Below are 48,325 nucleotides of genomic sequence, written 5' to 3' on the forward strand. Positions count from 1 at the left end.
TTGCCGCCGGGCTGGAGCTCGACGTCGATCGGGGTGAAGTCCTCGCCGGTGGTGTCGACACCGTCGGCGGTGAGCTCGTCCAGGGCCTGCTGGACGTACTCGTTGGTGTAGGCGGTCTCCGGCGGCTCGGCGCTGATGATGGTCGCGCCGGTCTCGTTGGAGGTCTCCATCGCCATCGCGACGGTGGCGTCCCAGGCGTCCGGGTCGATCAGGCCGATGCCGCCGCTGGTGGACGGCCAGATCAGCTTGTTGACCTCGTTGGTCATCCACAGCTGGTGGCTGGTGCCGAGGGTCGACCCGGCGGCGGTGACGATGTCCGCGGCCTCCTGCGGATTGTCCCGGGCGTAGATCCAGCCCTGGATGGTCGCCTTGAGGAAGGCCACCGTGGTGTCGGCGTAGTCCGGGTCGTCCGCGAGCCGGCCCGCGTCCGCCCAGATCGCGTCCTGGAGCATGGCGGTGCCCTCGTCGTTCCAGTCGATCACCGAGAAGTCCTCCGGCTGGTAGAGCTCGCCGGTCTCCGGGTTCTCCGCCTCCAGCAGCTGGGCGTACTCGTTGTAGGTCATCGCCTGGGCGGCGTCGATGTCCCCGGCCAGGAAGGCATTCATGTCGAAGGCCTGCTGCACGATCTGGTAGTCGGTCACGCCCGCCTTGTTCAGCCCGGCGAACAGCTCCCACTCGTTGCCGTAGCCCCAGGAGCCGATGGTCTTGCCCTCCAGGTCCGCCGCCGAGTCGATCCCGGCGTCGGCGAAGGAGACCTGCAGGGTGGCGGACCGCTCGAAGATCTGCGCCACGTTGGTGATGTCCGCGCCCTGCTCGATCGAGCCGAGCACCTTGGGCACCCAGGCGACCGCGTAGTCGACCTCCCCGTTGGCCAGGGCGTCCTGCGGCACGATGTCGCCGCCGGAGGGCAGGATCTCCACGTCCAGACCGGCGTCCTCGTAGTAGCCCTGGTCCAGTGCGGCGTAGTAGCCGGAGAACTGGGCCTGGGTCAGCCATTGCAGTTGCAGCTTCACCGGAGTGAGGTCGCCGGAGCCGCCCGACTCGGTCGCGGACTCCTCGGCATCGCCGCCGGAACACCCCGCCAGGGCGAGGGCGGCCACGAGCCCCGCCGCCGTCACCGTCAATCTCTTGCGCATGGTCTCTCCTTCACGAGCTGCCAGAGGATGCCCGACGACGTCGGCGAGCAGGGGGCCGGACGTCAACGACGCCGGGGTCCGGGCACGCCCCACCGCTCCAGGGCGGAGGTGGCGAGGTAGAACAGCAGGCCGACCAGCACGCCGCCCAGCACGTAGGCCCAGGCCCGGGCGTAGTTGCTGCCCGCCGCGGCGGTGGTGATGAACGAGCCGATGCCGGTGCGCGGCCCGCCGAAGTACTCGGCGACGATCGCGGAGATCACCGCCAGGGACGACGCCAGTCGCAGCCCGGTGAGCACGAAGGGCAGCGCGGTGGGGACCGTCACCTGGCGGGTCACCTGACGCGGGGTCGCCCCGAGCGCCCGCATCAGGTCACGGTGCACCGGCCGCACCTGGCGCAGGCCACGCAGCGTGTTCACGAACACCGGCACCGCGACCGCGACGGCCACCACGATCTGCCGCCCGGTCTCGGCCGACGCGCCGTACATCGTGTAGAGCACCGGGGCCAGCGCCACGATCGGCACCACCGCCAGCCCGGCGACCAGCGGGGCGAGCAGCGCGTCGACGATCCGCGACGACGCCGCGACCACCGCACCGGCGATGCCGACCAGCGCACCGGCCACCAGACCGACCAGCGCGTTCGTGCCGGTGACGACCGCCGCGCCGGAGATGGTCGGCCAGAAGGCGGTGAACTCGTCGACGATCGCCGCCGGGCTGGGCAGCAGGAACGCCGGGAGATCCGCCAGCTCCACCACGAGCTGCCAGGCGGCGATCAGCAGGCCGAACAGCACCACCGGGGCGAGCAGATGGGACCACCGGGTGACCAGGCCGGCCCGGGTGGCCGTCGCCGCCGTCACCGGGTCTCCACCCCGCGCAGCCCCGTCGCGGCGCCGCCGTGCAGCGCCTCGCGTACCGCGGTCACCGCCTCGAAGTACGCCCGGTCCTCCCGCAGCGCGTCGTTCCGGGACCCGTCCCCGAGCCGGACGTCCACCACCTCCGCGATCCGCCCCGGTCGCGGGGACATCACCACCACCCGGTCGGAGAGGAAGACCGCCTCCGGGATCGAGTGGGTGACGAACACCACCGCGGCCCGGGTCTCCGCGCAGATCCGGACCAGCTCGGACTGCAGCCGTTCCCGGGTCATCTCGTCCAGCGCGCCGAACGGCTCGTCCATCAGCAGCAGACTCGGCCGCTCGGCCAGTGCCCGGGCGATCGCCACCCGCTGCTGCATGCCACCGGACAGCTGGTCCGGGAAGTGGTCGGCGAACTCGGTCAGCCCGACCAGGTCCAGCATCTCGGTGGCGCGTTCCCGGCGACCGGCGCGCCCCACCCCGTGCAGGGACAGCGGCAGCTCGATGTTCGCCCGGACCGTGCGCCAGGGCAGCAGACCGGCCTGCTGGAACGCGATGCCGTAGTCGTGCGCCAGCCGGGCCTGCTCGGTCGACCGGCCGAACACCTGGATGCTCCCGGCGGTGGGCCGGTCCAGGTCGGCGATCAGCCGGAGCAGGGTCGACTTCCCGCAGCCGGAGGGGCCGATCAGCGAGACGAACTCCCCCGCGGCGACCGTCAGGTCCACGCCGGACAGCGCGGTCACCGCACCGAACTCGCGGGCGACCCCGTCGACGTGCACCGCCGCGGCGGGCAGGGATTCCGTGGTCATGCCGACACCTCCGTCCGGCGGAACCGGCCGAGGCCGACGCCGATCAGGCCGACCGCACCCGCCGCCACCAGACCGAGCAGCACGGCACCGAAGATCGGCGCCCAGGGCTTGGCCGGGTCGGAGGAGGCGAAGTTGGCGAACTCCAGGATCATCCGGCCGATCCCGCCGGGCATGCCGGTGGAGACCTCGGCGACCACCACGCCGAGCACGGCACTGGTGGCGGCCAGCCGGAGGGCGGGCAGCAGGTGCGGCACGCTGGCGGGCAGCCGGAGCCGGACCAGGGTCTGGGTCCAGCTCGCCGCGAAGCCGGTGAACAGCTCCTCGTGCAGGACGTCCGGCGAGCGCAGACCGCGCAACGCACCGACCGCGACCGGGAAGAACGCCAGGTAGCTGGCGATCACCGCCACCGACATCCACGGCTGCCAGGTGACGTCGCCGAGGTCCAGCTTGGCGCCCCAGCCCTTCACCAGCGGGGCCAGCGCGATCAGCGGCACGGTCTGGCTGAGCACGACCAACGGCAGCACCGCCGAGCGGGCCAGCGCGAACCGGGTCATCAGCAACGCCAGGGCGAAGCCGACCACCACCCCGATCAGCCAGCTCACCGCCGCGATCCGCAGACTGGTGCCGCCGGCCCGCAGCACCGCCAGCCACAGCGGGTCGGCGCTCGCCCCCGCCAGCGGGTCAGTCAGCCGGGACAGCATCTCGGGCACGTGCGGCATGGCCAGGTCGGTGGTGCGCGGCAGGACCCGCAGGTCGCCGATGCTCCAGCCGTCCTCCGGCACCACCGCCTTGACCAGCTCCCAGAGCAGCGCCAGCAGCAGCACCGCAGCGAGGCCCAGCCCCACCCGCCGCAGGGCTCTCATGCCGAGGCCACCACGGTCTCGGCCATCGCGGGGATGATCCGTTCGCCGTACATCCGCAGCGTCTCGTCCTTGTTGTCGTGCTGGAGGTACCCGGCGAACTGGGTCACGCCGAGGTCGCGCAGCGCGGTCAGCTTCTCCACGTGCTCTCGCGGGGAGCCGAGCAGGCAGAAGCGTTCGACGATGTCGTCCGGCACGAAGGCGGTGTGCGAGTTCCCGGCGCGGCCGTGCTCGTTGTAGTCGTAGCCCTGGCGGCCGGCGATGTAGTCGGTGAGCGCCTTCGGGACGGACGATCCCTGGCCGTACTTGGCGACGATGTCCGCGACGTGGTTGCCGACCATGCCGCCGAACCAGCGGCACTGCTCGCGCATGTGGGCCCGGGCCGCCGGCGAGTCGCCGTCGCCGACGTACATCGGGGCGGCGACGCAGAACTTGATCGTGTCGGGGTCGCGCCCGGCGGCCTCGGCGGCGTCGCGGACCGTCCTGATCATCCAGGCGGCGATGTCCGGGTCGGCCAGCTGCAGGATGAACCCGTCGCCCACCTCACCGGTGAGCTTGAGCGCGAGCGGGCCGTAGGCGGCGACCCACATCTCCAGCTCCGAGCCCCGGGACCACGGGAAGCGCACGGTGCGGCCGTGGTGCTCGACCGCCCGGGAGTTGCCGAGCTCGCGGATGACGTGGATCGCCTCGCGCAGAGTCGCCAGGTTCGACGGTTTGCCCGCCAGGGTCCGCACCGCGGAGTCCCCGCGACCGATCCCGCACACGGTGCGGTTGCCGAACATCTCGTTCAGGGTGGCGAAGGACGAGGCGAGCACGGTCCAGTCCCGGGTCGCCGGGTTGGTCACCATCGGCCCGACCTTGACCTTGCGGGTGGCCGCGAGGATCTGGGAGAACACCACGAAGGGCTCCTGCCAGAGCAGGTGGGAGTCGAAGGTCCACACGTAGTCGAAGCCGTGGTTCTCGGCCGCGCGGGCCAGGTCCACCACCCGGGAGGCGGGTGGGTCGTTCTGCATGACGACGCCGAATTCCATCGCGTTCGCCCCTCTCAGATCAGGTACTGCGACAGGCCGCGCTTGACGTAGCGCCCGTGCCCGGCCCGGCCGTGGAAGGCGCCGCCGTCGACGACGACCTGGCCGCGGGACAGCACGGTGTCCACGTGGCCGTCGATCTCGAAGCCCTCCCAGGCGGAGTAGTCCATCGCCATGTGGTGGGTCTTGTTCAGGCCGATCGACGTGTGCCCGGCCGGGTCGTAGATCACCACGTCCGCGTCCGCGCCCGGGGCCAGCACCCCCTTCCGGCCGTACATGCCGAACATCCGGGCCGGGGTGGTGCAGCAGATCTCCACCCACCGTTCCAGCGAGATCTCGCCGGTGACCACGCCCTGGTAGAGCAGGTCCATCCGGTGCTCGACCGAGCCGATGCCGTTGGGGATCCTGGAGAAGTCCCCGATGCCCATCTCCTTCTGGTCCTTCATGCAGAACGGGCAGTGGTCGGTCGACACGAGCTGCAGGTCGTTGGTGCGCAGGGAGTTCCACATCTGGTGCTGGTGGCCCTCGGCCCGCGAGCGCAGCGGGGTGGAGCACACCCACTTCGCGCCCTCGAAGCCCGGGGCGCCCAGCTGCTCCTCCAGCGACAGGTACAGGTACTGCGGGCAGGTCTCGCCGAAGACGTTCTGCCCGCGGTCACGGGCCAGGGCGATCTGTTCGGCGGCCTGCTTGGCGGACACGTGCACGATGTACAGCGGCGCGCCGGTCAGGTCCGCGAGCATGATCGCCCGGTGGGTGGCCTCCTCCTCGGCCTGCCAGGGCCGGGAGATCCCGTGGTAGTACGGGGAGGTCTCGCCGCGGGCCAGGTGCTGCTGCACCAGGGTGTCGATCACCGACCCGTTCTCCGCGTGCATCATGATCATCGCGCCGTTGCCGGACGCCTTCTGCATCGCCCGCAGGATCTGCCCGTCGTCGGACAGGAACACCCCCTTGTAGGCCATGAACAGCTTGAAGCTGGTCACGCCCTCGGCGATCAGCTCGTCCATCGCGTGCAGGGAGGAGTCCTGCACGTCGGACAGGATCTGGTGGAAGCCGTAGTCGATCGCGCAGTTCCCGGCCGCCTTGTCCTGCCAGAGCGCGAACTGCTCCACCGGGTTCTGGTCCGGGTACTGCACCACGAAGTCCACGATCGTGGTCGTGCCGCCCCAGGCCGCCGCCCGCGTCCCGGTCTCGAAGGTGTCCGAGGCGAACGTCCCGCCGAACGGCATCTCCATGTGGGTGTGCGCGTCGATCCCGCCCGGGATCACGTACTTGCCGGTCGCGTCGATCACGGTGTCCACGCTGCGGGCCAGGTCCGTGCCCAGCAGCGTCGACCCCGGGGTCAGCAGGGCGACGACGGTCTCCCCGTCGATCAGGACATCGGCCGCACCGCGCCCGGTCGCGTTGACCACGGTGCCGCCGGTGATCAGAGTCGTCATGGCTGTTCCTCCGCTCAGGGCGCGACGATGGGGCCGTAGGCGTCCGGGCGGCGGTCGCGGAAGAACTGCCACCGCTCGCGCACCGTGCGCATCTGCTCCAGGTCCAGGTCCCGGATCAGCAGCTGGTTCTCGGTCCGGGAGCCGACCTCGCCGATGTACTCCCCGTCCGGGCCGACCGCGTAGGACGAGCCGTAGAAGTCGACCGCCTGGTCCCCGTACTCGTTGTCCTCCAGCCCGACCCGGTTGTTCGCGATCACGAAGTACCCGTTCGCCACCGCGGCCGCGGGCTGCTCGACCTCCCACAACCGGTTCGAGATGCCCGGGGCGGTCGCATTCGGGTTGAACACGATCTCCGCACCGTTGAGCGCCAGCACCCGCCAGCCCTCCGGGAAGTGCCGGTCGTAGCAGATGTTCACCCCGATCTTCCCGACCGCGGTCTCGAACACCGGATACCCCAGATTCCCGGGACGGAAGTAGAACTTCTCCCAGAACTTCGGCAGGTGCGGGATGTGGTGCTTGCGGTAGGAGCCCAGCACGGTGCCGTCCGCGTCGATCACCACCGCGGTGTTGTAGAGCACCCCCGGCTGGTCCTCCTCGTAGATCGGCAGCACCACCACGATGCCCAGCTCCTTGGCCAGCGCACTGAACCGGTCGGTGGTCGGACCCGGGATCGTCTCCGCGTAGTCGTAGTACGCCGTGTCCTGCGTGATGCCGAAGTACGGGCCGTAGAACAGCTCCTGGAACCCGATGATCTGCGCACCCTCGGCCGCCGCCTGACGCGTCCAGTCCTCGTGCAGCTGGATCATCGATTCCTTGTCACCGGTCCACGTGGCCTGGGTGAACGCGACCCGCACTGTCATGTCAGCACCTCTCGAGAAGTTCGCCCGCCGCCCCAGCTGGCGGCGAGGAATGTGACTGTGGGGGTTGAACATTTCCGTGGCGTGACGCCCGGTTTCGACCCGGAGAACGTTCGTGACGCCGGTGTAAACCTTTCCGGCGATCGGGTTCCACCGGTGTTTCGCACCCGCACGATGGCCGGCATGGACGTCGCCCGGCACATTCAGGACCGCACCCCCCGGGGCATCGCCGCCGCCATCTCCCGGCTGGTGCGCAGCGGTGAGCTCCGGCCCGGGGACCGGCTGCCCACCGTCCGGGCGCTGGCGGTGGACCTGCAGGTCAGCCCGGCGACCGTCTCCGGCGCCTGGCAGGCGCTGGCCGCGGTCGGGCTGGTCGAGTCCCGCGGCCGGGCCGGGACCGTGGTGCTGCCCGAACCGGCCGCCTGGCTGCCCCCGCGCTACCGGGAGATGCAGACCGGGGCCGAGTCCCGCCGCGAGGTGCTCGACCTGTCCACCGGCACCCCGGACCCCACGCTGCTGCCCCCGTTGGGCCCCGCGTTGGCCCGGGTCGCCGCTCACTCCCCTGCCGCCACCACCGAGAGCTACCTCGGCTCGCCCCTGATCGAACCACTGGAGCGACTGCTGCGGGCGTCCTGGCCGTTCCACGCACCCCGGCTGACGGTGGTGGACGGCGCGGTCGACGCGATCAGCCGCACCCTGGAACAGCTCACCGGGTTCGGCGGCCGGGTGGTGGTCGAGGACCCGGGCTTCCCCCCGGTGCTCGACCTGTGCGATCAGCTCGGCCTGGAACGGATCCCGGTCCCGGTCGACCGGTACGGGATGGTCCCCGCCGGACTCGCCCGCGCGTTGCGCAGCGACCCGCAGGCGGTGCTGCTCCAGCCCCGCGCGCACAATCCCACCGGCGCCTCGCTCACCGCGGCCCGGGCACGGGAGCTGGCCGCAGTCTTGCGCAGCCATCGGGCGACCGGCGGCGACCCGCATGTGATCGAGGACGACCACTGCGGCCAGATCGCCTCCAGCCCGGACGTCTCCCTCGGCCAGCACCTGCCGGACCGGGTGGTGCACATCCGCTCGTACTCCAAGTCGCACGGCCCCGACCTGCGGATCGCCGCGGTGGGCGGACCGGCCGCCGTGCTGGACCGGCTGATCGCCCGCCGGATGCTGGGTCCCGGCTGGACCAGCCGGCTGCTGCAACGCCTGCTGGTCGACCTGCTCACCGACGGCGACGCCCTGGACGCGGTGGCCCAGGCGCGCCGCACCTACTACGCCCGGCAGCGCGCCCTGGTCACCGCCCTGGCCCGGCACGGCCTGACGCTCGAACCCGCCGACGGGATCAACCTCTGGCTCCCGGTCGCCGACGAGTCCGCCGCCCTGGTGCGCCTGGCCGCCGCCGGGGTGCGGGTGGCCCCCGGACGCCCGTTCCGGTCCGCCGGAGCCGTCGACCACGTGCGGGTCTCGCTCGGTGCGCTGTCCGGCGGCCCGGCCGAGGTCGAACGGGTGGCGCACGCGCTCGCCACCGCGGCGGGCGCGCGACACACCGCCGACACACGCCCGGCGTAGGGTGGTCCGCGGACCGGGCCGGATCATGGCTCGGATGCCGCCGCCCGGTGAGTGGGCGACGCGAACCCGGCGCCGATTTGCGCCGACCCCCTCCCTCCGCGTCCCTCCCTGGAGATCACTCCCGTGCGCATCCGCCCGGCTCTCGCCGTCGTGCCCGTCGTCCTCGCCCTCAGCGCCTGCGCGGGCGGGTCCGACGACGCCGCCCCCTCGGCCACGTCAGCCACCGGCGGGTTCAGTCCGGTGAGCGTCGACAACTGCGGCACCGAGGTCACCGTCGACTCCGCCCCGCAGCGGATCGTGTCGATCAAGTCCACCGCCACCGAGATGCTGCTCAGCCTCGGCCTGGCCGACCGGATGGTCGGCACCGCCTATTCCGACGGGCCGCTGCCGGAGGACCTGGCCGACGACGCGGCCGGCATCCCGGTGCTGTCCGACCAGGTGCCCGGCCAGGAGGCGCTGCTCGCCGCGCAGCCCGACTTCGTCTACGCCGGGTGGGAGTCCAACTTCAGCGCGGACGGCGCCGGGGACCGCGACACCCTCCAGCGGCTCGGGATCGGCACCTACGTGTCCCCGGCCGCCTGCAAGGAGGAGGGCTACATGCCCGACCCGTTGACCTTCGACGGCCTGTTCGACGAGTTCCGCGAGGCCGGTGCCCTGTTCGGCGCCGAGGACCGCGCCGAGGAGCTGATCGCCGACCAGAGGGCCACCCTGGACTCCGTCACCCCGGCCGACGACGGCACCACCGCGCTCTGGTACTCCTCCGGCACCGACACCCCCTACGTCGGGGCCGGGATCGGGTCGCCGCAGATGATCCTGGACGCCGCCGGGCTGACCAACATCTTCGCCGACGTGCACGACACCTGGACCTCCGCGGGATGGGAGCAGATCGTCGCCGCCGACCCGGACGTGATCGTGCTGGTCGACGCCGACTGGAACACCGCGCAGTCCAAGATCGACCTGCTGGAGTCCAACCCGGCCACCGCCCAGCTCAGCGCCGTGCAGCAGCACCGCTACCTGACCCTGCCGTTCCCGGCCACCGAGGCCGGGGTGCGCAACGTCGACGCCGTGGTCTCCCTCACCGACCAGCTCGCGGAGCTGGACGGCTGACATGACCGCCCTCGCCCCCGTCGCACCGGCCCCGGTCCGCCGCCGCGCGCCGCTGGGCGTGGTGCTGCCGGCCGGCCTGGTCCTGCTGCTGCTCACCCTCGTGGTCTGCATCGCGATCGGCCCGGCCGACCTGGGCGTGGGCGACGTCGCGCGCTCCATCGCCGGACACCTGGGGCTGGGGCCGCGCGACGCCCTGCCGGTGCTCTCCGACGCCATCGTCTGGGAGCTGCGCCTCCCCCGGGTGCTCACCGCGGCCGCGGTCGGTGCCGGTCTCGCGCTCTCCGGCGCGGTCATGCAGTCCCTCACCCGCAACCCGCTCGCCGACCCCTACCTGCTGGGGCTGTCCTCCGGGGCCTCGCTGGGGGCGGTGGCCGTGCTGATCCTCGGCGTCTCCCTGCTGCTGCCCGTCGCCGCCTTCGCCGGGGCGCTGGTCGCCCTGGTCGGCACCCTGTCCCTGGCCCGGGTCGGCGGCACCCTCACCCCGGGCCGCGCGGTGCTGGCCGGACTCGCGGTCTCCCAGCTGGCCGCCGCCGGGACCTCCTTCGTCATCTTCTGGTCCGCCACCGGCGACTCCTACCGGGAGATCCTGAACTGGCTGCTCGGGTCGCTGGCCGGGTCCACCTGGCGCTCGGTCGCCATCGCCGGCTGCGCCCTGCTGGTCGTCGGCGCCGTGCTGATCCTGTCCGCCACCCGGCTGGACGCCTTCGCCTTCGGGGACACCGCCGCCGCCGCGCTCGGCATCGACGTCGACCGCACCCGCTGGGCCCTGATGACCCTGGTCGCCCTGCTCACCGGCGCGATGGTCGCGGTCTCCGGCTCGATCGGATTCGTCGGCCTCGTCCTCCCGCACGCCGTGTCCGCGCTCACCGGTCCCGCCCACCGGCGCCTGCTGCCCGTGGTCGCGGTCACCGGTGCGATCTTCCTGGTCTGGGCCGACACCCTGGCCCGGACCGTCTTCGACCCGCGCGAGCTGCCGGTCGGCATCGTCACCGCACTGATCGGCGTCCCGGTGTTCGCCGTGCTGCTGCGTCGCCGGAGGGGGAACGCATGGACCTGAGCATCGACGGCGCCGGGGTCCGGCTCGGCGGACGCTGGGTGGTCGACGGCGTGCACGCCACCCCGCCACCCGGCGCCCTCACCGGCCTGCTCGGCCCCAACGGCGCGGGTAAGTCCACCCTGCTGCGCCTGATCGCCGGTCTGCTCACCCCCGAGTCCGGTGCGGTCCTGATCGACGGCGGCCCGGTGCACGCCCTGCCCCGCCGCGACCGTGCCCGCCGGATCGCGCTGCTGGAGCAGGAGTCCAGCTCCACCGTCCCGCTCACCGTCCGCGAGGTCGTCGGCCTGGGCCGGATCCCCTATCGCACCCTCTGGGGCACGGACGGCTCCGCCGCCGGTCACGACCCGGTCGACCGCGCCCTGACCGCCGCCGGGGCCGCCCACCTGGCCGACCGGTCCTGGGACGCGCTCTCCGGCGGCGAACGTCAGCGGGTGCACATCGCCCGGGCGCTCGCCCAGGAGCCCGACCTCCTGCTGCTCGACGAGCCCACCAACCACCTGGACGTCTCCGCCCAGCTGTCCCTGCTGCGCTTCGTCCGCGACCTCGGCCGCACCACGGTCGCCGCCCTGCACGACCTCAACCTCGCCGCCGCCTACTGCGACCACGTCCTGGTGCTGTCGCAGGGCGTCCTGGTCGCCGCCGGGGACCCCCGGGACGTCCTCACCCCCGACCTGGTCTCCCGGGTGTACGGCGTCGACTGCGAGGTGCTCACCCACCCGCGCACCGGCCGCCCGGTGATCGCCTTCGGCGACGCCCCCGCCCGCGCTGTCCCCGAAGGAGTCCGATGAAGCTCACCGTCCTGTCCGGCGGCGTCGGCGGCGCCCGGTTCACCCGCGGCCTGCTCGCCCACCTGGCGACCACCGACCCCGGATCCCCGGTCACGGTGATCGCCAACACCGGTGACGACATGTGGCTGCACGGCGTCCGGGTCTGCCCCGACCTCGACACCCTGATGTACACCCTCGGCGGCGCCGTGCACGAGGAGCAGGGCTGGGGCCGGCGCGACGAGAGCTCCCGGGTGTCCGCCGATCTGGCCGCCTACGACGTCGGCTGGGACTGGTTCACCCTCGGCGACCTCGACCTGGCCACCCACCTGGCCCGCACCCAGTGGCTGCGCGAGGGCCTCAGCCTGTCCCGAACCACCGAGCGGCTCGCGGCCCGCTGGCGGCTGGCCGACCAGGGCGTCCGCCTGCTCCCGATGTCCGACCAACCGGTCGAGACCCATGTCGAGGTCGACGACGGCCTGATCCACTTCGAGGAATGGTGGGTCCGGCACCGCGCCGCGCTGCCCGCCCGTCGATTCGTCCAGGTCGGCCTGGACACCGCCGAGGCCGCCCCCGGGGTCCTCGACGCGATCCGGGACGCCGACGTCGTGCTGCTGCCGCCGTCCAACCCGGTCGTCTCGGTCGGCACCATCCTGGCCGTGCCCGGCATCCGCGCCGCGCTGCGCGAGACAGCGGCCCCCGTGGTCGGAGTCTCCCCGATCATCGGCGGCGCCCCCGTCCGCGGCATGGCCGCCGAGTGCCTGGCCACCCTGGGGGTCGACGCCACCGCCGAGGCGGTCGCCCGGCACTACGGCCTGCGCGCGACCGGGGGTGTGCTGGACGGGTGGCTGGTCGACACCGCCGACAAGGACGCGGCCGACCGGCTCGCCGCGGACGGGTGGCGCGCCCGGGCCACGGACACCCTGATGCACGACGTGCCCGCGACGGCACGGATCGCCGCGGAGGTGCTGGGGCTGGCGGGTCGATAGCGCCCGGACGCGTCACCCGCGTCCCGGTCTCACCCCCACGCGACCGCCCGGAGCACCGGCCACGCCCCGTCCGACCAGTTCGCGATCACCGTCCCGGTCACCCCGGTCTCGGGCGACCGCCAGCTGCGCGCGGACACCCCCGCGTCGTAGCCCTCCAGGATCACCGTGTCCGACGCCTTCCCCAGCCAGAAGCCGCGCCCGTACCGCATCCCCTCCTCCTCGACCTCGCTCACCGGCTCGACGAGCGCGGCCAGGGTGCCCGCCGACACGATCCGTCCGTCGAACAGCGCCGACCAGAACGCCGCGAGGTCCGCCGCCGTCGTCACCGCACCCCCGTCGCCGCTGCCCCGGACCGGCAGATGCAGCACATGGGTCCGCAGACCGTCCGCGGCGAGGTAGCCGAGCGCGACGTCCCCCGGCAGCTCGTCGGTGCGGGGGTAGCCGCTCCGGGTCATCCCCGCGGGCCGGAACACACGGTCGGCGACCAGATCGGGGAACGGCTGGCCGGACAGCCGCTCGGCGACCAGCGCCAGGACGACGAACCCCGCGTTGTTGTAGCTGAACCCCTGCCCGGGCGGGGACGTCTGCGGGCGGCCGTCGAGCACCGGGAGGAACGCCTCCGTGCGGTCGAGGCGGTGCACGGGGACGTCCAGGACGTAGTCGGTGATCTCGCCCTCGGACTCGTCCAGGTAGTCGCCGATGCCGGAGGTGTGCGCGAGCAGGTCACCCACCGTGACCGCGTCGTCGATAAGCGGGAGGTCGTCGCCGAGGACGGGGCGCACCGGGTCGGACAGCGCGATCCGGCCGTCGTCGATCAACGCGCCGATCGCGAGCGCCGTGAACCCCTTGCCGATGCTGGCCACCCCGAACCGGTGGTCGACGGTGGCTGTGATGCCGTGCGCCCGGTCGGCGAGTCCGTAGGCCCGCGCGACGGTGCCGTCCGGGTCGTCGACCCGGATCACCCCACTGAACCCGGAGTCGAGGGCGGCGGCGTCCAGCTGCGCGGCGAGGTCGGAGGTCATGGGGTCGACGGTAGGTGCGGCGGCAGCGCCGTGACCAGCGGTTTCCGTCGGGGACCCGCTCCCCGCGGGACCTACAGCGGCAGCGGGGCCAGCCGTTCCAGCAGGGCCTGGGTCCGTCCGCCGACCCGGCGCGCGATCACCCGCACCAGATCCGCGGGCAGATCGACGTCCTGACGCAGCGTCGGCAGGTCCAGCTCCAGCCGCCGGTAACCGAGCGCCTCGTGCGCGGCGGCGGACCCGGCACCGAACCGGGACTCGACGTCCTCGCCCGGGCCGACCGTCAACAGGGTGGTGCCGGTCCCCTCGGCATCGGGCAGCACCGACCGGCCGGACTCCGCCGCGTCGAACGCGGTGGTCAGCTCGGCGGGGTCCAGTCCGGGCAGGTCGCCGAGCAGCACCGCGACCGGCGCGCCCGGGGCCTCGGTCCGTGCCCGGCGCGCCCCGGCGGAGACCGCACGGTCGAGGGCGACCCACCCGGTGTCGCCGGCCTGGGCGGCAGGCTCGGGCAGCACACCCACCCGCGGCAGCCGGGCGGCGCCGTGCGCGACCGGCCCGTCCCCGGTGACCACGAGCACCCGTGCGACCGACGCGCAGGCGGTGACCGCCTCGACCGTGTCCAGCGCCATCGCCCGGACCAGGGCGGCGCGGGCGGCGGGCTCCAGCACGTCGGCCAGGCGGGTCTTGCCCCGCTGCGCGTCCTTGACCGGAACCACGACCACCCAGCGACGACTCGACACGCGTGGAGCCTCGACGTTCACGCGGTGGCACTCCGTCGCCGGTCCAGCGCCGCGTCGATCTCGTCCCGGCGCCCGGTGATCAGGGCGTCCACCGCGGACTCGGGCAGCGGCTGACCGTGGCCGAACCGGATGCCGCCCTTGGTCGCGGCGAACCCGTCCAGCCCGCTCATCACGGCGGCGGTGACCTCGGAGCTGAACGGGTAGACCGCGCACCCCGCGCGACCGGTGGTCACGGCGAGCAACGGGCGGTCCCGGTACCGCAGCGCCGGCATCCCGTAGCTGACGCCCTGTTCGGCGTCGGGCACCAGGGCCAGCGCGCGGGCGTACACCCGCTGCACCGCAGGACGGATCTCCTCGTCCAGCCCAGCGATCTGGGCGTCCACCTCACTCATCGCCACTCCTTCTCGATGGCCCACGCGTACCCGTCCCAGGATGGCACCGCGATGCGAAGATGACCTCATGGCCCTGTGGATGACCGGTGACGACACCGCCGACCGCCTGCTCGACTCCGACCCGTTCGCGCTGCTGCTCGGCATGCTCCTCGACCAGCAGGTCGCGATGGAGACCGCCTTCGCCGGGCCGGCCAAGATCGCGGACCGGATGGGCGGTCTGGACGTGCACCGGGTCGCATCGGCCGACCCGGAGGAGTTCGCCGCGCTGTGCGCCACACCCCCGGCGGTGCACCGCTACCCCGGCTCGATGGCCGGCCGGATCCAGGCCGTGGCTCGCGCGGTGGCCGAGGAGTACGACGGCGACGTCACCCGGCTGTGGACCGACGGCGACCCGGACGGCGCCACGGTGCTGAAGCGGCTGAAGGCGCTGCCGGGCTTCGGCGACCAGAAGGCGCGGATCTTCCTGGCCCTGCTCGGCAAGCAGCGCGGTGTGCAGCCCGCCGGCTGGCGAGAGGCCGCGGGGACCTACGGCGACGACCGGTTCCGCTCGATCGCGGATGTCACCGACCAGGACTCGCTGCTGCGGGTCCGTGCCACCAAGCAGGCCGCCAAGGCCGCAGCGAAGAAGGGCTGAACCATGATCATCGTCACCAGCAACGAGGTCCCGGGCTACCGCATCCAGGCGGTGCTGGGCGAGGTGATGGGCCTGACCGTCCGGTCGACCAACTTCGGCCAGAGCTTCACCGCGGGCTTCCGGGCGATCGGCGGCGGTGAGATCCCGGAGTACACCCAGATCATGTACGAGTCCCGCCACGAGGTGATGCGCCGGATGACCGACGAGGCGGCCCAGCGCGGGGCGAACGCGATCGTCGCCATGCGCTTCGACACCGACTCGATCGGACAGTTCTCCGAGGTGTGCGCCTACGGCACCGCGGTGATCGTGGAGCCGATCCCGGGCGGTCAGCCCGGTGCGACCGGGCAGTCGGCGCAGATCGCGGGCCAGGGCTGAGTCAGGGCCGGGGGCCGACCCCGGCGGCGCCGTCGGCGTGGCCCCGCGCGTAGGCCTCGGCGGTGCCCTCGCGGAACATGTCCTCCGGTCCGGTGCGGACCAGCACCCGCGCGCCCGGGCCGTCCTCGGCGGTGACCGCGTGCGCCAGGCCGCGCACCACCGCCACCGGCCGGCCGGTCGCCTTGCCCTTGACCAGCTCCGCGGCCGCGGCGATCTCGTCCGCGAGCGCCGCCATCGACACCTCGAGCCGGCGCCCGTGGGTGTCGGTGCTGCCCCGCAGGTCCTCCAGCACCAGGACCCCGGCCGCCCCGATCGCGAGGTCGGTCTGACCCTGCCGCCAGGTCCGGCCCGCGGTGTCCGTGATGAGCACGCCGAGCCGCACCCCGAAGCGCGCGGACAGCTCGGCCCGCAGGCGACGGGCCGTGGCGTCCGGGTCGAGCGGGAGCAGCAGCACCGTGCCCTCGGCGGTGTTGGACGCGTCCACGCCGGCGGCGGCCATCACCAGGCCGAGCCGGTTCTCCACGATCCGGGTCACGCCGCCGGGGTGCTCCCGGCTGGCGACCACCCGGACCGTCTCGGCGGTGATCGCGTCCTCCCGGTCGGTGGCCGAGACGACCCGCCCCTCCGCCTTGGAGACGATCTTGCTGGTCACGACGATGATGTCCCCGTCGTGCAGCGGCTCGTCCACGGCACCGGCGATCAGCTCCGTCAGGTCGTCGCCCGGCGCGACCTCACCGATCCCGGACAGCGCCCACGCGGTCAGGCGCGGGCTCACCGGACGAGCTTCGGCAGCACCTCGCGGCCGAAGACCTCGATCCACTCCCGCTGGTTGCGCCCGACGTTGTGCAGGTAGATCCGGTCGAAGCCCAGGTCGACGTACTTCTGGATCTCCGCGCGGTGCACGTCGGGGTCGGCGGAGACGACCATCCGGCCCTCGAAGTCCTCGGGGCGGACCAGCTTGGCCATCTGCGCGAAGTCGAAGGGCGAGCGGATGTCGCCCTTGGGGAACTTCATCCCGCCGTTGGGCCACTCGACCATGGCGTTCTCCATGGCCTGCTCGTCGGTGCCGGCCCAGGACAGGTGCAGCTGCAGCACCTTGGGCAGCTCCTGCGGGTCGCGGCCCGACTCCCGCACGCCCTCGTCGAACTTGCCGAACAGCCCGGTGATCTTCTCCAGCGGGGCGCCGACCGTGATCAGGCCGTCGGCGTGCTTGCCGGCCCGCTTGGCGGTGACCGGACCGGCGGTGGCGACCAGGATCTCCGGGGCGACCTCCGGCATGGTCCACAGCCGGGTGGACTCCAGCTTGTAGAACTGCCCGGAGTGCTTCACGTCCTTGCCCGCCAGCGACGCCGCGAACAGCTTCTTGATGATGTCGATGGCCTCGAACATCCGGTTGATCCGCTCGGGGGCCTCCGGCCAGTACCCGGCGACGATGTGCTCGTTCAGCGCCTCGCCGGAGCCGAGCCCGAGCCAGTGGCGGCCGGGGTACATCGCGGCCAGGGTGGCGGACGCCTGGGCGACCATCGCGGGGTGCCAGCGGAAGGTCGGGGCGGTCACGCCGGGACCCAGGTCGCCCGTGGTCCGCTCGCCGAGCGCGGTCAGCACGTTCCAGACGAAGGACGACTGGCCCTGCTGCGGGACCCACGGCTGGAAGTGGTCCGCCGCCATGGTGCCGAGGAAGCCGTGCTGCTCGGCGTAGGCCGACAGCTCCACCGCCTCGGTCGGGTGGAACTGCTCCAGCATCGCCGCGTACCCGACCTGCAGACCCTCAGCCACCACTGCCACGAAATCCTCCCCGACCTGCGCCGATCCAACCGTTCCGTCGAGCGTACGCCGGGAATGTTTCAGGCGCGGTTACTGCCGGCCAGCACTCCCGCGCTGTGCAGCTCCTGCCCGACGGCCCCGACGGTCTGCTCGAAGATGTCGTTCGACCGGGCAACACCGACGGCGCCCGCCATCATCCCGCTGCCGCTCTCCCGCTCCAGCCGGGCGACCAGATTCCCGTCGTGCTCGAAGAACGCCACCGTGAAGGTGAGCCGCTGCGCGTTCTTCCCGGCGAAGGCGCCGAGCCAGAACGTCTTGGCCTTGCTGCCGCGACCGACCGTCCAGCCGCCGTTCGGCAGCTGGGCCTCGACCGCGAAGCCCTGGCGGCCCAGCGCGTCGCGCAGCAGTGCCTTGCCGGACTCGTGCGGTCCGGTGATGAAGTAGTCGACGACGGCCATGCGGGGTGTCTCCTCGGTCGAAAGCGGACAATCCGCCGAAGAGTAGCGAGTCGACTGGTGATCTTGCTCGCATCCGGGCCGGTGGACCCTGGGTTTTGCCGGTGGGCCGACGTACGGTGGTCGGACCGACCTTCCTCGACTCCACCACCCACCCACGCTGCCTTCTGAGGATCCACCGTGCCTTCGGCCCGCCGCCGTCCCGTGTCCCCGACCAAGAACCGACCGACCTCGACCCGCGGCTCGCTGATGCAGCGCACCGCCGCGCGCACCCGGCACACCGGGCTGCGCTTCCTGCCGCACCAGCGGGGCAGCGCCTCCGCCCCCGCCGCCCTCCCGGAGAGCTCGCTGCGCGCCGCGCTCGGCGTCCGGAACTTCCGGCTCTACGTGACCTCCCAGGTGCTGACCAACACCTTCGGCTGGGCAGCTCGGGTCGCCCAGGACTGGCTGGTGCTCACGCTGACCGGCTCGGCGGCGATGGTCGGCCTGACCGTCTCGCTGCAGCTCCTGCCGGTGCTGGCGCTCGGCCTGGTCGGCGGGGTGCTCGCCGACCGCTTCCCGCGCCGCCGCCTGCTGATGGTCACCCAGACGGTCTTCGGCCTGTCCGCCCTCGCGATCGGCGTGCTGGTGCTGACCGGGCACGTCCAGGCGTGGCACGTGCTGCTCGGCGCCTTCGTCGGCGGGGTGGCCACCGCCTTCGACAACCCGGCGCGGCAGGCGTTCGTGCACGAGGTGGCCGGACCCGCGCACCTGCGTCAGGCGATCAGCATCAACTCCGCCGTCTTCCAGCTCGGCGCGCTGCTCGGCCCGGCGGTGGCCGGCGTGCTGATCAATCTGGTCGGCCAGGGCTGGACCTTCGAGCTGAACGCGGTCGCCTGCCTGATCGCGGTCGGCCTGCTGGTGCGGATGCGCCCGGCCGAGCTGACCCCCACTCCCCCGGTGCCGCGGGCCACCGGCCAGCTGCGGGAGGGTCTCGCCTACGCCCGGACCAGCCCGCGGATCCTGTGGGCCACCGTGCTGCTCGGCTTCGTGTCGGTGACCGGCGTGAACATGGCCACCGTGCTGGCCGCCTGGGCGGACGGGGTCTTCGACTCCGACGCCGGGGGCTACGCGCTGCTGAACTCCATGCTGGCGGTGGGCGCGCTCACCGGCGCCCTGCTGGCCGGGCGCCGCAAGGGCGGTCGGCTGCTCAACCTGGTGCTGCTGGCGGCCGCGATCGGCGCCATCCAGCTGATCGCCGCCGCCGCACCCTCCCGGCCGGTGTTCATCGTGGCGCTGATCGGGATGGGCCTGTGCACCATCCTGTACCTGACCAGCTCGAACACCCTGGTGCAGACCACCGTCGCACCGCACCTGCGCGGCCGGGTGATGGCGCTCTACATCCTGACCGGGCTCGGCGCGCAGGGGATCTCCGGCACGCTGATCGGCTGGGTCTGCGAGCACCTCGGCCCGCGGCTCGGTATGGTCGCGGCGGGGGCCGGTCCGCTGCTCGGCGCGGTGGTCGTCGGCCTGGTGCTGGCCCGTCGCTCGGACTGGGACCTGCGCACGCTGCGGCCCGCTGCGGTCACCACCGGACCGGTGAACACCGCGACCGAGTCGCAGGACGCCCGGCTGCCGGAGTGAGGACGGCGGCACCCGCCCGGTCTGGAAAGATGGCCCCATGACCGACCAGTCGTCCACCCGCCCCGTGTCCGCGAACCCGCCTGCCGTGAAGTCCGTGCGCGAGGTACCGGACCGGGTATCGCTGGACGGCGTGGAGGAGCGCTGGGACGCCGCGTGGACCGAGCAGGGCACCTACGCCTTCGACCGCACCGCCACCCGCGAGCAGGTCTACTCGATCGACACCCCGCCGCCGACCGTCTCCGGCTCGCTGCACGTCGGTCACGTGTTCAGCTACACCCACACCGACGTGGTGGCCCGTTACCGCCGGATGCGCGGCGCCGAGGTCTTCTACCCCATGGGCTGGGACGACAACGGCCTGCCCACCGAGCGCCGGGTGCAGAACTACTTCGGGGTGCGCTGCGACCCGTCGCTGCCCTACGACCCCGAGTTCACCCCGCCGCACGTCGGCGGCGAGGGCAAGAGCGTCAGGGCCGCCGACCAGGTGCCGATCAGCCGGAAGAACTTCGTCGAGCTGTGCGAGCGGCTGACCGTCGAGGACGAGCAGCAGTTCGAGGCGCTCTGGCGTCGTCTCGGCCTGTCGGTGGACTGGACCCGCACGTACCAGACCATCTCCGCCGAGTCCCGCGCGGTCGCCCAGCAGGCGTTCCTGCGCAACCTGGCCCGGGGCGAGGCGTACCAGGCCGAGGCCCCCGGGCTGTGGGACGTCACCTTCCAGACCGCGGTCGCCCAGGCCGAGCTGGAGGCCCGCGACTACCCGGGCGCGTTCCACAAGGTGGACTTCCACCGTGCCGGGGGCGCGCAGGACCCGGTCCAGATCGAGACCACCCGCCCGGAGCTGCTGCCGGCCTGTGTCGCCCTGATCGCGCACCCGGACGACGAGCGCTACCAGCACCTGTTCGGCACCACGGTCACCTCCCCGCTGTTCGGCGTCGAGGTCCCGGTGCTCGCCCACCCGGCCGCCGAGCCGGACAAGGGCGCGGGCATCGCGATGTGCTGCACCTTCGGCGACCTCACCGACGTGCAGTGGTGGCGCGAGCTGAACCTGCCGACCCGCTCGGTGATCGGCCGTGACGGCCGCCTGCTGCGCGAGGTGCCGGAGTGGATCACCGACGACGCCGGCCGCGCGCTGTACGCCGAGCTGGCCGGGAAGACCACCTTCTCCGCCCGCGAGCTGGTGGTCGCCGGGCTGCGCGAGTCCGGCGACCTGGACGGCGAGCCGCAGAGCACCCAGCGCAAGGCGAACTTCTTCGAGAAGGGCGACAAGCCGCTGGAGATCGTCACCAGCCGCCAGTGGTACATCCGCAACGGCGGCCGAGACGCCGACCTGCGCGAGCAGCTCCTCGCCCGCGGTCGCGAGCTCGGCTTCCACCCCGACTTCATGCGGGTGCGCTACCAGAACTGGGTCGGCGGCCTGAACGGCGACTGGCTGATCTCCCGCCAGCGGTTCTTCGGCGTGCCGTTCCCGGTCTGGTACCCGGTCACCGCCGAGGGCGAGACCGATCACGAGCACCCGATCCTGCCGTCCGAGGACCAGCTGCCGGTCGACCCGTCCTCCGACGTCCCGGCGGGCTACACCGCCGACCAGCGCGGCGTGCCCGGCGGGTTCGTCGCCGACCCGGACATCATGGACACCTGGGCCACCAGCTCGCTGACGCCGCAGATCGCCGGCGGCTGGCGCAGCGACCCGGACCTGTTCGCCCGGGTGTTCCCGATGGACCTGCGCCCCCAGGGCCAGGACATCATCCGGACCTGGCTGTTCTCCACCGTGGTCCGCTCGCACCTGGAGTTCGGCACCCTGCCGTGGCAGGACTCGGCGATCAGCGGCTGGATCCTGGACCCGGACCGCAAGAAGATGTCCAAGTCCAAGGGCAACGTGGTCACCCCGATGGGCCTGCTCGAGGAGCACGGCTCGGACGCGGTCCGGTACTGGGCGGCCTCCGCGCGTCTGGGCACCGACGCCGCCTTCGAGGTCGGCCAGATGAAGATCGGCCGCCGTCTGGCGATCAAGGTGCTGAACGCGTCGAAGTTCGCGCTGTCCTTCGGCGGGGCCGAGCAGGGCGCCGCCTTCCTCGACCCGGCGCAGGTCACCCAGACCCTGGACCGGGCGATGCTCGCCGGGCTGGCCGACGTGGTCGACCGGGCCACCGAGGCGCTGGAGTCCTACGACCACACCCGGGCGCTCGAGCTGACCGAGACCTTCTTCTGGACCTTCTGCGACGACTACCTGGAGCTGGTCAAGGACCGCGCCTACGGTGCGGGCGCCGACTCCGAGCAGGTCACCGCGGAGACCGCCTCCGCCCGCGCCGCCCTGGGCCTGGCCCTGGACGTCATGCTGCGGCTGTTCGCCCCGGTGCTGCCCTTCGCGACCGAGGAGGTCTGGTCCTGGTGGCGCGAGGGCACCGTGCACCGTGCCCCGTGGCCGACCTCCGACGCGCTGCGGTCCGCGGCCGGGGACGCCGACCCGGCCGTGGTCGCCGCCGCCGGTGCCGGCCTGGCCGCGCTGCGCAAGGTGAAGTCCGAGGCCAAGCTGTCGATGCGCGCCGAGATCACCTCCGCCACCCTGGAGGTGCCGGCCGCGCTGCTGGCGGGCGTGACCGTGGCACTGGGCGACATCCGTTCCGCGGGCCGGGCGACCGGCACGCTGGACGTGGTCGAGGTCGCCGACGGGCCGGACGCCACCGTGGTGGCCCGGGACGCCGAGCTGCTGCCGCCGGAGCCGAAGCAGAAGCCGACCGCCTGACCGCTGGCCGCACGGGCCCGTCACCCTCATCGTGGGGTGGCGGGCCCGTCGTCGTCCCCGGGACCTTCGGCTTTATGAATATCTATCGCCGGGCCTGTATGGTTTTCCAGTTCCAGTCCTCCGGAGGAGATCACGATGCGCACCCGTACCGCCCTGCTGCCCCTCGCCGCGAGCGCGGCCCTGCTGCTCGCCGCCTGTTCCAGCGGCGACGACTCCGCGGGCGGTGACGCCACCGGCGGTGTCGAGCTGGTGAACGCCGGTCAGCTGACCATGTGCACCAACCCGCCCTTCGAGCCCTTCGAGTACGAGGACGGCGGCGAGATCACCGGTCTGGACCCCGCCATCGTCGGCGAGGTGGCCAAGGACCTCGGCGTGGAGCTGAACGTCAAGTCCAGCCCGTTCGAGGGCATCCAGTCCGGTGCGGACCTGGACACCGGCAACTGCGACATCGTCGCCTCCGGCATCTCGATCACCCCGGAGCGCGCGGAGAAGTTCGACTTCTCCGACCCCTACTTCGACGCCGACCTCGGCCTGCTGGTCGCCGAGGGCTCGGACCTCGACTCCGAGGCGGCGCTGGAGGGCAAGTCGATCGCCGTGCAGCAGGCCACCACCGGTGACGACTGGGTCCAGGACAAGGGCCTGAACGGTGTGCAGTTCGAGGACCTCGGCCTGCAGATCCAGGCGCTGAAGACCGGCCAGGTCGACGCGGTGGTCAACGACATCGCGGTGCTCGGCCCGTACATCGCGGACGGATTCGAGGTCACCGCGACCTTCACCACCGGGGACCAGTACGGCTTCGGCGTGAAGAAGGGCAACACCGCCCTGCTCGACCAGGTGAACGCCACCCTGGAGCGGATCCACTCCGACGGCACCTACGACGAGCTCTACACCGAGTTCATCGGCAGCGCGCCCGCCGACTCCGCCACCCCGAGCCCCTCGGACAGCTGACCCGTGTCGACCACCGCCGCCGGACCGACCCCGGATCCCGTGGGCCGTCCGGGCCTCGTCCCGCCGCAGACCGGCCGACGCCGGATCAGCCCGCGCCGGCGCGCCCGCCGCGCCCGGATCGTCCAGTACGCGGTACTGGTCGTCGTGGTGGTCGTACTCGCGTCGGTGGTCGACTGGTCCCGGATCGGGGACAACTTCTTCAACCAGGACGCGATCGCGCAGATCGCCCCGCAGATCCCCCGTGCCTTCCTCAACACGGTGATCTACACGCTGTGCGGCTTCGCGGTCGGCCTGTCGCTCGGCACCCTGCTGGCCCTGATGAAGCTGTCCTCGGTGCGGCTCTACCGCTGGATCGCGACGGTCTACATCGAGTTCTTCCGGGGCATCCCGGCGCTGCTGGTGGTGATCTCCTTCGGCTACGCGGTGCCGATCGCCTTCGGCATCTCGATCGGCTCGGTGACGCTCAAGGCGGCCCTCGCGCTCGGCATGGTCTCCGCGGCCTACATCGCGGAGACGCTGCGCGCCGGGCTCCAGGCGGTGCCCACCGGGCAGGTCGAGGCCGCCCGCTCGCTGGGCATGTCGCACGGCCGCACCCTGGTCCAGGTCGTCATCCCGCAGGCGTTCCGGATCGTGCTGCCGCCGATGACCAACGAGTTCATCCTGCTGACCAAGGACACCTCGCTGGTCTTCCTGCTCGGGCTGGCCACCGTCCAGTACGACCTGACCAAGATCGGCCGCGACGCGCTGAACAACGCCACCGGCGGCCTGACCCCGCTGTTCCTGATCGGCGCCTGCTACCTGCTGATCACCCTGCCGCTGGGCCAGCTCGCCCGGTACCTCGAGCGTCGAGGCGTGAGGAGCCGCTGATGTCCGTCGTCCAGATCACGGATCTGCACAAGTCCTTCGGCGACCGCGAGGTCCTCACCGGCATCGACCTGGAGGTCCGCCAGGGCGAGGTGGTCTGTGTGATCGGGCCCTCCGGGTCCGGCAAGTCGACCCTGCTGCGCTGCGTGAACCTGCTGGAGCAGCCGACCGCCGGGCGCATCGAGGTGCTGGGGGTCGACGTCACCGATCCGGACGTCGACATCGACCGGGTGCGCACCCACGTCGGGATGGTGTTCCAGCAGTTCAACCTGTTCGTGCACCGCACGGTGCTGGACAATTGCACGATGGCCCAGCGCCAGGTGCTCAAGCGGTCCCGGGCCGAGGCCGAGCGGATCGCCCGGGAGAACCTGGCCCGGGTGGGCCTCGCCGACCGCGCCGACTCGCTGCCGGCCCAGCTGTCCGGCGGTCAGCAGCAGCGGGTGGCGATCGCCCGGGCGCTGTCGATGGACCCGCAGCTGATGCTGTTCGACGAGCCGACCTCCGCCCTGGACCCCGAGCTGGTCGGTGACGTGCTGGCCGTGATGCGCGACCTCGCGGACGCCGGGATGACCATGATCGTGGTGACCCACGAGATGGCCTTCGCCCGGGACGTCGGCGACCGGGTGGTGTTCATGGACGGCGGCGTGGTGGTCGAGGACGGTACCGCGGACCAGGTGATCGGCGCACCGCGCGAGGCCCGGACCCGGACCTTCCTGCAGCGGGTGCTGGACCCGACCCGCACGTCGGGGGTCTGACGGCCGATACGATGCCGGACTGTGCCCGTCAGGGCCGTCCGATCGACCTGAGACCTGGAGCACCGATGCGCGAGTTCAGCGCCGATACCCCCGTGCCGCACGACCCGCGGCTCAACGTCCCTGGCCTGCTGCTCGGCCGGCTCGCCCGGGACCCGCACGGTGTGCTGATCGAGCGCAAGACCGGGCTGGGAGGATCGTGGCAGCCGGTCACGGTCAGCGGCTTCGTCTCCGAGGTCACGGCGCTGGCCAAGGGGCTGGTCGCGCAGGGACTGCAGCCCGGCGAGCGGGTCGCGATCATGTCCCGTACCCGCTACGAGTGGACACTCGCCGACTTCGCCGTCTGGTTCGCCGGTGGCGTGGGTGTGCCGGTGTACGAGACCTCCTCCGCGGAGCAGGTGCAGTGGATCCTCGCGGACTCCGGCGCCCGGCTGGCCGTGGTGGAGTCCGCCGCGCACGCCGCGGTGGTCGAGCAGGTCCGGGCCGAGGCGCCCGAGCTCGGCGGGGTGTTCGTGGTCGACGACGACGCGATCGGCCGGCTGATCCACCAGGGAGCCGCCGTCGATGACGCGGAGATCGAGCGCCGCCGTGCTCTGGCGTCGGCGGATGACCTGGCCACGATCATCTACACCTCCGGCACCACCGGCCGCCCCAAGGGGGTGGAGCTGTCGCACGGGAACTTCGTCGACAACATCCGTAATGGCGTCGCCCGGCTGGGCGAGGTGGTGTCCAAGCCCGGGGACCGCACCCTGTTGTTCCTGCCACTGGCACACGTCTTCGCGCGGTTCATCCAGATGATCGGGATCGAGTCCGGCGCGGTGCTCGGCCACGCGCCCAGCACCCGCAATCTGCTCGCCGACTTCGCGTCCTTCCGGCCGACGTTCATCCTGGGCGTGCCCCGGGTGTTCGAGAAGGTCTACAACTCCGCGGAGCAGAAGGCCGGCTCCGGCTTCACGCTGAAGATGTTCCGCTGGGCCGCCAAGGTGTCGATCACCTACTCGCGCGCGCTGGACACCGCCGGCGGACCCTCCCCCCAGCTCACGGCCGCCCACGCGGTGGCCAACAGCCTGGTGCTGCGCAAGCTGCGCGCCGCGATGGGCGGGTCGATGAAGTACGCGATCTCCGGCGGCGCCCCGCTCGGCGAGCGGCTGGGCCACTACTACCGCGGCATGGGCGTGGTGATCCTGGAGGGCTACGGCCTGACCGAGACCACCGCCCCGAGCGCGGTGAACACGCCGGAGCTGATCAAGATCGGCACCGTCGGACCGGCCTACCCCGGCACCACGCTGCGGGTGGACGACCAGGGCCAGATCTGGGCCAAGGGCCCGCACGTGTTCCGCGGCTACCACGACAACCCCGAGGCGACCGCGGAGGCGCTGCAGGACGGCTGGTTCGCCACCGGCGACCTCGGGTCGCTCGACGACGACGGGTACCTGCGGATCACCGGCCGCGCCAAGGAGATCATCGTGACCGCGGGCGGCAAGAACGTCGCCCCGGCCATGCTGGAGGACCGGTTCCGCGGTCACCCGCTGGTGTCCCAGGTGGTGGTGGTCGGCGACGGCCGGCCGTTCATCGGTGCCCTGGTCACCCTCGACCACGAGATGCTGCCGGGCTGGCTGAGCATGCACGGGCTGCCCGCGATGGACATCCGCGCCGCCGCGCAGCACCCCGACGTGCTCGCCGCGCTGGACCGGGCCGCCGCCCGCGCGAACGAGGCGGTCTCCCGGGCAGAGGCGATCAAGAAGATCCGGGTGCTGACCTCGGACTTCACCGAGGAGAACGGGTACCTCACCCCCTCGCTCAAGGTGAAGCGCGCGCTGGTGCTGCAGGACTTCGCCGCGGACGTCGAGGCGCTGTACACCGACACCCGGAGCGCCGAGGAGAAGGCGGCGGGCGGGGCGCACTAATCGCCCGTATCGCCCGATTCACCGGACGCCGGTTCCGGAACGCGTTCACGAGCGCTACAGTCTCCCGCTGTTAGGTAAGGCATACCTGACGGAGCGTGGGAGGCAAGCGTGGTCGCGAACGTCCTGATCGGTCTGCGCGAGGGCCTGGAGGCCTCGCTGGTGGTCGGCATCCTGCTGGCCTACCTGGTGCGCACCGGTCGTCGCGACCTGGTACCCGCGCTGTGGGCCGGGGTCGGCACCGCGGTCGTGATCTCCCTCGGCTTCGGCGCGCTGCTCACCTTCGGGCCCAAGGGCCTGACCTTCGAGGCGCAGGAGGCGATCGGCGGCACGCTGTCCCTGGTGGCCGCCGGGCTGCTCACCTGGATGATCCTGTGGATGTCCCGCACCGCGCGGCACCTGAAGCGGGACCTGGAGGGCCGGCTCGACCAGGCCCTGCTGGCCGGACGCCGCGCGGTCTACGTGGTCGCGCTGCTCGCGGTCGGACGGGAGGGCCTGGAGACCGCGCTCTTCCTCTGGGCCGGTGCGCAGGCCTCGTCCACCGTCGCCGGGCCGCTGATCGGTGCGCTGATCGGGATCGCGATCGCGGTGGTGCTCGGCTGGGCGGTGTACCGGGGGGCGGTGCGGCTCAACCTGGGCGTGTTCTTCTCCTGGACCGGTGCACTGCTGGTCGTGGTGGCCGCCGGCGTCGTCGCCTACGGCGTGCACGACCTGCAGGAGGCCGGGATCCTGCCCGGCCTCGGTGCCATCGCCTACGACATCTCCGCGATCGTCCCGCCGTCCAGCTGGTACGGCACGCTGCTCGCCGGGCTGTTCACCTTCTCCCCCGCCCCCACCTGGCTCGAGGTCGCCGCCTGGTGCGCGTACCTGGTGCCGGTCGGCTTCCTCTACATCCGTCAGGTCTGGGGACCGGGTGCACGGCGCCCGTCCCCCGCGCCCGCACCACCGGCCGCCGAACCCGCGGCCTGATCCCCGTCCTTCCCGCCCGAGACACCCGGAGCACCGATGACCCGTCCCACCCGCGCCGTCCTGCCCACGCTGGCCCTGCGCACCCTGACCGTCGGCGCCCTCGTCCTCCCGCTGGCCGCCTGCGTGGACAACAACGCCCCCGCCGACGCCGCCGAGGCGATCACCGTCGACTCCACCGCCGACGCCTGCACGGTCTCGGCCGTCGAGGCGCCGTCCGGCAAGCTCACCTTCACCATCACGAACAGCGGCGACGACGTCACCGAGTTCTACCTGCTCGCCGACGACAAGCTGCGGGTCGTCTCCGAGCTGGAGAACATCGGCCCGGGCCTGACCCGCGACCTGGTGGTCCAGGCGGCCCCGGGCGACTACTACACCGCCTGCAAGCCCGGCATGGTGGGCGACGGCATCACCGCCGCCTTCACCGTGACCGACTCCGGTGCGGACGTCGGCCCGACCGGCGCCCTCGCCGACCAGCTCGCCGAGGCCGAGACCAGCTACGTCGCCTACGTGAAGGACCAGGTCGGATCGCTGGTCACCGGCACCCAGCAGTTCGCGGACGCCTACACCTCCGGCGACGACGACACCGCCCGGTCGCTGTACGCGGGCGTGCGCGCGCACTGGGAGCGGATCGAGCCGGTCGCGGAGTCCTTCGGCGACCTGGACCCGCTGCTGGACGCCCGGGAGGCCGACCTGGCCGAGGGCGACGAGTGGAGCGGCTGGCACTACATCGAGAAGGACCTCTGGCAGCCGGACGCGGCCGACAACGGCGGCGAGGCCTACACCGCGCTGACCGCCGACCAGCGCCAGGCGGCCGCCGACCAGCTGGTCGAGCTGACCGGCGAGCTGGAGGACCGGGTCACCGCCGACGACTTCACCTTCCAGGCGTTCCAGATCTCGAACGGCGCCAAGGAACTGCTGGACGAGGTCGCCACCGGCAAGGTCACCGGCGAGGAGGAGATCTGGTCGCACACCGACCTCTGGGACTTCCGGGCCAACGTCGACGGCGCCGAGGTCGGCCTGGGCGTGCTGCGCGGCGTCGCCGAGCAGGAGGACCCCGACCTGGTCGCCCAGCTGGACGACCGGTTCGCCGCCCTGGACGACCTGCTGGCCCAGTACGGCTCGATCGACGACGGCTTCGTGTACTACGACGAGCTGACCGCCGACCAGGTCGCCGAGCTGGCCGCGGCGGTGGACGCGGTGAGCGAGCCGCTGTCGCATCTCACCGCGGTGATCACCGATGCCTCCTGAGCCGTCCGACCCACGGCCCGGCCCCAGCCGTCGCGCGCTCCTGCTCGGTGGCGGTGCCGCCGGGCTGGTGGCCGCGACGGCCGGTGGCGGCTTCTGGGCCGGACGTGCCTCCGCCCCCGACGCCGCCGCCGGCGGTGAGACCCGCACCTACCCCTTCGCCGGGGCGCACCAGGCGGGCATCGTCACCCCTGCGCAGGACCGGATGTACCTGGCGGCCTTCGATCTCACGACGGTCGACGTCGAGGACCTGAAGGATCTGCTCCGCTCGTGGACGACGATGGCCGCCCGGCTGACCCAGGGGCTGTCGGCCGGGCCGCTCGGCTTCGACAAGGGCAGCTACGACGCCCCGCCGGACGACACCGGTGAGGCCGCCGACCTGCCCGCCGCGGGACTCACGATCACGATCGGCTTCGGGCGGTCACTCTTCCTCGGAGCGGACGGCGAGACCGACCGGTTCGGCCTCGCCGACCGGCTGCCCGGCGCACTGGACCCGCTGCCGCACTTCCCCGGCGACGACCTGGACCCGGCCCGCTCGGACGGCGACCTGATCGTGCAGGCCTGCGCCGACGACCCGCAGGTGGCCGTGCACGCGGTCCGGAACCTGTCCCGGGCCGCCTTCGGCACCGCCCGACTGCGGTGGGCGCAGCTCGGCTACGGCCGGACCTCCTCCACCTCCACGGCGCAGAAGACCCCGCGGAACCTGTTCGGCTTCAAGGACGGCACCGCCAACATCATGGCGGAGGAGACCGCCGCGGTGGACCAGCACGTCTGGGTGCAGGACGCCGACGCCGCGGCGGACGGCACCGACTCGGCCTGGATGACCGGCGGCTCCTACCTCACCGGCCGCCGGATCCGGATGACGATCGAGACCTGGGACCGCTCCACGCTGCGCGAGCAGGAGAAGGTCGTCGGCCGCACCAAGGGCTCCGGCGCCCCGCTGTCCGGCGGCGAGGAGTTCACCGAGCCGGACTTCGCCCTGACCGGCCGGGACGGCGCCACCCTGATCGACCCCGACTCGCACGTGAAGCTCGCCCACCCCACGACCAACAGCGGGGTGCGGATGCTCCGCCGCGGCTACAACTTCACCGACGGCAACGACGCGCTGGGCCGGCTCGACGCCGGGCTGTACTTCATCGCGTTCACCCGCGACCCGCGCACCCAGTACGTGCCGATGCAGCAGGCACTCGCCCAGCACGACCTGATGGCGGAGTACCTGCTGCACACGTCGTCGGCGCTGTTCGCGATCCCGCCGGGCGTCCCGGCGATCGAGGCCGACGGGTCACTGGTGGACGACGGGTACCTCGGGGCCGGGCTGTTCGGCTGACACCGGCCCCGAGGGCCGCTCTCACACCACGTCGCGCAGCCGCGCCTGGTCGGCGGACTGGCTGGGCACCGCCTCGCTGGGCGTGGACTCGTCCACCCAGCGCAGCACCGCGCCGACCCCGTCGACCAGGTCGGCGCTGCCGTCCGGGACCAGGGTGAGCCCGGCGTCCTGACCCAGCGCCGCCCGCAGGAGCGCGACGTCGGCAGGCATCTCCCGCGCGGTCGCCGGATCGGCACCGAGCGCGGTCAGATCCGCGGCGGCCGTGGCCAACTGCAGCGGCTCGGGGCCGACGGACAGCGTGCGTGCGGTGAGCGCGGAGCCGGGCAGCGCCAGGTCGTCCCGGATCAGCAGCTCGGCCACCTGACCACGCTGCAGCACGGTCACCAGGTCACCGATCGACGTCACCGCCGCCTCGCCACGGCCCTGGGCGGTCCGGAACCGGTCCAGCACCTTCTCCCGCCGGCGGGCCCGGTGCGCGAGCAGCGCGTCCTTGACCCGCTGCTCGAAGGCCGACTGGTTGACCCCGTCCGCCCGCGAGCCGCCGACGACCTCGACCAGCAGGTCGCGCACCGGCTGCCCGACCGCGTCCCGCAGCAGGGCCACCGCGCGCACGTCCCCGGTGACCAGGACGATCTCCGGGTGCCGCTCGGCCACCTGCCTGTCCAGGTCGGCGGCCACCGTCTCGGCGTTGCGTTCCCAGGAGTCCTCCGCGCGGGTCTGCATCCGGCGGTGCGACCAGCCGCCGCCCTCCCGGATCTTGTGCAGCACGTCGTGGTCGCCGTCGACCACCTCCCGCTCCGGGCGGGCGCTGGTGCCGTCGGACCAGGTGAGGTCCGCGCCCTGCCGGTCGATCTCCACCAGGACGAAGCGGGTGGCCTGGTCGGCGGCCCGCACCGCCGGGGCCAGTGCCGGGACCGCGTCGTAGACCGCGCTGGACTGCGCCGGGGGCTCCTTCACCGTGCGGTCGACCACGATCTCCGTGGAGTCCGCGATCACCACCCGGCCGTGCGGTCCGGCGACCCCGGTCGGGCGGGTCACCCGTTCCTCGATCACGTCGAGCAGGGTGTCCGACGCGCCCGCGGCGGACAGCTCGCGGCGCAGGGACTTCCATCGGCCGGCGACCTCCGCGTCACCGGACGCGTCGGCGCGGGTGGCGTCGAGCAGGACGGTGATGAACGGGCCGGGACGTCCGAGCAGCGGCTTCAGCCAGTGCAGATCCAAGGCAACCTCCAGGTGCGAGCCGTGGGACCGACACACCGGAGGCGTGGCCCTCGGTGGCCGGCCGTCTGACCCTTCCCACCCTCTGACACCCGGGCGACGAACGCCAGCGGGATTCAGGACAGCGGCTGCTGGCCCGCGATCTCCTCGTGGTGCCGGATGACCTCGTCGACGATGAACGCCAGGAACTTCTCCGCGAACACCGGGTCCAGGTCCGACTCGTGCGCCAGATCCCGCAGGCGGGCGACCTGGCGTGCCTCACGGCCGGGGTCGGACGCGGGCAGGCCGAGCTCGGCCTTCAGCGCGCCGACCTGCCGGGTGGCCTTGAACCGCTCGGCCAGGATGTGGATCAGCGCGGCGTCGAAGTTGTCGATGCTGCCACGCAGTCGGGCCAGCTCGGGGGGCAGGGACTCAGGCACTCTTCTCCCGGGGGGCGCGCTTGGCGGCCTGGCGGGGCACCAGCGTCGGGTTCACGTTCTCCAGCACGACCTCACGGTTGACCACCACGCGCTCGACGTCGTCGCGGCTCGGCACCTCGAACATCACCTGCTGGAGGACCTCCTCCATGATGGCGCGCAGCCCACGGGCTCCGGTGCCGCGCAGCAGCGCCTGGTCCGCGATCGCGGCGACCGCGTCGTCGGTGAACTCCAGCTCCACGCCGTCGATCTCGAACATCCGCTGGTACTGCTTGACCAGGGCGTTGCGCGGCTCGGTGAGGATCCGCACCAGCGCCTCCTGGTCCAGCGGCGACACGGTCGTGATCACCGGCACGCGGCCGATGAACTCCGGGATCAGCCCGAACTTCAGCAGGTCCTCCGGCATGACCTCGCCGAAGACGTCCTTGTCGTCCGCGGAATGCAGCGGGGCGCCGAAGCCGATCCCCTTGCGACCCGAGCGGCTGGTGATGATCTCGTCCAGCCCGGCGAACGCGCCGGCGACGATGAACAGCACGTTGGTGGTGTCGATCTGGATGAACTCCTGATGCGGGTGCTTGCGCCCGCCCTGCGGCGGCACCGAGGCCTGGGTGCCCTCCAGGATCTTCAGCAGCGCCTGCTGGACGCCCTCACCGGAGACGTCACGGGTGATCGACGGGTTCTCGGCCTTGCGGGCGATCTTGTCGATCTCGTCGATGTAGATGATCCCGGTCTCGGCCTTCTTCACGTCGAAGTCGGCGGCCTGGATCAGCTTGAGCAGGATGTTCTCCACGTCCTCGCCCACGTACCCGGCCTCGGTGAGCGCCGTGGCGTCCGCGAGGGCGAAGGGCACGTTCAGCATCTTCGCCAGGGTCTGGGCCAGGTAGGTCTTGCCGCAGCCGGTCGGGCCGATCAGCAGGATGTTGGACTTCGCGATCTCGACGGCGTCCTCGCCGGAGCCCACGCTGCCCACGGTCCCGCTGGTGGCACCGGCCTGGATCCGCTTGTAGTGGTTGTAGACGGCCACCGCGAGCGACCGCTTGGCGGGCTCCTGGCCGACGATGTACTGCTCGAGGAACTCGAAGATCTCCTTGGGCTTGGGCAGCTCGGTCATGCCCAGCTCGGAGGCCTCCGCGCGCTCCTCCTCCATGATCTCGTTGCACAGCTCGATGCACTCGTCGCAGATGTAGACGCCAGGTCCCGCGATGAGCTTCTTGACCTGCTTCTGCGACTTGCCACAGAACGAACACTTGAGCAGGTCGGCGCCGTCTCCGATGCGAGCCATTGCTGTCCTCCCGTGCGCTCTGCCGCGCTGCCGTCGAGCCGTCTGCGTTCCGCCGGACCTGCCTGGGCCCGCGGACGCCCGATGAACCATTGCACACCACGGCCCGGGTCGGTGTCAGCCGGAGGCCCGGCGGACCTGGCGTGTCGCGGGTGCGCCCCGGGTGGATTCCACCCGGGGCGCACCCGTCGCTCACTTGGGCTCGACGGTGGTGGCGGTCACGCCCTTCCGGCTCTGCAGCACCTGATCGACGATGCCGTAGTCCAGGGCCTGCGCGGCGGTCAGGATCTTGTCGCGCTCGATGTCCTGCTTGACCAGCTCCAGGTCGCGACCGGTGTGGTGCGCCAGGGTCGCCTCCAGCCACTCGCGCATCCGGATGAGCTCGTTGGCGTGGATCTCGATGTCCGACGCCTGGGCGTAGCCGCCGCCCTCCATCGCGGGCTGGTGGATCAGCACGCGGGCGTTCGGCAGCGCCAGGCGCATGCCCGGCGAGCCGGCGGCCAGCAGCACCGCCGCGGCCGACGCCGCCTGCCCGAGGCAGACGGTCTGGATCTGCGGCTTGATGTACTGCATCGTGTCGTAGATCGCGGTCAGCGCGGTGAACGAGCCACCGGGCGAGTTGATGTACAGGGTGATGGCGCCGTCCGGGTCGGTGCTCTCCAGAACCAGGAGCTGGGCCATGATGTCGTCCGCGGAGGCGTCGTCCACCTGCACGCCGAGGAAGATGATCCGGTCCTCGAACAGCTTGGTGTACGGGTCCTGCCGCTTGAAGCCGTAGGCGGTGCGCTCCTCGAACTGGGGCAGCACGTAGCGGGACGACGGGGAGGGTGCGGCGGTGCCGCCCCAACCCCCGGCGAGGCGCCCGGCACGGGCGATGAACTGCGACTCGGTGCTCACGGGTTCTCCTTCTGGGACGTCAGGTCGGGGGTCGTCAGGCGTTGGTGCCGCCGCCACCGGCGACCGCGCCGGCGTGCGTGACGACCTTGTCGATGAACCCGTACTCCAGGGCCTCGGGCGCCGTGAACCAGCGGTCGCGGTCCGAGTCGTTGGTGATCTGCTCGACCGACTTGCCGGTCTGCTCGGCGATCAGCTCGGCCAGCACGGTCTTCATGTGCAGGATCAGCTGGGCGTTGATCCGGACGTCGGTGGCCGTGCCGCCGATGCCGCCGGAGGGCTGGTGCATCATCACGCGGGCGTGCGGGGTCGCGTAGCGCTTGCCCTTGGCACCCGAGGAGAGCAGGAACTGGCCCATCGAGGCCGCCATGCCCATCGCCACGGTGGCGACGTCCGGCTTGATGAACTGCATGGTGTCGTAGATCGCCATGCCCGCGGTGATCGAGCCACCGGGCGAGTTGATGTACAGGAAGATGTCCTTGTCCGGGTCCTCGGCCGCCAGCAGCATCATCTGCGCGCAGATGGCGTTGGCGTTCTCGTCCCGGACCTCGGACCCCAGCCAGATGATCCGCTCGCGCAGGAGCCGGTTGTAGATGGAGTCGTTGAGGCCGAGGCCCGCGGACTCTGCCCGGGCGATGGCCGGCGTCTGGTCGTTCACGAAGGCTCCCTCATGACGTGCGGTGGTGTGCTGTTGCAGCGACCCTAACGCCCGGGTCACCTGCGGATCGTCCCGCCGGACCCCCGTTTCGCTGTTGGCGCACGGGCGCTGCCGGCAGCAGCGGGCGGGAACGGCGGAGGCCCCGTCGCACGACGAACGTGCGACGGGGCCTCCGGTGGGACGTCGGTCAGGCCTGGGTGGCCTCGTCCTCCGAGGAGTCCTGAGCGGCGTCGGCTGCATCGTCGGCGTCCGAGCCGATGTACTCGGACAGGTCGACCGCGGCGCCCTTGTCGTCAGTGACGGCGATCCGGCGCAGCGCGACGGCCAGCGCCTTCGACCGGGCGACCTCGGCGACCATGGCCGGGATCTGGCCCTGCTGGTCGATGGTCTGGATGAAGGTGTTCGGGTCCATGCCGTACTGGCGGGACGCGGACACCAGGTAGTCGATCAGCTCGCCCTGGGCGACCTTGACCTCAAGCTTCTCGGCCAGAGTGTCCAGCAGGATCTGGTTGCGCAGGGCGGTCTCGGCCTGCTCCTTCACCTCGGCGCGGTGGGTGTCGTCCTCCAGACGGCCCTCCTGCTCCAGGTGACGGTGCACCTCGGCCTCGACGGCACCGGCCGGGACCGGGATCTCGATCGCCGACACCAGCTGCTCGAGCAGCAGGTCGCGGGCCTGGACGGCCTGGTTCTGACCCTTGATCCGGCCGGCCTGCTCGCGCAGGTCGTCGGTCAGCTCGGCGATCGTGTCGAACTCGGACGCCATCTGGGCGAAGTCGTCGTCGGCCTCGGGCAGGTCGCGCTGCTTGACCTGGGACGCGGTGACGGTGACCTGGGCCTTCTCCCCCGCATGCTCACCACCGACCAGCTCGGTCTCGAAGGTGGTGGTCTCGTCGGCGGACAGGCCGGTGAGCGCCTCGTCCAGTCCCTCCAGCATGTTGCCGGAGCCGATCTGGTAGGAGATGCCGGAGACGGTGTCGACCTCCTCGTCGCCGATCTTGGCGACAAGGTCGATCACGACGAAGTCCGTGTCGGCGGCCGGGCGGTCGACGCCGACGAGGGTGCCGAAGCGCTCGCGCAGCTGGTCGAGGCGGCCCTGCACGTCCTCGTCGGAGACCTCCAGGCCCTCGACCGCGATGGTCAGGCCCTCCAGCTCCGGGATCTCGATCTCCGGGCGGACCTCGACCTCGGCGGTGAAGACCAGGTCGCCCTCGTCGCCGGCGGTCAGGCCGGGCACCGTGGTGACGTCGATCTCCGGCTGACCCAGCGGGCGCAGCGTGTTGTCGCGGATCGCGGCGGCGTAGAACTCGGACAGACCGTCGTTGACGGCGTGCTCCATGACCGCCGGGCGGCCGACCCGCTGGTCGATGATGCGCGGCGGCACCTTGCCCTTGCGGAAGCCGGGGATGTTCACCTGCTCCGCGATGTGGGAGTAGGCGTGGTCGATGCTCGGCTTGAGCTCGTCGTACGACACCTCGATGGTCAGCTTGACCTTGGTGGGCTCCAGGGTCTCGACGGCGCTCTTCACTTCGATGATCTCCAACTGATCGGACGGTCGATGGGCCGGGGCGGACCCTGGCCGGGCCCGAACGCGGGCACAGCGAAGCGCGCGCGTCGGCTGATCGATGCTACAGGGTCGGGATGGCGGGATTCGAACCCACGACCTTCCGCTCCCAAAGCGGACGCGCTACCAACCTGCGCCACATCCCGTGCGGGGCAGAGTCTAGTGGCCGGGGACCGTCCGCCCGACCGGTTCGGCCTCCGGGGGCGCCGCGACGACGAACCGGCGGGCGGTCCCGGAGACCGGCGCGACCAGCAGCGCGGGCAGCAGGAACGCCAGGCCGAGCCCGGGCCGGTCGGCGAGCAGGCCGACCAGCACCGCCCCCAGGACGGCGCCGGCGTAGTTGAACAGGTTGATCCGTGCGATCACCTCGTCCACCCGCCCCGGGTCGAGCTCCCCAGCGGCGGAGAACGCCATCGGGACCAGGGCGCCGACCCCCACCCCGGCGGCGGCGAAGCCCGCGATCGCCGACCAGCCCGCCGGGACCAGCGCGGTGAGGGTCAGGCCGAGTGCGGCGAGCACCGCGGCGGCCAGCACGACCGGCGGGCGTCCGGCACGGGAGACCAGCCGGTCGCCCGCGAGCCGGGTCACCAGGACGGCCGCCTGGTACGCGGCGTAGCCGAGCGGGGCCACGGTGGCCGAGGCCAGCAGCACGTCGTGCAGGTAGACCGTGCTCCAGGTGCTCACCGCGGAGTCGACGACGAACGCCGCGAGGATCACACCGCCGAACAGCCAGATGCCACGGGTGGGCAGCGGACGGGGCGCCCGGACCGGGCCCGGGGTGGCGAGCCGCAGATCGGTGCCGATCAGGTGCCGGCGGGCGCCCAGCGCCACCACGGCGAGCGCCACCGCCGCGACCAGCAGGGCGATCGCGGCCCCGGTCCGGGCGACGGCGGACATCAGCAGCGCACCCGCGGCGGCCGCGGCGGTGTAGCAGGCGAAGAAGCCGGACATCACCGGGCGGCCGAGCCGGTGCTGCACCAGCACGCCCTGGATGCCCGCCGCCGCGTCGACCGTGCCCAGGCCGAGGCCGTAGAGCGCGAAGCCGGCGACGAACACCGGCATCGGCGTCGCCAGCGCCACCACCGGCAGCGCCAGCGCCTGGAGCACCAGGCCGAGCAGCAGGGCGGTGCGGCTGCCCCGCCGGGTCGCGACCCGCTCGGCGAGCACCGACCCGGCGGCGGCGGTCACGCAGACCAGCAGCACGATCAGGGACACCGCGGTGTCGTCGATCCCCTGGCGCTGTTTGAAGGAGGGCAGCGCGGTGACCACCGTGGCGTAGCCGAGTCCCTGCGCGGCGTAGGCCAGGGCGACCGCCGACCGGGTGGTCATCCGCGCAGTTCGGGGTGCCGGGCCGCGACGATCCCGAACGCCTCGTGCGCGACCTCGACGGTGCGGGCGATGTCGGCCTCGGTGAGCGCGGCGTTCAGGAAGTGGTTGTGGTGCGAGGTGAGGAAGACCCCGCGCTGCACGCACTCGGCCACCCATTCCTGGTGCAGCATCAGCGAAGGATCGTCGGCCAGGCGCAGATAGAACAGGGCGGGTGCGCCGGAGGCCACCAGGTGCAGCCCGTGGTCCGCGGCGGCGGAGACCAGGCCGGTGGTCAGCGTGGTGCCGAGCCGGTCGAACAGCGCCGGTGCGTCCAGCTCGCGCAGCGCGGTCAGAGTCGCGATCCCGGCGGCGAACGGCACCGCGCTCATCCAGTAGGAGCCGGTGTAGGACAGGCTGCTCACCACGTCCTTCAGCTCCTCGCGTCCGCACAGCGCGGAGACGTTGTAGCCGTTGGCGAGCGCCTTGCAGAAGCAGATCAGGTCAGCGCGGAAGCCGAAGTAGTGGTCCGATCCCGCCAGGTCCAGCCGGAACCCGGCGCGCACGTCGTCGACGATCAGCACCACCCCGTACTCGTCGCAGAGCGCTCGCACGCCCTGCCAGAACCCCGGAGCGGGCAGCTCATTGTCCACGAAGTTCCCGTGCATGTAGGGCTGGGCGATCAGCCCGGCGATCTCCCCGGCGTGTTCGGCGAACATCCGGCGCAGCGCGGCCAGGTCGTTCCACGGCGCGTAGAGGTTGTGCGCGACGTCCTCGGCGAGCACCCCGGGGTAGTCGAGCTTCTGGGTCCAGGGCGCGACCCCGTGGTAGAAGCCGTCGAAGAACACGATCTTCTTGCGCCGGGTGGCCGCCCGGGCGGTGAGCACGGCCAGCGTCGTGGTGTCGCCTCCGTTCTTGGCGAAGAACGCCCAGTCGGCGCTGGCCACGGTGTCGACCAGCAGCTCGGCGAAGTCGACCATGATCGCCGACGGGATCGTGACCACGTCCTCGAGCCGCTGCTGGGCAGCGGCCGCGGCGTGCACCCGCGGGTCGTTGTAGCCGAGGATGTTCGGCCCGTAGCCGCACATGTAGTCGAGGTACTCGTTGCCGTCCACGTCCCAGAACCGGGTGCCCTCGGCCCGTTCGGAGAAGAACGGGAACGCGGAGGTCGGGATGTAGCAGCCCTCGGCCGGACCCTGGTGGCCGTAGATGCCGGAGGGGATCACCTGGAACGCCCGGTCGAAGAGCTCCCGGCTGCGGGTGTAGGTGTACGGGGTGGTCAGCGGGGTCGTGGTCATCTCAGTCTCCGAGGTACTGGCCGACGCGGTCGAGGATCCGGTTCACGTTGTCGACCATCGACACCGTGCCCCGCATGGCGATGCTGCCGTCGCAGATGCAGGCCATCGCGCTCACCTGCCCGGACAGCAGCCGGCCGGCCACGTCCAGATCGGCGAAGGTCATCGCGGCCCGGGGCGACGGGGACCGCTCGGACAGGAACGTGATCCGGTGGTCGCGCACCCGCAGGGTGTAGGCCAGCTCGTCGCCGACCTCCAGGGCCACGTCGCCGTCCGGGATCAGGTGCGCGGAGAACCGGCCGGACACGTCCTCGTCCGCCAGCTGCGCGACCGCGGCCGCGGCGACCCGCAGGGTCAGCACGGTGCTGGTCGCCCGGAACCCGGGGTCCGCGAGGTCGGCCTCCCCCGGCCGCAGATAGCGCGCGAGCAGCTCGGTCAGCGGCGCGAAGACCCGGAGCAGGAAGCCCACCCGGTGCAGGCCGGTGACCGGCACCGGCTGGGCGGATCCGTCGATCACCCGGTTGAATGCCGCCGGTCCGGCGAAGGGCAGCACCACGGTGCCCACGGCCCGGTCCGGCACCAGGCGCACCGTCCCGTCCCGGAACGCGAGCACCGCGCGGGGGCCGCCGCGCACGACCAGGGCCACCGTGGTCGGCCGGGGATCGGAACGCAGCAGGTCGCGGGCTTCCGGCACCAGGCGCACCAGCTCGGGCAGGGCGCCGAGCACCGCGTGCAGATTCACGAAGGCGGCGGCGCGGGGATCGGTCTCGGTCAGCATCGGGCGGCTCCGGGGCTGGGGTCGGTGACCGCGAGCGCGGCCAGGGAACGGGCGGCGAAGGCGAGGGAACGGCGGGCGGCGGGGGTGTCCCGGTCGGCCAGCCAGGCGGTGGTCAGCCCGTCGGTGATCAGCACCAGCAGCCGCGCGGCGTCGTCCAGCGGCACCGTCCAGCGTGCCCCGGTGGCGGCGGCCACCGCGACCAGGCTGGCCCGGGCCGCCTCCCGGTACACGGCGTACTGGGCGGCCACCGCGTCGGGAGCGTGGCGGGCGGACCACACGGCGAGGTCGAGCAGGGCCAGCTCGCGCTCCGGGGCGGCGACCAACAGATCGAGGTAGCGGTCCAGGCCACGATGCACGGCCGTCTCGGGGTCGGTCGCCTCCACCCGGGGCAGCAGACCCTCCTCGGCAGCGCGGCGTTCGGCGTCGGTGACCTCCGCGACCACCGCCGCGAGCAGCTGCTCGCGGGAGTCGAAGGCGTAGTGCAGGCTCGCCAGCGACATCCCGGCCTCGCCCACCACCGCCCGGGTGCTGGCCGCCGCGACCCCGTCCCGGGCGATCACCCGCACCGCGGCGTCGATCAGCGCGCGGCGCCGGTCCTCGACCGCGATCCGGGGCATCGCTCACTCCCCCGTCAGCCGGTCGGCGACCCGGAGCACCCAGCGACGCGGCAGCAGGCCGGCGGCGACCGCGGTCCACCGGTTCCGCCGGCCCGCGATCACCGAGGGCGGCGGGTCCCGGCGGTCCAGCGCGCGGAAGGCCACGTCGACCACCTGCGGCACGGAGAGCATCTGACCGACCTTGAACCGGTCCGAACCGGCCGCCTCGAAGAACTCGGTCTCGGTCGGTCCCGGAGCCAGGGCGAGCACCCGGAGAGGCGTGCCACGGTTCTCCTGCCAGAGCGCCTCGGTGAGCGCCCGGACGTAGGCCTTGGTCGCCGCGTAGACCGCCAGCGACGGGCTCGGCTGGTACGCGGCGGTGCTGGTGATGTTGAGCAGCACGCCGCGCCGGGAGGAGAGCAGGTCGGGCATCAGCAGCCGGGACAGCGCCGTCACCGCGCCGACGTTCACCTGCACCTCGTCCGCGATCCGGTCCGGGTCCTCCGCCTCGAACCGGCCGTAGCTGCCGAACCCGGCGCTGTTGACCAGCACGTCCACTCGGATGCCGCGCCGGGCCAGCTCACCGAGCAGTGCCGCCGGCGCCCCCGGGTCGGACAGGTCCGCCGGCAGCACGGTGCAGGTGGTCGAGGGGAGCTCCGCCGCCAGCTGCTCCAGCCGGTCCCTGCGACGGGCGACCAGCACCAGGTCGTGGCCTCGCGCGGCGAACCGGCGGGCGAACTCGGCCCCGAACCCGGAGCTGGCGCCGGTGATCAGGGCGACGGGGCGGACGGTGCCGGTGATGGTGGCCTCCGGTGCTGTGACCCGACTGGGTCGATCGACCCAGTCGCGCCAGCGTCGCAGCCGGGCGCCGGGGGCACCAGAGCGGACGGGAAGGTTTTACCGGGACGCAACACCCCCGGAACGTCGGACCGTCCGGTGCACCAGCCCGCCGCCGGGACCCGGTAGGCTGGTCGCGCGATCCGGGTCGTCCCGGGTCCGCGCGGATGTAGCTCAATGGTAGAGCCTCAGTCTTCCAAACTGATTACGCGGGTTCGATTCCCGTCATCCGCTCCCCTGACCGGATCGCTCGTCGACCGGACGTCCCGGAACCGCTTCGACCAGCGGGCCTAAGCTCCGCCGCATGACCACCCCCACCCGCGACGACGCCGTCGTCGACCCCGCGCTCCCCGACCCGACCGATCCGCGCTCCGAGTACGAGAAGCTGCTCGCCGGGGACTGGTACCGGTACCGGCTGAGCGCGGAGCTGGGCGAGATCACCGCGCACGGCCACGAGACGTCCCGGCGGATCGCCGAGGTCTACCGCGAGGACGCCGCGGCCGGGGTGGCGCTGCTGCGCGAGACGATCGGCGGCTTCGGCGAGGGCGCGGACTTCCGCCCGCCGTTCTACGTGGAGTACGGACCGCATCTGAGCGTCGGCCGGGGCACCTTCGTCAACACCGGGTTCATGGTGATCGGCGGCGGCCGGGTCACCGTGGGCGAGGACGTGCTGATCGGGCCGGACGCACGGTTCTACACCTCCAACCACCCCACCGACCCCGCCCTGCGCCGCGAGGGCTGGGAGCGGGCGCTGCCGATCACGGTCGGGGACAACGTGTGGTTCGGCGGCAGCGTCGTGGTGTGCCCAGGGGTGACGATCGGTGCGGACAGCGTGGTCGCCGCGGGGTCCGTGGTGACCAGGGACGTCCCGGCCGGGGTGGTCGTGGGCGGGAACCCGGCGCGGGTGATCCGGGCGGCCGGGGCCCCGGCCGTCTAGCTGCGCTCCACCCAGTCCGCGACCGCGTCCAGGTAGGCGCTGCGGGCGGGCTCGGGTGACAGTGCGAGGTCGTGGCCCCCGCCCTCGATCACCTCGACCGTGACGTCCTCGCCCAGGCTCGGGGCGAGGCGCCACATGTCGGCGACGTCCAGCACCGAGTCCGAGGTGAGCAGGTGCTCGTGCCAGCGGTCGTCGGGTCCGGTGGTGTCCGAGGTGAGCATGAGCACCGGCACGTCGACGGCGAGCCCACGGCGGACGGCGGCGTGCCCGCGGCGGACGGCACGGACGAACGAGGCCCGGGCCGGGAACTCGGTGTGCGGCTTCCACGCGAGGTCGTACTGCCACTCGGCGTGCAGGGCCTCGCCGTAGTGCGGGGCCATCCGGCGCAGCGGCAGATCCGGGACGAGCAGGCCCAGCACGTCGATCGCGCCGGTGAGGACCGTCCGCTCGAACCGGGTGCCGCGCAGGTCGAGCCAGGGGCTGTTGAGCACCAGGGCGTCGATCAGGCCGGTGCCCCGGCGGGCGTCCGCCCAGAGCGAGGCGATCAGCCCGCCGGTGGACGCGCCGAGCAGGACGACCCGGCGGTGCCGGCGGCGGAGCAGGTGGACGGCGGTGTCGATCTCCTCGGCGTACACCCCGAGCGAACGGGTGGTGTTCGGGCGGCGGCCGGGGCGGATGGAGCGCCCGTAGTCCCGCAGGTCCAGGCCGTACACGTCGATGCCGCGCGCGGCCAGGTCGTCGGCCACGTGCGCGTGGAAGAAGTAGTCGACGAATCCGTGCACGTAGAGCACGGCCGGGCGGTCCGGGTCGGTGCCCGCGTCGCGGCGGTTGACCAGCGTGGCGACCGGATCGGGCGCACCCGGGCGGTCGGGCCGCAGCGGGAGGGTGCGGCGGCGCCAGTCGGGGCCGAGGACGTCTGCGTCGGTCATGCCCGCATCGTGGCACGTGAGCGGTGGCGACGGGGGTCGGACTGGGCCACGGTGGAGCCCGTGACAGGTGGACATCCGCGCGCGGGCATGTTTGTCGGCGCCGGGCTGTTACGGCTACCGTCAGCTCGGCCGAACCGGCCGGTGACCTGGGACCGCACGGAGGGAGCGCACGATGCCGCAGTCGCACGTGCCCGCCCCGCGCGCCGCCGGAGTCACCACCTCCTGTCACTGTCGATAGAGCGCTGGCCGCTCCGGGTCCCGGACCGGGACCCGACGCCCGCCGGGCCAGCGCTCGCCCCGATCCAGCACCTTCTCCCAGACAGGACGGCATGACATGGCACGCATCTACGACGACGCGACCCAGCTGATCGGCAACACCCCGCTGGTCCGGATCAACAAGCTGACCGAGGGCCTCGGCGCCACGGTGGTCGGCAAACTGGAGTTCTACAACCCGGCGAACTCGGTGAAGGACCGGATCGGGGTCGCGATCGTGGACGCCGCCGAGGCCTCCGGCGCGCTGCAGCCCGGCGGCACCATCGTCGAGGCGACCAGCGGCAACACCGGCATCGCCCTGGCGTTCGTCGGCGCGGCCCGCGGCTACGACGTCGTGCTCACGATGCCGGAGTCGATGTCCAAGGAGCGCCGCGCGCTGCTGCGGGCGTTCGGCGCGGAGCTGATCCTCACCCCGGCCGCCGAGGGGATGAAGGGCGCGGTGAACAGGGCGAACGAGGTGGTCGAGGAGCGTCCGGGCGCTATCCTGGCCCGCCAGTTCGCCAACGAGGCCAACCCGGCGATCCACCGCCGGACCACCGCCGAGGAGATCTGGAACGACACCGACGGCGCGGTCGACATCGTTGTCGCCGGGATCGGCACCGGTGGGACGATCACCGGCGTCGGCCAGGTGCTCAAGGAGCGCAAGCCCTCGGTGCAGATCGTCGGCGTGGAGCCGGCCGAGTCGCCGATCCTGAACGGCGGGCAACCGGGCCCGCACAAGATCCAGGGCATCGGCGCGAACTTCGTGCCGGAGATCCTGGACACCTCGATCTACGACGAGATCATCGACGTCGACGCGGACACCGCGGTGAAGGTCGCCCGCCAGGCCGCCACCGACGAGGGCCTGCTGGTCGGCATCTCCTCCGGTGCGGCGCTGCACGCGGCGATCGAGCTGGCCAAGCGGCCGGAGAACGCCGGGAAGCTGATCGTCACGATCATCCCGTCCTTCGGCGAGCGCTACCTGTCCACCATCCTCTACGCCGACCTCCTGGACTGAACCACATGACCTCGACCAGCACCCGCCCCTCGCCGCTGCGCCGGTTCACCCGGACGCTGCGAGAGGACCTGGAGACCGCGCGGCGGCGTGACCCCGCCGCGCGGTCGCTGGTCGAGGTCGCCCTGGTCTACCCGGGGCTGCACGCGGTGTGGGCGCACCGGGTGGCGCACCGGATGTGGCGCGAGCCCGGTCTGCGGCTGCCGGCCCGGATCCTGGCGCACCTGTCCCGGGCGATCACCGGCGTGGAGATCCACCCGGGAGCGACCGTCGGGCGGCGGCTGTTCATCGATCACGGCATGGGCGTGGTGATCGGCGAGACCGCGGTGGTCGGCGACGACGTGGTGCTGTTCCACGGCGCGACCCTGGGCGGCAAGTCCATGCGCAAGGGCAAGCGGCACCCGACCGTCGGCGACGGCGTGGTGGTCGGCGCCGGGGCCAAGGTGCTCGGTGCGGTGTGGATCGGCGACGGCGCCCAGATCGGCGCGAACGCCGTGGTGCTGCGCGACGTCCCGCCGGGCGAGGTCGCGGTCGGCGTCCCGGCGACGATCCGCCGCAAGCCCGCCGCCGCACCCCCGGAGCCGGAGATCGACGACCCGGCGATCTACATCTAGGCCGCGCGGCCTAGGGCGGACGGAGCTGCCGGGCGCGGGCAGGAGCCGATCAGGGCAGTTCTCGCACGGCCGTCGTCATGTCGCCTCCGGCGTCCCCGGTGTTGACCGTGCCCCGGGGCTCGACCAGCAGCGCGTGGACCTCCCCCGCCGCCTTCGGGCAGTGCTCGACGCCGCGCGGCACGACGAACACGTCGTCCGGGTTCAGGACGACGTCGCGGTCGCGGAGTTGGATGGTCAGCCGCCCGCTGAGCACCATGAAGAGCTCGTCGGTCTCGGGATGGGTGTGCCACACGAACTCGCCGTGCAGCTTGACGACCTTGACGTCGTAGTCGTTGATGCTCGTCAGCCGGTGGGGCTGCCAGTGCTCGGTGACCGCGGCGAGCGCGTCGCGCACATTGCGCACCTCGTCCGTCATGCCCCGGGTCCTCTCCACGTCACGGTGTCCCCCACGCGCTCGGTCAGTCCTCGACCGCGCCGTCGGTCCAGGTGCGCGCGCCGATCTCCGGTCGGTTGGTCCACGGGTCGGACAGCAGCGGCGAGGAGATCAGCATGTCCGCGGTGGCCCGGTTGCTGGCCATCGGGACGTTCCAGACCGCGCCGATGCGCAGCAGCGCCTTGACGTCGGGGTCGTGCGGCTGCGGCTCCAGCGGGTCCCAGAAGAAGACCAGCATGTCGATGACGCCCTCGGCGATCTTGGCGCCGATCTGCTGGTCGCCGCCGATCGGGCCGGACAGCAGGCGGGTGACCGGCAGGCCCAGCTCGTACTCGAGCATGGTGCCGGTGGTGCCGGTCGCGTAGAGGTGGTGGCGCGACAAGGTGCCCCGGTTGAACTCGGCCCAGCGGAGCAGCTCGACCTTCTTGTTGTCGTGCGCGACGAGGGCGATGTGATGCGCGACGGAAACCATGTGCCCAGGGTAGAGCCGCCACCTGACTGTTCTAGTTCTCATCAAACAACTAGAGTGTTCTGATGCTGTTCCGGATCGATCCCACCGCCGATGAGCCGCTGTTCCAGCAACTCGCGCGGCAGGTGCGAGCTGCGGTGATCCGCGGGGAGGTCTCCCCCGGTGATCGACTGCCCGCCGCCCGCGAGCTCGCCGGCTCCCTGGAGATCAACCTGCACACTGTGCTGCATGCCTACCAGGACCTGCGCGACGAGGGCCTGATCGAGCTGCGCCGGGGCCGGGGAGCCCTCGTGGCCGACCGCGGCGCACAGGACTTCACCCCGCTGCACGAGGCACTGGACGCCCTGGTGGCTGCAGTCGGAGACCTGGGACTGGCCACCGACACCACCCTCGGACTGGTGCGCGAGGCACTGGGAACGGAGAAGCGATGAACCACCGTCTGTCCAGCACCTTGCTCGGGCTGCTGCCCTCGGCAGCATTCCTGATGGCGGCCGGGCTGCTCGCCTGGTCCTGGCGCCCCGAGCTGCCGGACCCGATCGCGGTGCACTTCGGCCCGGACGGGGCGGACGGCTTCGGATCGCTGAGCGGGTTCCTCGCGACGATGCTGGGCATCTTCGGGGTGCTGGCCATCGGAGCCTGGCTGATGGCGATCCTGCTCGGCCGTTCCGCGGCCACCCGACGACTGGGGGTGGGCTTCGGGGTCGGGATGAGCGTCTTCGGGGCGGCCAGCACCCTGGGCACGCTGGCCGGCGCCCGCGGGCTGACCGATGCCGCGCAGACCCCGGGAGTGGACGGCACGCTGCTGGTCGCGCTGACGGCCGGACCGCTGCTCGGCGGACTGGCCGCCTGGGCGGTTCCCTCGGACCGACCCGACCCGGCCGCCGGCACGGTGCAGGGACCCCGCCTCGACCTCGGCGCACAGGAGCGCGCGGTGTGGAGCCAACGGGTGACCAGCACCGTCGGACTGTGGATCGGCTGCGGCACGACGCTGCTGATGGCGGGACTGTCGGTGGCGTTCCGGACGCCGGCGCTGCTCATGATCGCCACACTCCTCGGCGTGCTGCTGGCCAGCATGATGATCTTCCGGGTCACCGTGGACGGCACCGGGCTGCATCTGCGTTCCGCGCTGGGCTGGCCGCGGGCGGATGTCCCCGGGGAGGAGATCACCGCAGTGGAGGTCACCGAGGTCCGAGCGTTCCGGGACTTCGGCGGCTGGGGCGTTCGAGTCGGGCGCAACGGCTCGGTCGGTTATGTGCTGCGGGACGGCGAGGGCATCCGGGTGTCACGGACCGGCGGGCGCGATCTGGTCGTGACGGTGCCGGACGCGGAGACCGGGGCGGCGCTGCTGGCCACCCTGGCCGAGCGGGCACAGGACTCCGGTCGCCGGACGGTGTGAGACCGGGCAGCATGACGCCCGTCGACGACGACGGGAGCAGGGATGCGCATCGGGTTCCACACCGGTTACTGGTCGGCGGGTCCCCCGCCCGGTGCGGCCGAGGCGGTGCGGGAGTGCGACCGGCTCGGCGTCGACTCGGTGTGGACCGCGGAGGCCTACGGCTCGGACGCGTTCACGCCGCTCGCCTGGTGGGGTGCGACCACCGAGCGGGTGCGACTGGGCACCGCGGTGGCCCAGATCGCCGCCCGGACGCCGACCGCGACCGCGATGGCGGCGCTGACCCTGGACCACCTGTCCGGCGGACGGTTCACCCTGGGGCTCGGCGTCTCCGGACCCCAGGTGGTGGAGGGCTGGTACGGCGCGCCCTATCCCCGCCCACTGGCCCGGACCCGGGAGTTCGTGGCGATCGTCCGGGACGTGCTGCGCCGCGAGATCCCCGTGCGCGCCGACGGCGACTTCTACCGTCTCCCGCTGCCGGAGGGCACCGGGATGGGCCTGGGCAAGGCGTTGCGGTCCACGGTCCATCCGCTGCGCGCCGACCTGCCGATCCACCTGGCCGCCGAGGGGCCGAAGAACATCGCGCTGGCCGCGGAGATCGCGGACGGCTGGCTGCCGCTGTTCTACGCCCCGCGACTGGACGGCGAGTTCCGGGAGCTGCTGGCCGACGGCTTCGCGCGGCGAGTGGCGGGCACGGGGGCGGTCGAGGACTTCGAGGTGTCGGCGACGGTCCCGGTGTCGCTCGGCGCGGACGTGGAGTCGGCGGCGGACCGGATCCGGCCGTTCGTGGCGCTGTACGCGGGCGGCATGGGGGCCAAGGGCGCGAACTACCACGCGAACGCGCTGGCCCGCCTGGGCTATGCGGAGGCCTGCGCCGAGATCCAGGCGCACTGGTCGGCGGGCGACCGGGCCCGGGCCGCGGCGGCGGTGCCCACCGAGCTGGTGCGGGACGTGGCGCTGGTGGGGACGCCGGCGGACCTGGCGGAGCAGGCGGCGTCCTGGCGGTCGACGGCCGTGACGACGATGGTGCTGCAGTGCGCTCCGGCGGAGCTGCCCAGCGTGGTGGACGCGCTGAGCTGATCCCACCTGGCAAGACGGTCGGTATCGCGCCTTGTGCGGGCCGGTGGTCACCGCTAAGTTCGACCCATCCCGAGGCGTGAACGTCATGTCTCAGCGGGTAAGACGACGCGAAGGAGGCGGCCGTGCCCATGCATCGCACGCTCCCCTGTCGCTGTCCGCGCTGT

The 48,325-nt window shown here is 72.4% G+C and carries 49 protein-coding genes and 2 tRNA genes; 23 read left to right on the plus strand and 28 right to left on the minus strand.

Translation table 11 applies throughout. The features are described from left to right. The 7 genes from OGL89_RS09515 to OGL89_RS09545 form a co-directional block, all read right to left on the minus strand. A partial coding sequence (locus OGL89_RS09515) for an ABC transporter substrate-binding protein (protein ID WP_263119793.1) occupies window positions 1-1,136 on the minus strand: 1,136 nt, incomplete at its 3' end. 62 nt (window positions 1,137-1,198) lie between these two features. Then, the gene (locus OGL89_RS09520) at window positions 1,199-1,990 is read right to left on the minus strand and encodes an ABC transporter permease subunit (RefSeq protein WP_263119794.1); all 792 of its coding nucleotides are present in this window, start codon (window positions 1,988-1,990) and stop codon (window positions 1,199-1,201) included. Continuing rightward, a complete protein-coding gene (locus OGL89_RS09525; RefSeq protein ID WP_263119795.1) occupies window positions 1,987-2,793 on the minus strand; it encodes an ABC transporter ATP-binding protein in 807 nt (268 codons plus the stop codon). Before OGL89_RS09525 ends, OGL89_RS09520 begins: the two co-directional genes overlap by 4 nt. Further along, window positions 2,790-3,656: an ABC transporter permease subunit gene (locus OGL89_RS09530; protein ID WP_263119796.1), complete on the minus strand. Its 867-nt coding sequence runs from the start codon at window positions 3,654-3,656 to the stop codon at window positions 2,790-2,792. The genes OGL89_RS09525 and OGL89_RS09530 overlap by 4 nt, the downstream gene beginning before the upstream one ends. Further along, on the minus strand, window positions 3,653-4,684 hold the full coding sequence (locus OGL89_RS09535) for a TIGR03842 family LLM class F420-dependent oxidoreductase (RefSeq protein WP_263119798.1): 1,032 nt from the start codon (window positions 4,682-4,684) through the stop codon (window positions 3,653-3,655). Before OGL89_RS09535 ends, OGL89_RS09530 begins: the two co-directional genes overlap by 4 nt. Before the next feature lie 14 nt (window positions 4,685-4,698). Next, a complete protein-coding gene (gene hydA / locus OGL89_RS09540) occupies window positions 4,699-6,117 on the minus strand; it encodes a dihydropyrimidinase (RefSeq protein WP_263119800.1) in 1,419 nt (472 codons plus the stop codon). Between the two features lie 14 nt (window positions 6,118-6,131). After that, the gene (locus OGL89_RS09545; RefSeq protein ID WP_263119801.1) at window positions 6,132-6,977 is read right to left on the minus strand and encodes a nitrilase-related carbon-nitrogen hydrolase; all 846 of its coding nucleotides are present in this window, start codon (window positions 6,975-6,977) and stop codon (window positions 6,132-6,134) included. Between the two features lie 180 nt (window positions 6,978-7,157). Here OGL89_RS09545 and OGL89_RS09550 point away from each other — a divergent pair, with 180 nt between their 5' ends. From OGL89_RS09550 to cofD, 5 genes are all read left to right on the plus strand, one after another. After that, a complete protein-coding gene (locus OGL89_RS09550) occupies window positions 7,158-8,534 on the plus strand; it encodes an aminotransferase class I/II-fold pyridoxal phosphate-dependent enzyme (RefSeq protein WP_263119802.1) in 1,377 nt (458 codons plus the stop codon). 123 nt (window positions 8,535-8,657) lie between these two features. Continuing rightward, window positions 8,658-9,641: a putative F420-0 ABC transporter substrate-binding protein gene (locus OGL89_RS09555; protein ID WP_263119803.1), complete on the plus strand. Its 984-nt coding sequence runs from the start codon at window positions 8,658-8,660 to the stop codon at window positions 9,639-9,641. A gap of 1 nt (window position 9,642) precedes the next feature. After that, on the plus strand, window positions 9,643-10,698 hold the full coding sequence (locus OGL89_RS09560) for a putative F420-0 ABC transporter permease subunit (RefSeq protein WP_263119804.1): 1,056 nt from the start codon (window positions 9,643-9,645) through the stop codon (window positions 10,696-10,698). Then, window positions 10,689-11,486: a putative F420-0 ABC transporter ATP-binding protein gene (locus OGL89_RS09565; RefSeq protein WP_263119805.1), complete on the plus strand. Its 798-nt coding sequence runs from the start codon at window positions 10,689-10,691 to the stop codon at window positions 11,484-11,486. Before OGL89_RS09560 ends, OGL89_RS09565 begins: the two co-directional genes overlap by 10 nt. After that, a complete protein-coding gene (gene cofD / locus OGL89_RS09570) occupies window positions 11,483-12,451 on the plus strand; it encodes a 2-phospho-L-lactate transferase (RefSeq protein WP_263119806.1) in 969 nt (322 codons plus the stop codon). The genes OGL89_RS09565 and cofD overlap by 4 nt, the downstream gene beginning before the upstream one ends. A 29-nt stretch (window positions 12,452-12,480) precedes the next feature. On the opposite strand, the gene OGL89_RS09575 is transcribed toward cofD, so the two are convergent. The 3 genes from OGL89_RS09575 to OGL89_RS09585 form a co-directional block, all read right to left on the minus strand. Next, a complete protein-coding gene (locus OGL89_RS09575; RefSeq protein ID WP_263119808.1) occupies window positions 12,481-13,473 on the minus strand; it encodes a serine hydrolase domain-containing protein in 993 nt (330 codons plus the stop codon). 71 nt (window positions 13,474-13,544) lie between these two features. Beyond that, window positions 13,545-14,210 (minus strand): 2-phospho-L-lactate guanylyltransferase, encoded by a 666-nt coding sequence (gene cofC, locus OGL89_RS09580; RefSeq protein ID WP_263119811.1) that lies wholly within the window; start codon window positions 14,208-14,210, stop codon window positions 13,545-13,547. A gap of 17 nt (window positions 14,211-14,227) precedes the next feature. Then, window positions 14,228-14,602: a DUF1801 domain-containing protein gene (locus tag OGL89_RS09585; protein WP_263119813.1), complete on the minus strand. Its 375-nt coding sequence runs from the start codon at window positions 14,600-14,602 to the stop codon at window positions 14,228-14,230. A 67-nt stretch (window positions 14,603-14,669) separates the two neighbouring features. Here OGL89_RS09585 and OGL89_RS09590 point away from each other — a divergent pair, with 67 nt between their 5' ends. Then, window positions 14,670-15,236 carry an HhH-GPD-type base excision DNA repair protein gene (locus tag OGL89_RS09590; protein WP_263119815.1) on the plus strand — a complete coding sequence of 189 codons (567 nt, stop codon included), beginning with the start codon at window positions 14,670-14,672 and terminating at the stop codon, window positions 15,234-15,236. Between the two features lie 3 nt (window positions 15,237-15,239). Then, window positions 15,240-15,611: a YbjQ family protein gene (locus OGL89_RS09595; RefSeq protein WP_263119816.1), complete on the plus strand. Its 372-nt coding sequence runs from the start codon at window positions 15,240-15,242 to the stop codon at window positions 15,609-15,611. Between the two features lies 1 nt (window position 15,612). On the opposite strand, the gene OGL89_RS09600 is transcribed toward OGL89_RS09595, so the two are convergent. The 3 genes from OGL89_RS09600 to OGL89_RS09610 form a co-directional block, all read right to left on the minus strand. Further along, window positions 15,613-16,386 (minus strand): coenzyme F420-0:L-glutamate ligase, encoded by a 774-nt coding sequence (locus OGL89_RS09600; protein WP_263119818.1) that lies wholly within the window; start codon window positions 16,384-16,386, stop codon window positions 15,613-15,615. Next, window positions 16,383-17,387 (minus strand): TIGR03557 family F420-dependent LLM class oxidoreductase, encoded by a 1,005-nt coding sequence (locus OGL89_RS09605; RefSeq protein ID WP_263119820.1) that lies wholly within the window; start codon window positions 17,385-17,387, stop codon window positions 16,383-16,385. The genes OGL89_RS09600 and OGL89_RS09605 overlap by 4 nt, the downstream gene beginning before the upstream one ends. A gap of 68 nt (window positions 17,388-17,455) precedes the next feature. Next, window positions 17,456-17,833, minus strand: a complete 378-nt coding sequence (locus OGL89_RS09610) for a hypothetical protein (RefSeq protein WP_263119821.1) — start codon at window positions 17,831-17,833, stop codon at window positions 17,456-17,458. Window positions 17,834-18,010: 177 nt separating this feature from the next. Between OGL89_RS09610 and OGL89_RS09615 the strand changes: the two genes are divergently transcribed. The 9 genes from OGL89_RS09615 (at window position 18,011) to efeB (ending at window position 30,202) form a co-directional block, all read left to right on the plus strand. Beyond that, entirely contained in the window at window positions 18,011-19,453 is a 1,443-nt protein-coding gene (locus OGL89_RS09615; RefSeq protein ID WP_263119822.1) for an MFS transporter, read from the plus strand. 37 nt (window positions 19,454-19,490) lie between these two features. Then, window positions 19,491-22,193: a valine--tRNA ligase gene (gene valS, locus OGL89_RS09620; RefSeq protein WP_263119823.1), complete on the plus strand. Its 2,703-nt coding sequence runs from the start codon at window positions 19,491-19,493 to the stop codon at window positions 22,191-22,193. A 135-nt stretch (window positions 22,194-22,328) separates the two neighbouring features. Then, window positions 22,329-23,141, plus strand: a complete 813-nt coding sequence (locus OGL89_RS09625) for a transporter substrate-binding domain-containing protein (RefSeq protein WP_263119824.1) — start codon at window positions 22,329-22,331, stop codon at window positions 23,139-23,141. 39 nt (window positions 23,142-23,180) lie between these two features. Then, the gene (locus tag OGL89_RS09630; protein ID WP_263119858.1) at window positions 23,181-24,008 is read left to right on the plus strand and encodes an amino acid ABC transporter permease; all 828 of its coding nucleotides are present in this window, start codon (window positions 23,181-23,183) and stop codon (window positions 24,006-24,008) included. Beyond that, a complete protein-coding gene (locus tag OGL89_RS09635; protein WP_263119825.1) occupies window positions 24,008-24,760 on the plus strand; it encodes an amino acid ABC transporter ATP-binding protein in 753 nt (250 codons plus the stop codon). The genes OGL89_RS09630 and OGL89_RS09635 overlap by 1 nt, the downstream gene beginning before the upstream one ends. A gap of 65 nt (window positions 24,761-24,825) precedes the next feature. Then, window positions 24,826-26,664 carry an AMP-dependent synthetase/ligase gene (locus OGL89_RS09640; protein WP_263119826.1) on the plus strand — a complete coding sequence of 613 codons (1,839 nt, stop codon included), beginning with the start codon at window positions 24,826-24,828 and terminating at the stop codon, window positions 26,662-26,664. 108 nt (window positions 26,665-26,772) lie between these two features. Next, the gene (gene efeU, locus OGL89_RS09645; RefSeq protein WP_263119827.1) at window positions 26,773-27,630 is read left to right on the plus strand and encodes an iron uptake transporter permease EfeU; all 858 of its coding nucleotides are present in this window, start codon (window positions 26,773-26,775) and stop codon (window positions 27,628-27,630) included. Between the two features lie 36 nt (window positions 27,631-27,666). Beyond that, the gene (gene efeO / locus OGL89_RS09650) at window positions 27,667-28,878 is read left to right on the plus strand and encodes an iron uptake system protein EfeO (RefSeq protein ID WP_263119828.1); all 1,212 of its coding nucleotides are present in this window, start codon (window positions 27,667-27,669) and stop codon (window positions 28,876-28,878) included. Next, window positions 28,868-30,202, plus strand: a complete 1,335-nt coding sequence (efeB, locus tag OGL89_RS09655; protein WP_263119829.1) for an iron uptake transporter deferrochelatase/peroxidase subunit — start codon at window positions 28,868-28,870, stop codon at window positions 30,200-30,202. The genes efeO and efeB overlap by 11 nt, the downstream gene beginning before the upstream one ends. Window positions 30,203-30,223: 21 nt before the next feature. Here efeB and OGL89_RS09660 read toward each other — a convergent pair whose 3' ends face one another. The 12 genes from OGL89_RS09660 to OGL89_RS09715 form a co-directional block, all read right to left on the minus strand. Continuing rightward, window positions 30,224-31,423 (minus strand): Vms1/Ankzf1 family peptidyl-tRNA hydrolase, encoded by a 1,200-nt coding sequence (locus OGL89_RS09660; RefSeq protein ID WP_263119830.1) that lies wholly within the window; start codon window positions 31,421-31,423, stop codon window positions 30,224-30,226. A gap of 113 nt (window positions 31,424-31,536) precedes the next feature. Further along, on the minus strand, window positions 31,537-31,839 hold the full coding sequence (locus tag OGL89_RS09665; RefSeq protein WP_263119831.1) for a chorismate mutase: 303 nt from the start codon (window positions 31,837-31,839) through the stop codon (window positions 31,537-31,539). Further along, on the minus strand, window positions 31,832-33,118 hold the full coding sequence (clpX, locus tag OGL89_RS09670; protein ID WP_263119832.1) for an ATP-dependent Clp protease ATP-binding subunit ClpX: 1,287 nt from the start codon (window positions 33,116-33,118) through the stop codon (window positions 31,832-31,834). The genes OGL89_RS09665 and clpX overlap by 8 nt, the downstream gene beginning before the upstream one ends. A 189-nt stretch (window positions 33,119-33,307) precedes the next feature. Continuing rightward, a complete protein-coding gene (locus tag OGL89_RS09675) occupies window positions 33,308-34,012 on the minus strand; it encodes an ATP-dependent Clp protease proteolytic subunit (RefSeq protein WP_346770696.1) in 705 nt (234 codons plus the stop codon). A gap of 34 nt (window positions 34,013-34,046) precedes the next feature. Next, the gene (locus OGL89_RS09680) at window positions 34,047-34,667 is read right to left on the minus strand and encodes an ATP-dependent Clp protease proteolytic subunit (RefSeq protein ID WP_263119833.1); all 621 of its coding nucleotides are present in this window, start codon (window positions 34,665-34,667) and stop codon (window positions 34,047-34,049) included. A gap of 187 nt (window positions 34,668-34,854) precedes the next feature. Next, on the minus strand, window positions 34,855-36,192 hold the full coding sequence (gene tig / locus OGL89_RS09685) for a trigger factor (protein ID WP_263119861.1): 1,338 nt from the start codon (window positions 36,190-36,192) through the stop codon (window positions 34,855-34,857). A gap of 108 nt (window positions 36,193-36,300) precedes the next feature. Beyond that, window positions 36,301-36,374 (minus strand) — tRNA-Pro (locus OGL89_RS09690). A gap of 13 nt (window positions 36,375-36,387) precedes the next feature. Beyond that, window positions 36,388-37,557 carry an MFS transporter gene (locus tag OGL89_RS09695; protein WP_263119834.1) on the minus strand — a complete coding sequence of 390 codons (1,170 nt, stop codon included), beginning with the start codon at window positions 37,555-37,557 and terminating at the stop codon, window positions 36,388-36,390. Beyond that, a complete protein-coding gene (locus OGL89_RS09700) occupies window positions 37,554-38,831 on the minus strand; it encodes an aminotransferase class III-fold pyridoxal phosphate-dependent enzyme (RefSeq protein ID WP_263119835.1) in 1,278 nt (425 codons plus the stop codon). The genes OGL89_RS09695 and OGL89_RS09700 overlap by 4 nt, the downstream gene beginning before the upstream one ends. 1 nt (window position 38,832) lies before the next feature. Continuing rightward, a complete protein-coding gene (locus tag OGL89_RS09705; protein ID WP_263119838.1) occupies window positions 38,833-39,606 on the minus strand; it encodes a hypothetical protein in 774 nt (257 codons plus the stop codon). Continuing rightward, entirely contained in the window at window positions 39,600-40,223 is a 624-nt protein-coding gene (locus OGL89_RS09710) for a TetR/AcrR family transcriptional regulator (protein ID WP_263119839.1), read from the minus strand. Before OGL89_RS09710 ends, OGL89_RS09705 begins: the two co-directional genes overlap by 7 nt. A gap of 3 nt (window positions 40,224-40,226) precedes the next feature. Beyond that, complete coding sequence (locus tag OGL89_RS09715) at window positions 40,227-41,003, minus strand: SDR family oxidoreductase (protein ID WP_263119862.1); 777 nt, start codon at window positions 41,001-41,003, stop codon at window positions 40,227-40,229. Between the two features lie 199 nt (window positions 41,004-41,202). Here OGL89_RS09715 and OGL89_RS09720 point away from each other — a divergent pair. Beyond that, window positions 41,203-41,273: transfer RNA gene (locus tag OGL89_RS09720), tRNA-Gly, on the plus strand. A 70-nt stretch (window positions 41,274-41,343) separates the two neighbouring features. Further along, window positions 41,344-41,976: a sugar O-acetyltransferase gene (locus OGL89_RS16955; RefSeq protein ID WP_276582258.1), complete on the plus strand. Its 633-nt coding sequence runs from the start codon at window positions 41,344-41,346 to the stop codon at window positions 41,974-41,976. Here the strand turns inward: OGL89_RS16955 and OGL89_RS09730 are convergent. Then, on the minus strand, window positions 41,973-42,905 hold the full coding sequence (locus OGL89_RS09730; RefSeq protein WP_263119841.1) for an alpha/beta hydrolase: 933 nt from the start codon (window positions 42,903-42,905) through the stop codon (window positions 41,973-41,975). The two genes, OGL89_RS16955 and OGL89_RS09730, sit on opposite strands and share 4 nt — an antisense overlap. 334 nt (window positions 42,906-43,239) lie before the next feature. On the opposite strand from OGL89_RS09730, the gene cysK reads away from it, so the two are divergent. Together cysK and epsC are read left to right on the plus strand one after the other, a co-directional pair. Continuing rightward, complete coding sequence (cysK, locus tag OGL89_RS09735) at window positions 43,240-44,175, plus strand: cysteine synthase A (protein ID WP_263119844.1); 936 nt, start codon at window positions 43,240-43,242, stop codon at window positions 44,173-44,175. A 5-nt stretch (window positions 44,176-44,180) separates the two neighbouring features. Next, window positions 44,181-44,786 (plus strand): serine O-acetyltransferase EpsC, encoded by a 606-nt coding sequence (epsC, locus tag OGL89_RS09740; protein ID WP_263119845.1) that lies wholly within the window; start codon window positions 44,181-44,183, stop codon window positions 44,784-44,786. Window positions 44,787-44,835: 49 nt separating this feature from the next. On the opposite strand, the gene OGL89_RS09745 is transcribed toward epsC, so the two are convergent. Beyond that, window positions 44,836-45,201, minus strand: a complete 366-nt coding sequence (locus tag OGL89_RS09745) for a cupin domain-containing protein (RefSeq protein WP_263119848.1) — start codon at window positions 45,199-45,201, stop codon at window positions 44,836-44,838. 43 nt (window positions 45,202-45,244) lie between these two features. Continuing rightward, window positions 45,245-45,691, minus strand: coding sequence for a methylglyoxal synthase (locus OGL89_RS09750; RefSeq protein WP_263119850.1), 447 nt, complete (start codon window positions 45,689-45,691; stop codon window positions 45,245-45,247). A gap of 62 nt (window positions 45,692-45,753) precedes the next feature. Here OGL89_RS09750 and OGL89_RS09755 point away from each other — a divergent pair, with 62 nt between their 5' ends. From OGL89_RS09755 to OGL89_RS09765, 3 genes are read left to right on the plus strand one after another with little or no spacing between them, the layout of a single operon-like run. Beyond that, window positions 45,754-46,119 (plus strand): GntR family transcriptional regulator, encoded by a 366-nt coding sequence (locus tag OGL89_RS09755; RefSeq protein ID WP_263119852.1) that lies wholly within the window; start codon window positions 45,754-45,756, stop codon window positions 46,117-46,119. Continuing rightward, the gene (locus OGL89_RS09760) at window positions 46,116-47,084 is read left to right on the plus strand and encodes a DUF1648 domain-containing protein (protein ID WP_263119855.1); all 969 of its coding nucleotides are present in this window, start codon (window positions 46,116-46,118) and stop codon (window positions 47,082-47,084) included. Before OGL89_RS09755 ends, OGL89_RS09760 begins: the two co-directional genes overlap by 4 nt. 42 nt (window positions 47,085-47,126) lie before the next feature. Beyond that, window positions 47,127-48,161, plus strand: coding sequence for an LLM class F420-dependent oxidoreductase (locus OGL89_RS09765; protein ID WP_263119857.1), 1,035 nt, complete (start codon window positions 47,127-47,129; stop codon window positions 48,159-48,161). The last annotated feature ends 164 nt before the right edge of the window (window positions 48,162-48,325 follow it).

The organism is Cellulomonas sp. RIT-PI-Y (genome assembly GCF_025642745.1).
Lineage (GTDB): Bacteria > Actinomycetota > Actinomycetes > Actinomycetales > Cellulomonadaceae > Cellulomonas.

Bases quoted from the DNA above. Each gene is read 5' to 3' on its own strand.
- OGL89_RS09545 (WP_263119801.1), bottom strand. From the start codon at position 6,977: ATGACAGTGCGGGTCGCGTTCACCCAGGCCACGTGGACCGGTGACAAG.
- efeO (WP_263119828.1), top strand. From the start codon at position 27,667: ATGACCCGTCCCACCCGCGCCGTCCTGCCCACGCTGGCCCTGCGCACC.
- OGL89_RS09765 (WP_263119857.1), top strand. From the start codon at position 47,127: ATGCGCATCGGGTTCCACACCGGTTACTGGTCGGCGGGTCCCCCGCCC.
- OGL89_RS09705 (WP_263119838.1), bottom strand. From the start codon at position 39,606: ATGCTGACCGAGACCGATCCCCGCGCCGCCGCCTTCGTGAATCTGCAC.
- cofD (WP_263119806.1), top strand. From the start codon at position 11,483: ATGAAGCTCACCGTCCTGTCCGGCGGCGTCGGCGGCGCCCGGTTCACC.
- OGL89_RS09710 (WP_263119839.1), bottom strand. From the start codon at position 40,223: ATGCCCCGGATCGCGGTCGAGGACCGGCGCCGCGCGCTGATCGACGCC.
- OGL89_RS09590 (WP_263119815.1), top strand. From the start codon at position 14,670: ATGGCCCTGTGGATGACCGGTGACGACACCGCCGACCGCCTGCTCGAC.
- hydA (WP_263119800.1), bottom strand. From the start codon at position 6,117: ATGACGACTCTGATCACCGGCGGCACCGTGGTCAACGCGACCGGGCGC.
- OGL89_RS09585 (WP_263119813.1), bottom strand. From the start codon at position 14,602: ATGAGTGAGGTGGACGCCCAGATCGCTGGGCTGGACGAGGAGATCCGT.
- OGL89_RS09550 (WP_263119802.1), top strand. From the start codon at position 7,158: ATGGACGTCGCCCGGCACATTCAGGACCGCACCCCCCGGGGCATCGCC.
- OGL89_RS09575 (WP_263119808.1), bottom strand. From the start codon at position 13,473: ATGACCTCCGACCTCGCCGCGCAGCTGGACGCCGCCGCCCTCGACTCC.
- OGL89_RS09560 (WP_263119804.1), top strand. From the start codon at position 9,643: ATGACCGCCCTCGCCCCCGTCGCACCGGCCCCGGTCCGCCGCCGCGCG.
- cysK (WP_263119844.1), top strand. From the start codon at position 43,240: ATGGCACGCATCTACGACGACGCGACCCAGCTGATCGGCAACACCCCG.
- OGL89_RS16955 (WP_276582258.1), top strand. From the start codon at position 41,344: ATGACCACCCCCACCCGCGACGACGCCGTCGTCGACCCCGCGCTCCCC.
- OGL89_RS09695 (WP_263119834.1), bottom strand. From the start codon at position 37,557: ATGACCACCCGGTCGGCGGTCGCCCTGGCCTACGCCGCGCAGGGACTC.
- OGL89_RS09530 (WP_263119796.1), bottom strand. From the start codon at position 3,656: ATGAGAGCCCTGCGGCGGGTGGGGCTGGGCCTCGCTGCGGTGCTGCTG.
- OGL89_RS09565 (WP_263119805.1), top strand. From the start codon at position 10,689: ATGGACCTGAGCATCGACGGCGCCGGGGTCCGGCTCGGCGGACGCTGG.
- OGL89_RS09745 (WP_263119848.1), bottom strand. From the start codon at position 45,201: ATGACGGACGAGGTGCGCAATGTGCGCGACGCGCTCGCCGCGGTCACC.
- OGL89_RS09700 (WP_263119835.1), bottom strand. From the start codon at position 38,831: ATGACCACGACCCCGCTGACCACCCCGTACACCTACACCCGCAGCCGG.
- OGL89_RS09730 (WP_263119841.1), bottom strand. From the start codon at position 42,905: ATGACCGACGCAGACGTCCTCGGCCCCGACTGGCGCCGCCGCACCCTC.
- OGL89_RS09525 (WP_263119795.1), bottom strand. From the start codon at position 2,793: ATGACCACGGAATCCCTGCCCGCCGCGGCGGTGCACGTCGACGGGGTC.
- OGL89_RS09640 (WP_263119826.1), top strand. From the start codon at position 24,826: ATGCGCGAGTTCAGCGCCGATACCCCCGTGCCGCACGACCCGCGGCTC.
- OGL89_RS09610 (WP_263119821.1), bottom strand. From the start codon at position 17,833: ATGGCCGTCGTCGACTACTTCATCACCGGACCGCACGAGTCCGGCAAG.
- valS (WP_263119823.1), top strand. From the start codon at position 19,491: ATGACCGACCAGTCGTCCACCCGCCCCGTGTCCGCGAACCCGCCTGCC.
- OGL89_RS09755 (WP_263119852.1), top strand. From the start codon at position 45,754: ATGCTGTTCCGGATCGATCCCACCGCCGATGAGCCGCTGTTCCAGCAA.
- OGL89_RS09535 (WP_263119798.1), bottom strand. From the start codon at position 4,684: ATGGAATTCGGCGTCGTCATGCAGAACGACCCACCCGCCTCCCGGGTG.
- OGL89_RS09760 (WP_263119855.1), top strand. From the start codon at position 46,116: ATGAACCACCGTCTGTCCAGCACCTTGCTCGGGCTGCTGCCCTCGGCA.
- epsC (WP_263119845.1), top strand. From the start codon at position 44,181: ATGACCTCGACCAGCACCCGCCCCTCGCCGCTGCGCCGGTTCACCCGG.
- efeB (WP_263119829.1), top strand. From the start codon at position 28,868: ATGCCTCCTGAGCCGTCCGACCCACGGCCCGGCCCCAGCCGTCGCGCG.
- clpX (WP_263119832.1), bottom strand. From the start codon at position 33,118: ATGGCTCGCATCGGAGACGGCGCCGACCTGCTCAAGTGTTCGTTCTGT.
- OGL89_RS09595 (WP_263119816.1), top strand. From the start codon at position 15,240: ATGATCATCGTCACCAGCAACGAGGTCCCGGGCTACCGCATCCAGGCG.
- OGL89_RS09625 (WP_263119824.1), top strand. From the start codon at position 22,329: ATGCGCACCCGTACCGCCCTGCTGCCCCTCGCCGCGAGCGCGGCCCTG.
- OGL89_RS09750 (WP_263119850.1), bottom strand. From the start codon at position 45,691: ATGGTTTCCGTCGCGCATCACATCGCCCTCGTCGCGCACGACAACAAG.
- OGL89_RS09635 (WP_263119825.1), top strand. From the start codon at position 24,008: ATGTCCGTCGTCCAGATCACGGATCTGCACAAGTCCTTCGGCGACCGC.